Annotated in this window: 50 protein-coding genes, 1 tRNA gene and 1 pseudogene (2 of these 52 cut by a window edge); 27 read left to right on the top strand and 25 right to left on the bottom strand. The window is 63.8% G+C overall.

The annotated features are described in order from the left end of the window. The 3 genes and pseudogenes from gyrB to EOA19_RS04300 form a co-directional block, all read right to left on the bottom strand. Positions 1 to 2,146, bottom strand: partial view of a DNA topoisomerase (ATP-hydrolyzing) subunit B gene (gyrB, locus tag EOA19_RS04290; RefSeq protein WP_128302797.1) — the 5' portion only. Its footprint begins 326 nt before the window's first position; the window shows 2,146 of its 2,472 coding nt (coding positions 1–2,146); it begins with the start codon at positions 2,144 to 2,146; its stop codon lies off the left edge, out of view. A 161-nt stretch (positions 2,147 to 2,307) separates the two neighbouring features. Further along, on the bottom strand, positions 2,308 to 4,926 hold the full coding sequence (locus EOA19_RS04295; protein ID WP_128302798.1) for a caspase family protein: 2,619 nt from the start codon (positions 4,924 to 4,926) through the stop codon (positions 2,308 to 2,310). 91 nt (positions 4,927 to 5,017) lie between these two features. Continuing rightward, a pseudogene (locus EOA19_RS04300) lies at positions 5,018 to 5,586 on the bottom strand (NADPH-dependent FMN reductase). Between the two features lie 177 nt (positions 5,587 to 5,763). On the opposite strand from EOA19_RS04300, the gene EOA19_RS04305 reads away from it, so the two are divergent. Further along, the gene (locus EOA19_RS04305) at positions 5,764 to 7,131 is read left to right on the top strand and encodes a cytochrome P450 (protein WP_128302799.1); all 1,368 of its coding nucleotides are present in this window, start codon (positions 5,764 to 5,766) and stop codon (positions 7,129 to 7,131) included. 28 nt (positions 7,132 to 7,159) lie between these two features. Here EOA19_RS04305 and EOA19_RS04310 read toward each other — a convergent pair whose 3' ends face one another. The 8 genes from EOA19_RS04310 to EOA19_RS04345 form a co-directional block, all read right to left on the bottom strand. Next, on the bottom strand, positions 7,160 to 8,137 hold the full coding sequence (locus tag EOA19_RS04310; protein WP_128302800.1) for a complex I NDUFA9 subunit family protein: 978 nt from the start codon (positions 8,135 to 8,137) through the stop codon (positions 7,160 to 7,162). Between the two features lie 93 nt (positions 8,138 to 8,230). After that, positions 8,231 to 8,683 (bottom strand): DoxX family protein, encoded by a 453-nt coding sequence (locus tag EOA19_RS04315; protein ID WP_128302801.1) that lies wholly within the window; start codon positions 8,681 to 8,683, stop codon positions 8,231 to 8,233. A 195-nt stretch (positions 8,684 to 8,878) separates the two neighbouring features. Next, complete coding sequence (locus tag EOA19_RS04320; RefSeq protein ID WP_023811506.1) at positions 8,879 to 9,160, bottom strand: hypothetical protein; 282 nt, start codon at positions 9,158 to 9,160, stop codon at positions 8,879 to 8,881. 240 nt (positions 9,161 to 9,400) lie between these two features. Then, a complete protein-coding gene (locus EOA19_RS04325) occupies positions 9,401 to 10,402 on the bottom strand; it encodes an Ldh family oxidoreductase (RefSeq protein WP_164892839.1) in 1,002 nt (333 codons plus the stop codon). 155 nt (positions 10,403 to 10,557) lie between these two features. Further along, positions 10,558 to 11,367: an ABC transporter permease gene (locus tag EOA19_RS04330; protein WP_027039831.1), complete on the bottom strand. Its 810-nt coding sequence runs from the start codon at positions 11,365 to 11,367 to the stop codon at positions 10,558 to 10,560. Then, positions 11,367 to 12,080: an ABC transporter permease subunit gene (locus EOA19_RS04335; protein ID WP_206638004.1), complete on the bottom strand. Its 714-nt coding sequence runs from the start codon at positions 12,078 to 12,080 to the stop codon at positions 11,367 to 11,369. Before EOA19_RS04335 ends, EOA19_RS04330 begins: the two co-directional genes overlap by 1 nt. Before the next feature lie 155 nt (positions 12,081 to 12,235). After that, the gene (locus EOA19_RS04340; RefSeq protein WP_023811511.1) at positions 12,236 to 13,036 is read right to left on the bottom strand and encodes a transporter substrate-binding domain-containing protein; all 801 of its coding nucleotides are present in this window, start codon (positions 13,034 to 13,036) and stop codon (positions 12,236 to 12,238) included. A 54-nt stretch (positions 13,037 to 13,090) separates the two neighbouring features. Continuing rightward, positions 13,091 to 13,906 (bottom strand): ABC transporter ATP-binding protein, encoded by an 816-nt coding sequence (locus EOA19_RS04345; protein ID WP_023811512.1) that lies wholly within the window; start codon positions 13,904 to 13,906, stop codon positions 13,091 to 13,093. 244 nt (positions 13,907 to 14,150) lie between these two features. Here EOA19_RS04345 and EOA19_RS04350 point away from each other — a divergent pair, with 244 nt between their 5' ends. The 3 genes from EOA19_RS04350 (at position 14,151) to EOA19_RS04360 (ending at position 17,474) form a co-directional block, all read left to right on the top strand. Next, positions 14,151 to 14,999, top strand: a complete 849-nt coding sequence (locus EOA19_RS04350) for an arginine deiminase family protein (protein WP_128302804.1) — start codon at positions 14,151 to 14,153, stop codon at positions 14,997 to 14,999. Continuing rightward, a complete protein-coding gene (locus tag EOA19_RS04355; RefSeq protein WP_128302805.1) occupies positions 14,996 to 16,597 on the top strand; it encodes a 5-guanidino-2-oxopentanoate decarboxylase in 1,602 nt (533 codons plus the stop codon). The genes EOA19_RS04350 and EOA19_RS04355 overlap by 4 nt, the downstream gene beginning before the upstream one ends. 169 nt (positions 16,598 to 16,766) lie before the next feature. Then, on the top strand, positions 16,767 to 17,474 hold the full coding sequence (locus EOA19_RS04360) for an SDR family NAD(P)-dependent oxidoreductase (RefSeq protein ID WP_127289800.1): 708 nt from the start codon (positions 16,767 to 16,769) through the stop codon (positions 17,472 to 17,474). A 112-nt stretch (positions 17,475 to 17,586) separates the two neighbouring features. On the opposite strand, the gene rpsA is transcribed toward EOA19_RS04360, so the two are convergent. The 3 genes from rpsA to aroA all read right to left on the bottom strand — a co-directional run bounded on the left by rpsA (position 17,587) and on the right by aroA (position 21,756). Next, complete coding sequence (gene rpsA / locus EOA19_RS04365; RefSeq protein WP_023811516.1) at positions 17,587 to 19,284, bottom strand: 30S ribosomal protein S1; 1,698 nt, start codon at positions 19,282 to 19,284, stop codon at positions 17,587 to 17,589. Positions 19,285 to 19,492: 208 nt separating this feature from the next. Then, entirely contained in the window at positions 19,493 to 20,143 is a 651-nt protein-coding gene (gene cmk / locus EOA19_RS04370) for a (d)CMP kinase (RefSeq protein WP_128302806.1), read from the bottom strand. A 254-nt stretch (positions 20,144 to 20,397) separates the two neighbouring features. Further along, a complete protein-coding gene (aroA, locus tag EOA19_RS04380; RefSeq protein ID WP_128302807.1) occupies positions 20,398 to 21,756 on the bottom strand; it encodes a 3-phosphoshikimate 1-carboxyvinyltransferase in 1,359 nt (452 codons plus the stop codon). A gap of 206 nt (positions 21,757 to 21,962) precedes the next feature. On the opposite strand from aroA, the gene EOA19_RS04385 reads away from it, so the two are divergent. After that, on the top strand, positions 21,963 to 22,352 hold the full coding sequence (locus tag EOA19_RS04385; protein WP_023811519.1) for a TIGR02300 family protein: 390 nt from the start codon (positions 21,963 to 21,965) through the stop codon (positions 22,350 to 22,352). A gap of 172 nt (positions 22,353 to 22,524) precedes the next feature. Further along, positions 22,525 to 22,600: transfer RNA gene (locus EOA19_RS04390), tRNA-Ala, on the top strand. 192 nt (positions 22,601 to 22,792) lie between these two features. On the opposite strand, the gene dgoD is transcribed toward EOA19_RS04390, so the two are convergent. Both dgoD and EOA19_RS04400 read right to left on the bottom strand, forming a co-directional pair. Next, on the bottom strand, positions 22,793 to 23,941 hold the full coding sequence (gene dgoD / locus EOA19_RS04395; RefSeq protein ID WP_128302808.1) for a galactonate dehydratase: 1,149 nt from the start codon (positions 23,939 to 23,941) through the stop codon (positions 22,793 to 22,795). A gap of 8 nt (positions 23,942 to 23,949) precedes the next feature. After that, on the bottom strand, positions 23,950 to 24,696 hold the full coding sequence (locus EOA19_RS04400) for a FadR/GntR family transcriptional regulator (protein ID WP_128302809.1): 747 nt from the start codon (positions 24,694 to 24,696) through the stop codon (positions 23,950 to 23,952). Positions 24,697 to 24,896: 200 nt separating this feature from the next. On the opposite strand from EOA19_RS04400, the gene EOA19_RS04405 reads away from it, so the two are divergent. The 6 genes from EOA19_RS04405 to EOA19_RS04430 all read left to right on the top strand — a co-directional run bounded on the left by EOA19_RS04405 (position 24,897) and on the right by EOA19_RS04430 (position 31,864). Continuing rightward, positions 24,897 to 25,886, top strand: a complete 990-nt coding sequence (locus tag EOA19_RS04405) for an arabinose ABC transporter substrate-binding protein (protein ID WP_023811522.1) — start codon at positions 24,897 to 24,899, stop codon at positions 25,884 to 25,886. 70 nt (positions 25,887 to 25,956) lie between these two features. Continuing rightward, the gene (gene araG / locus EOA19_RS04410) at positions 25,957 to 27,468 is read left to right on the top strand and encodes an L-arabinose ABC transporter ATP-binding protein AraG (protein WP_128302810.1); all 1,512 of its coding nucleotides are present in this window, start codon (positions 25,957 to 25,959) and stop codon (positions 27,466 to 27,468) included. A gap of 10 nt (positions 27,469 to 27,478) precedes the next feature. Next, the gene (gene araH, locus EOA19_RS04415; RefSeq protein WP_023811524.1) at positions 27,479 to 28,429 is read left to right on the top strand and encodes an L-arabinose ABC transporter permease AraH; all 951 of its coding nucleotides are present in this window, start codon (positions 27,479 to 27,481) and stop codon (positions 28,427 to 28,429) included. A 15-nt stretch (positions 28,430 to 28,444) separates the two neighbouring features. Next, on the top strand, positions 28,445 to 29,224 hold the full coding sequence (locus tag EOA19_RS04420; protein ID WP_128302811.1) for an SDR family oxidoreductase: 780 nt from the start codon (positions 28,445 to 28,447) through the stop codon (positions 29,222 to 29,224). Between the two features lie 14 nt (positions 29,225 to 29,238). After that, positions 29,239 to 30,951 (top strand): L-arabinonate dehydratase, encoded by a 1,713-nt coding sequence (araD, locus tag EOA19_RS04425; RefSeq protein WP_128302812.1) that lies wholly within the window; start codon positions 29,239 to 29,241, stop codon positions 30,949 to 30,951. Positions 30,952 to 30,958: 7 nt separating this feature from the next. Then, complete coding sequence (locus tag EOA19_RS04430; RefSeq protein WP_128302813.1) at positions 30,959 to 31,864, top strand: dihydrodipicolinate synthase family protein; 906 nt, start codon at positions 30,959 to 30,961, stop codon at positions 31,862 to 31,864. Between the two features lie 14 nt (positions 31,865 to 31,878). On the opposite strand, the gene EOA19_RS04435 is transcribed toward EOA19_RS04430, so the two are convergent. The 4 genes from EOA19_RS04435 to EOA19_RS04450 all read right to left on the bottom strand — a co-directional run bounded on the left by EOA19_RS04435 (position 31,879) and on the right by EOA19_RS04450 (position 35,460). Next, positions 31,879 to 32,625, bottom strand: a complete 747-nt coding sequence (locus EOA19_RS04435; RefSeq protein WP_128302814.1) for an SDR family NAD(P)-dependent oxidoreductase — start codon at positions 32,623 to 32,625, stop codon at positions 31,879 to 31,881. Positions 32,626 to 32,693: 68 nt separating this feature from the next. After that, complete coding sequence (locus EOA19_RS04440) at positions 32,694 to 34,205, bottom strand: altronate dehydratase family protein (protein WP_128302815.1); 1,512 nt, start codon at positions 34,203 to 34,205, stop codon at positions 32,694 to 32,696. A 231-nt stretch (positions 34,206 to 34,436) separates the two neighbouring features. Beyond that, positions 34,437 to 34,766, bottom strand: coding sequence for an L-rhamnose mutarotase (locus tag EOA19_RS04445; protein WP_128302816.1), 330 nt, complete (start codon positions 34,764 to 34,766; stop codon positions 34,437 to 34,439). 19 nt (positions 34,767 to 34,785) lie between these two features. Further along, positions 34,786 to 35,460, bottom strand: a complete 675-nt coding sequence (locus tag EOA19_RS04450; protein ID WP_128302817.1) for a GntR family transcriptional regulator — start codon at positions 35,458 to 35,460, stop codon at positions 34,786 to 34,788. Positions 35,461 to 35,798: 338 nt separating this feature from the next. On the opposite strand from EOA19_RS04450, the gene EOA19_RS04455 reads away from it, so the two are divergent. The 15 genes from EOA19_RS04455 to EOA19_RS04525 all read left to right on the top strand — a co-directional run bounded on the left by EOA19_RS04455 (position 35,799) and on the right by EOA19_RS04525 (position 52,183). Next, positions 35,799 to 37,301: a sugar ABC transporter ATP-binding protein gene (locus EOA19_RS04455; protein WP_128302818.1), complete on the top strand. Its 1,503-nt coding sequence runs from the start codon at positions 35,799 to 35,801 to the stop codon at positions 37,299 to 37,301. Then, positions 37,298 to 38,296 carry an ABC transporter permease gene (locus EOA19_RS04460; protein WP_245486056.1) on the top strand — a complete coding sequence of 333 codons (999 nt, stop codon included), beginning with the start codon at positions 37,298 to 37,300 and terminating at the stop codon, positions 38,294 to 38,296. The genes EOA19_RS04455 and EOA19_RS04460 overlap by 4 nt, the downstream gene beginning before the upstream one ends. Beyond that, on the top strand, positions 38,296 to 39,291 hold the full coding sequence (locus tag EOA19_RS04465; protein WP_127322263.1) for an ABC transporter permease: 996 nt from the start codon (positions 38,296 to 38,298) through the stop codon (positions 39,289 to 39,291). The genes EOA19_RS04460 and EOA19_RS04465 overlap by 1 nt, the downstream gene beginning before the upstream one ends. A 13-nt stretch (positions 39,292 to 39,304) precedes the next feature. Beyond that, positions 39,305 to 40,243, top strand: coding sequence for a sugar ABC transporter substrate-binding protein (locus EOA19_RS04470; protein ID WP_128302819.1), 939 nt, complete (start codon positions 39,305 to 39,307; stop codon positions 40,241 to 40,243). Positions 40,244 to 40,481: 238 nt separating this feature from the next. Beyond that, positions 40,482 to 41,654 (top strand): FMNH2-dependent alkanesulfonate monooxygenase, encoded by a 1,173-nt coding sequence (ssuD, locus tag EOA19_RS04475; RefSeq protein WP_128302820.1) that lies wholly within the window; start codon positions 40,482 to 40,484, stop codon positions 41,652 to 41,654. Next, positions 41,651 to 43,111, top strand: a complete 1,461-nt coding sequence (locus tag EOA19_RS04480) for an FAD/NAD(P)-binding protein (protein ID WP_128302821.1) — start codon at positions 41,651 to 41,653, stop codon at positions 43,109 to 43,111. The genes ssuD and EOA19_RS04480 overlap by 4 nt, the downstream gene beginning before the upstream one ends. 165 nt (positions 43,112 to 43,276) lie before the next feature. After that, on the top strand, positions 43,277 to 44,380 hold the full coding sequence (sfnG, locus tag EOA19_RS04485) for a dimethylsulfone monooxygenase SfnG (RefSeq protein WP_128302822.1): 1,104 nt from the start codon (positions 43,277 to 43,279) through the stop codon (positions 44,378 to 44,380). Between the two features lie 114 nt (positions 44,381 to 44,494). Continuing rightward, positions 44,495 to 45,427 carry an ABC transporter ATP-binding protein gene (locus EOA19_RS04490; RefSeq protein WP_128302823.1) on the top strand — a complete coding sequence of 311 codons (933 nt, stop codon included), beginning with the start codon at positions 44,495 to 44,497 and terminating at the stop codon, positions 45,425 to 45,427. Next, entirely contained in the window at positions 45,424 to 46,323 is a 900-nt protein-coding gene (locus EOA19_RS04495; protein WP_128302824.1) for a branched-chain amino acid ABC transporter permease, read from the top strand. Before EOA19_RS04490 ends, EOA19_RS04495 begins: the two co-directional genes overlap by 4 nt. 3 nt (positions 46,324 to 46,326) lie before the next feature. Continuing rightward, the gene (locus tag EOA19_RS04500) at positions 46,327 to 47,367 is read left to right on the top strand and encodes a branched-chain amino acid ABC transporter permease (protein WP_128302825.1); all 1,041 of its coding nucleotides are present in this window, start codon (positions 46,327 to 46,329) and stop codon (positions 47,365 to 47,367) included. A gap of 83 nt (positions 47,368 to 47,450) precedes the next feature. Then, a complete protein-coding gene (locus EOA19_RS04505; protein WP_128302826.1) occupies positions 47,451 to 48,788 on the top strand; it encodes an ABC transporter substrate-binding protein in 1,338 nt (445 codons plus the stop codon). 81 nt (positions 48,789 to 48,869) lie between these two features. Further along, a complete protein-coding gene (locus EOA19_RS04510) occupies positions 48,870 to 49,676 on the top strand; it encodes an ABC transporter ATP-binding protein (RefSeq protein WP_128302827.1) in 807 nt (268 codons plus the stop codon). Between the two features lie 24 nt (positions 49,677 to 49,700). After that, on the top strand, positions 49,701 to 50,948 hold the full coding sequence (locus tag EOA19_RS04515) for an SfnB family sulfur acquisition oxidoreductase (RefSeq protein ID WP_128302828.1): 1,248 nt from the start codon (positions 49,701 to 49,703) through the stop codon (positions 50,946 to 50,948). 72 nt (positions 50,949 to 51,020) lie between these two features. Further along, positions 51,021 to 51,581, top strand: a complete 561-nt coding sequence (gene msuE, locus EOA19_RS04520) for an FMN reductase (RefSeq protein WP_023811544.1) — start codon at positions 51,021 to 51,023, stop codon at positions 51,579 to 51,581. A gap of 116 nt (positions 51,582 to 51,697) precedes the next feature. Next, positions 51,698 to 52,183 (top strand): hypothetical protein, encoded by a 486-nt coding sequence (locus tag EOA19_RS04525; protein WP_023811545.1) that lies wholly within the window; start codon positions 51,698 to 51,700, stop codon positions 52,181 to 52,183. Positions 52,184 to 52,194: 11 nt separating this feature from the next. Here EOA19_RS04525 and EOA19_RS04530 read toward each other — a convergent pair whose 3' ends face one another. From EOA19_RS04530 to EOA19_RS04550, 5 genes are all read right to left on the bottom strand, one after another. Next, a complete protein-coding gene (locus tag EOA19_RS04530; protein ID WP_128302829.1) occupies positions 52,195 to 52,734 on the bottom strand; it encodes a hypothetical protein in 540 nt (179 codons plus the stop codon). Further along, positions 52,727 to 55,612, bottom strand: a complete 2,886-nt coding sequence (locus EOA19_RS04535; protein WP_128302830.1) for a sarcosine oxidase subunit alpha family protein — start codon at positions 55,610 to 55,612, stop codon at positions 52,727 to 52,729. Before EOA19_RS04535 ends, EOA19_RS04530 begins: the two co-directional genes overlap by 8 nt. Next, the gene (locus tag EOA19_RS04540; protein ID WP_128302831.1) at positions 55,609 to 55,875 is read right to left on the bottom strand and encodes a sarcosine oxidase subunit delta; all 267 of its coding nucleotides are present in this window, start codon (positions 55,873 to 55,875) and stop codon (positions 55,609 to 55,611) included. The genes EOA19_RS04535 and EOA19_RS04540 overlap by 4 nt, the downstream gene beginning before the upstream one ends. Positions 55,876 to 55,883: 8 nt before the next feature. Continuing rightward, entirely contained in the window at positions 55,884 to 57,137 is a 1,254-nt protein-coding gene (locus tag EOA19_RS04545; RefSeq protein ID WP_128302832.1) for a sarcosine oxidase subunit beta, read from the bottom strand. An 82-nt stretch (positions 57,138 to 57,219) separates the two neighbouring features. Continuing rightward, positions 57,220 to 57,671, bottom strand: the 3' portion of a protein-coding gene (locus tag EOA19_RS04550) for an FAD-dependent oxidoreductase (RefSeq protein ID WP_128302833.1). The gene runs 1,960 nt beyond the window's last position; only the last 452 of its 2,412 coding nucleotides appear in the window; its start codon lies beyond the right edge, outside the window; its stop codon occupies positions 57,220 to 57,222.

The following is a 57,671-nucleotide window of genomic DNA, read 5'->3' on the forward strand; positions in this document are numbered from 1 at the left end:
GGCGCTGTGCGTAGCGGTCGAGCTGGCGTGCGTCGGCCGAATTGATCAGCGCCAGGTCGAGATGCGCGTATTCCTTGACGCTGCGCACCGTGCGCTCGAACACATAGCCGCCGACGCCTTCATTCGAGGTCGACATGCGGCCGGTCCAGCCGCGCTCGGTGTCCTCGGCGATGATGTCGAGGCGTTTTGCAATCCGCTCCGCCATGTCGTTGGCGCGGCCGAGATCGGTGAACACGTCCGGGTTGAGCCCGCCGGCGATCGCCGCCTGCTCGACGACGCCTCTGTTGTAGCGCGTGTGCAGGCCGTTGATCAGCTGGCGCACCGCCAGCGCGTCGTCGATGGCTCCGCGCAGGTCCTGTCCGATGCGAACCTCGCCCGAGCCGAGGGTAAGCGATGCTTCCTCCAGTCCCGAGCCGATCAGGAACTCCTCGAACGCGCTCTCGTCCTTGATGTATTGCGAGCTCTTGCCGCGCGTCACTTTGTAGAGCGGCGGCTGGGCGATGTAGAGATGGCCGCGCTCGATCAGCTCCGGCATCTGCCGGAAAAAGAAGGTCAGCAGCAAGGTTCTGATATGGGCGCCGTCGACATCGGCGTCGGTCATCAGGATGATCTTGTGGTAGCGCAGCTTGTCGGCGTTGAACTCGTCCTTGCCGATCGAGGTCCCGAGCGCCGTGATCAACGTGCCGATCATGTCGGAGCCGAGCATGCGGTCGAAGCGGGCCCGCTCGACATTGAGGATCTTGCCGCGCAGCGGAAGAATGGCCTGATTCTGGCGCGAACGGCCGCCCTTGGCCGAGCCGCCGGCGGAGTCACCCTCGACGATGAAGATTTCGGACTTCGCCGGGTCGCGTTCCTGGCAGTCGGCCAGTTTGCCGGGCAGGGAAGTGACGCCGAGCGAGCTCTTGCGGGTGATATCGCGCGCCTTGCGCGCCGCTTCACGCGCCGCCGCGGCCTGGATCACTTTGTCGACGACCACCTTGCCTTCGCTCGGATGTTCTTCAAGCCAGGTGCCGAGCGCTTCGTTGACCAGGCCTTCGACGACAGGACGGACCTCCGACGAGACCAGCTTGTCCTTGGTCTGCGAGGAGAATTTCGGATCTGGAACCTTGACTGAAAGCACCGCCGTCAGGCCTTCGCGGCAATCGTCGCCGATCAGCGAGACCTTTTCCTTCTTGGTCAGGCCCGACGATTCGCCATAGCCGGTGATCTGGCGCGTCAGCGCGCCGCGAAAGCCGGCCAGATGCGTGCCGCCATCGCGCTGCGGGATGTTGTTGGTGAAGGCCAGCACGTTCTCGTGGTAGCTGTCGTTCCACCACATCGCCACTTCGACGGTGATCCCGTCGCGCTCGGCCTTGATGGCGATCGGCTTGTCGATCAGCGGTTTCTTGACCCGGTCGAGATATTTGACGAATTCTTCGAGGCCTCCATCATAGTGCAGTTCATGGCGCACGACATCGGCGTGACGGGCATCGGTCAAAATGATGCGCACGCCGGAATTGAGGAAGGCAAGCTCGCGCAGCCGGTGTTCCAGCGTGCCGAAGTCGAACTCGACCATGGTGAAGGTCTCAGACGACGGGAAGAAGGTGATCTGGCTGCCGCTGCGGCCCTCATAGGTGCCCGGCTGCTTGTCCTGCTCATAGCTGCCGGTCGCCTTCAGCGGTGCGTCGGCATTGCCATGCGTGAAACTCATCTCGAAGATCTGGCCGTTGCGGCGGATTTTCAGCTTCAGCCACGCCGACAGCGCGTTGACCACCGACACGCCGACGCCATGCAGGCCGCCCGAGACCTTGTAGGAATTCTGGTCGAACTTGCCGCCGGCATGCAGCTGCGTCATGATCACTTCGGCCGCCGAAATGCCTTCTCCGGTGTGGATATCGGTCGGAATTCCGCGGCCATTGTCGATCACGGTGACCGAACCGTCGGGGTTTAGCGTCACGGTGACGAGGTCGGCGTGACCGGCCAGCGCCTCGTCGATGGCGTTGTCGACCACTTCATAGACCATGTGATGCAGGCCCGAACCGTCGTCGGTATCGCCGATATACATTCCGGGGCGTTTGCGGACAGCATCCAACCCCTTCAAAACCTTGATGGAATCGGCGCCGTATTCGGCTTCAGCGCCGTTGTTGTTGTCGATCTGATCGCTCATGAAAACCTGTTGTCTGGATGCCGCTTGCACGGCGCGAAAAACCCGCTCCGAATCGCGCCTCTGATATGCACTAGATATAGGCGCAAAAGGCGGTTTTTCCAAGGTTTGCAGGCATTTCACGGGGAATGAGCCGGCTGTCCATGACAGCCTCCCGTCAGGCCCTATTTCACTTTGGCCAGCCGGTCCTTGAGAAACTTGATCATGAACTTATATCGCGGCGCCAGCCGCCCGCTGCGGTCGAGCTCCAGCGTCATGTCGAGCGCCTGGGAAAGCACCGTCTTGGGGTTCTTGGCGACCTGAGCGTAGTCGATCATGGCCACCACCAGGTCGCGCTGCCAGGTGGCGTTGTTTGGGTCGGACCGGGCGAGCTGCTGGCGGATGTCGAGACTGTCCTGGAAAGCCTGCCGCGCGCCTTTGACGTCGCGCTGCTTGGCCTTGAGCATGCCGATCTCGGACAGCGTGATCGACAGGTCGCGTTGCCAGTCGGCATTGGCAGGGTCGAGCTTGGCCAGTCGGTCGGCGATAGCGAAACTGTCTGTATAGGCCTTGAGTGCTCCGGCGCGGTCGCCCTGAATCGCCAGAATGCCCGCTACTTTTTCCAAGCTGACCGAGAGGTCGCGTTGCCAGTCGGCGTTGGCAGGGTCACTGGCCGCCAGCATGCGGGCTATCGAGAGGGCTTGCCTGTAGGCGGCGAGGGCTGCCGGCCAGTCCTCTTGATCGCTCAGCGCATTGCCGATCTTTGCGTTGCCGACCGACAGGTCGCGCTTCAGCTCACTGTTGTCGGGGTCGCGGCCCACCAATTGTTCGACGATCGCATGGCCCGCTTTATAGGACGCGAGTGCGCCCGCCGCATCGCCGCGCTCGCGCTTGAGGTCGCCGATCGTATCATGGCTGACGGAGACATCGCGTTGCCGCTCGGCGTCCCGCGGCTTCTTCTCGGCCAGCGCCAATCGGACCTTCAGGCTCTCCTCGTAGGCCATCTGGGCGTTGTCAAGTCGCCCCATGACCCGGGCAAGGCCGCCGATCTCGTCATAGGTGATGGTCAGGTCGCGCTGCAGCTCGGCGCGCTCCGGTTCGTTATCGGCAAGCTGCTTCTTGATCGACAGGCTTTCCTGGTAGACTTGCGCGGCGCCGGCCAGATCGCCTTGCGTCACCAGCACGTTGCCGATCTTGTCGTCGGCCATGGCGAAGTCCCCGAACCATGGCAGGCGATCAGGCTCGGCCTTGGTCAAATCCCGCAGCATGGTTCTGGCGGTCTGATAGTTTTCCAGCGCTTCCGGCAGGTCCCCTTGCGCCAGCTTGACGTTGCCGAGCTTGATGTGGCTGACGGCAAAATCGCGCTTGACGCTCGTGTCGGTTTCCAGGGCCGAACGCAGCTCGAGATTGGATACCAGCGCTGCAAAGGCGCGGCCTGCCGCGTCGGTGTTGCCGACAAGGGTGTAGAGCTTGCCGAGTTCGTCCAGCGTGCGGATCTGGCGGTCGGCCTGGTCCAGGGTCAGATCGGTCTGCCCGGCCTCGCGGTAAAGAGCCAGGACCGATTCATAATCGTTGATGGCCGTGGCGTAGTCGAGGTCGGCGCGCGCCGCACCGCCGGACAGGAAACGCGTCGCCGCCTCGGACAGCGTGCGGCCGACGAAATTGGCCTTCAAGGCGTTGCGCGAAACATTGTCGATGTCGGCGGCCTTTGCGAGGATGGCGCGAGCCCCATCGAAGGCGCCGAGCGAAAGCTGCTCCTCGGCCTGCCGGCGCAGCTCCGTCACCTGCGGATCATCGGAGGCCAGCGTCCTCATTTCGCCGCGCACCTTGACGAAGGCGTCCGCCGCCTCGCGCAACCGGGCATTCAGGCTGTCCGCCGAAAGGTGGCTGGCGTCGGAACTGATCAGCACGCCGTAGAGAGGCGCCAGCGGCATGTCGGCATCGCTGGCAACCTGCTCGACCTCACCGCGCATTTCCGGCGTTACGTCGGCCATGGCAAGCAGCAGGCGCTCGCGCTCCGGCAATTGTTCCTTGGCGGCCGCGGCAAAGAACAGCTTCGGCAGGCCGCTCTCGACGTAAGGCAGCTGTTTGCCCCGCGACAAATCGTAGACCTCCTGCTGCACCAGCGTCAGCACCGAGCGGATTTCGAGCCCGCTGGTGCCGAGATATTTGGTCAGCGCCGTGGTGAATGGCGAGTTCTGGCCGGTTCCGTCGGCCGCCGTCTCGCCGGGTGCTGCCGAGAAAGCGAACAGGATGTTTTCGGCGCGGCCAGTCCGACCAAGCCCCGGCCGGACATTTTCCACGACATCCTTGACCAGCGACGTCGCGCCGCGCCCGTCACCCACCGTGCCCGAAAACGGATCGCTCCGGCAGGCGTCGAGCATGATCAGGCCGACCTTGGCAGTGGCGGCCACGCTGTCGCGCACCTCCTCTAGCGGCAGGCTGGTCTTCTCCAGCGCATCAAGCGAGGAGGCGTCGGCATCGACCGGCAGCAGCCGGTTGTCGCCCGAGATTTCGACACCGTGGCCGGAGAAATAGACCAGCGCCACGTCGGCGCCTTTGGCATCCTGGCGAAAATCGTCGAGCGCGCGGCGCATGCGCCTGAGGTCGCGATTGGTTTCGAGGACGACCTCGAAGCCGAGCTTCTTCAGCGCCGCTGCCATCGCCTCGCCGTCATGGACCGGATTGGCAAGCGGCCGGATCAGGCGGTAGTCGTCGTCGGCGATGATCAAGGCCACGCGCCGCTCGGCCACCGCATTGGCGGTGGTCATGAGCATCAGCAGCAAGGCAAAAAGCAAACGCAAGTCGAACCGCCCCCCGGCTTGTCCATTTGCGCAAACATTCCACCTCTTTATGCCATGAGCAAGCCGGGCTTTTTGCGGAAGACCAGCGTTTTCAGGCAGCCCGCATAGGCTTCAAAGCCTCGCTCCAGCGCAACAGCTCGTCGAGCATGGTTTTGGCTCCGCCCTGCACCTGTTCGCCGGCGTTGAAAGCGCCGTTCTCGTCGAGCAGTTTCTGATACATCGGCAGGGCGACGCCTTCCGAGATCGGCATGACACCCACCGAGGTCAGCAGCGGCTTCAGCGCTTGCGCCGCGCGTAGGCCGCCGGAGACGCCGCCATAGCTGAAAATGGCGGCAGGCTTGTACTTCCATTCACGCGAGAGATAATCGATCGCGTTGACGATCGCCGGCGCCACGAAATAATTGTATTCCGGCGCCACGAAGACGAAGGCATCGGCGGCATCGATCGCTTTCGACCAGGCCTTGGTATGGTCGTTCTGGTAATTGCCGAGTCTTGGATGGTGCGGTTCGTCCAGCACCGGAAGCTTGAAGTGTCGATGTCGGTCAGTACCGGCTCGAATTTTCCATGCTCGCGCGCGAACGTCTCCAGCCACTTGGCAAAAACCGGCCCTGCGCGGCCTGGCCGCGTGCTGCCGATGATGATGTTCAACTGGTGCTTCAAGCTGGGCTCCTGCGATAGCGGTATCCATTGGTGACTGCCACCTAGGGCATGCCGCTCGGGGCAACAAGAAGGCACCTCACGGTAACCGGTCACGTTCCGGAGAGCAGGGCCTTGCCGTACGGTCACATGGACGCCTGCTTTGCGGCCCACTACATTGGGTCATCAGCGGAGCACAGCATGGACCTCCAGCCCGCCCCCTTCATTCCCCCGGCGCCGAAGCCGCGCACGACGCCGCCCTCGACGCTGGAGATGATCCGCATCGTCTACCGCAACCCGCTCGAATTGTGGGGTGAACACACCTACAACGAGCCTTGGATTTCGGCCAATGGCGTTGGCGGACATCTGATCGTCGCCAACGATCCCGGCCTGATCCGCCATGTGCTGGTCGACAACGCCAGGAACTACAAGATGGCGACGGTGCGCCAGAAGATCCTGCGGCCGATCCTGCGCGACGGCCTGCTGACCGCCGAGGGCGAGGTCTGGAAGCGGTCGCGCAAGGCGATGGCGCCGGTGTTCACGCCGCGCCACATCTTCGGCTTCGCCCAGCCGATGCTGAGACGCACGCTGGACTTCGTCACCCGCTATGAAGACGGCGGCACGTCCGACATCGCTCATGACATGACGCTGCTCACTTACGACATCCTGGCCGAGACGCTGTTTTCCGGCGAGATCGCTGGCGAGCCCGGCAGTTTCGCCAACGAGATCGACCGCCTGTTCGAGACCATGGGACGCATCGACCCGCTCGATCTGTTGCGCGCGCCCGACTGGCTGCCGAGGCTGACCCGCATCCGTGGCCGCAAGACCATGGCCTATTTCCGCAAGATCGTCACCGACACGGTCAAGATGCGCGAAGGGAAATTCAAGCGCGATCCAGGTGCCGTGCCGCAGGATTTCCTGACGCTGTTGCTCAAGGCCGAGGGCCCCGACGGACTGACGCGGGCCGAGGTCGAGGACAACATCATCACCTTCATCGGCGCCGGCCATGAGACGACCGCGCGGGCTTTGGGCTGGACGCTGTATTGCCTGGCGGAATCACCGTGGGAGCGCAACCGGGTCGAGCAGGAGATTGACCAGGTGCTGGCGCGCGAGCCCGATCCGACGAAATGGCTCGATGCCATGCCGTTCACCCGCGCCGCCTTCGACGAGGCGCTCCGGCTCTATCCGCCGGCGCCGTCGATCAACCGCGAGCCGATCGAACCGGAAATGTGGAAGGATCTTCATATCCCCAAGCATGCCGCCGTGCTGGTGATGCCATGGGTCGTGCATCGCCACAGGAAGCTTTGGGACCGGCCGGATGCCTTCCTGCCGGAGCGCTTCCACCCGGGAAATCGCGAAAAGATCGACCGCTTCCAGTATCTGCCGTTTGGCGCCGGTCCTCGCGTCTGCATCGGCGCCAGCTTCGCCATGCAGGAGGCGATCATCGCGCTGGCGATCATGCTGTCGCGCTTCCGCTTCGACACCACCGCCGAAACCAAGCCTTGGCCGGTGCAGAAACTCACCACGCAGCCACAAGGCGGTCTGCCGATGCGGGTGACGCCAAGATAGGCGTGACCCCTTCAGGTAGCTGTAACGACTATGCTGCAGGCTTGCGCTGCTGGAACTGGCCGGCGGCGCGGTAGCGCCAGAGATAGCTGGGCAGGATCGTCGCGATCGATTGCGGCTGGATGCCGAGCCCCGCAAGCGTCCGGTTGCCCTTGGCGGCCGCGTCCGAAACGATGTTGTGTTCGCGCAGCTGCATCACCTGGTCCTTGGTCAGCAGCGGATTGGGCAAGAGGCCGAGGATCGAGGCCTGGATGTTGGCCACCCACCACGGCACCGGCACCAGCAGGCGCTTGCGCTCGATCACCTCGAGCAGCTCTTCCATGCATTCCTTGAAGGTGAGCACCTTCGGCCCGCCGAGTTCATAGATATGGCCGCCATCCACCTTGCCGTCGACCGAGCGCGCCACCGCTTCGGCAACGTCGCCGACATAGACCGGCTGGAACTTGGTCTGGCCGCCGCCGATCAGCGGCAGCACCGGCGAATAGCGCGCCATGTTGGCGAAGCGATTGAAGAAGCCGTCTTCGGGTCCGAAATTGATCGACGGCCGGAAGATCACGGCGTCCTTGATCGTCTCCAGCACAGCCTTTTCGCCAAGCGCCTTGGTGCGCGCGTAGTCCGATTCGGAGTCCAGATCGGCGCCAAGCGCAGAAATGTGGGTCAGGCCGGCGCCGACCGAGCGCGCGGCCTCGGCCACTGCGCGGGCGCCGAATTCGTGCACGGCGGAGAATTTCTGCCGGCCGCTCTCATGCAGGATGGCGACCAGATTGACGACATGGTCGGCGCCTTGCACGGCGCGGTCTACCGACCAACGCACGCGCACATTGGCCTGGACCGGCTGGATCTGGCCGACATTGCCAAGCGGCTGCAAATGGCCGGCAAGATCGGGCCGCCGGCAGGCGACCCGGATGCGATAGCCGCGCTTGGCCAGCGCACGCACGACATGGCGGCCGACAAAGCCTGACCCGCCAAAGACGACGACGAGCTTTGGGGTCTGCAGGATTTCGGTCATGGCTGGCTCCGGCGCTCGCAAGCTTGGCTGAAGCCGTTTCATAATCCGTTTCGTGCCAAAGGCAAAGGGCGACGCGTCGTCGCTATCAGCCTGTCAGAACGCTTTGCCGATACGGGCGTCGACCGAATGGCGGTTGCCGCCGCGAATGACGAAGAAGAGCAGGATCGCCGCCCACAGCAGCGACTTCTCCGCGCCCGAATAACCCTGGTCCATCGTAACCCAGTGGAACCAGACCGTGACCAGCAGCACGAACAGGCCGGCAAAGGCGGCCGGCCGCGTCAAAAACCCGATGGCGATGAAGATGCCGCCGAAGAATTCAGTGCAGGCCAAAAGCAAGGACCACAACGCACCCGGATAAAAGCCGAGACCCTCGACCATCTCGGCGGCGCCGAAAGGATTGGTGATCTTCTGCGAACCGTGGATGGCTAGAAACCCACCGGCGACGACGCGAAGAACCGTTTCGGCACCATCGTGCAGAGCGGCGTAAACCCTGCCAAGGGCCGGAATGATAAGGGCGTTGCGGGGATTGTCCGTGCTTGTCGACATTGTAGCTCCTCTGTTTTGCTTGATCAGCGCAAACGGCCGATCAGGTCGGACGAAGTCAAATAAACAATAGTTGACCAAACTACGAATGTTTTAACATTGCGCGGCCAAACGCAGAAAACCCCGCAGAAGCGGGGTTTTCCGGGCGACGTCCATGTGAAGTCAGGGGCCGACGGAGCGGCCTGACCTGAGACGGTATCAGGAGGGCGTGAAGCAAGTACGCCCACCCCAGCCCTGAACATCCGACATGGTGCCACCAACCTTCTTGCAGGCGGCGACGAAATCGGCGCTGCAATTGGCGAATTTTGCATGGCCGTTCTTGCAGTAGTGATCTTCGGTGGCCCCGCCGCTCGGGGCAGTGATGACACCCGGGCTGGACGGCTTGGCCGGCGCGGCCTTCAAGGTGGCTGCCTGTGTGGCACCCATGAACGAGCCGAGCAGAAGGACGGCGGTCAGCATGGTGATCTTGGTGTTGGTCATGACAATTTCCTTTGATTTGGGTTGAGTTTCCGAGGCGCGAAGGACCGGCCATCGCGTGATGCAGGCTTTCGATTTCGGTTTGCTGCTTCCCCCGGTGTGGATCGGGCAAGCTCGCCTTGCCCTGGACAAAGCTGTGTCGCAGCAAGGCGCGGAAAGGTTCAGCGGCGCGCAAAGAAAATCGCACCGCACCGCGCCTGGGGCGGGCTGATTTCAGATAACCAATTGATATTTAATTATTATTCAGGAAGAGTAGCGTGCGGCGAATTCGGAAATGCGCTGCACCACCGCCTTGGATGCGGTGATGCCCCGCGCTTGCGCCTTCTCTGCCGCCTCTGCACGGGCGCGGCCCGGCACGTGCACGCCGAAGCGCCGCCGCAGCCGGTCGAGTTGGTCCTTCATTCGCTGCTCGAAATCCGGATCGAGCAGCTTGGGCTCGACGGCAAGCACGAACAGGCCGGTGCCGGGACTGTCCGGCCCGCCGCTGAACCATGGCGCGTCGAGCGACCAGTTGGCGCCTGACAGGCCGGCTGCCAGCACTTCGACCATCAACGCGATGTTGGCACCGCGCTGGCCGCCGAAGGCAAGCATGGCGCCCTTCATGGCGGCGGCCGGATCGGTGGTCGGGTTGCCGCTGGCGTCCAGCGCCCAGCCTTCCGGGATTGTCTTGCCCTCTTCGGCCGCTTTGCGGATGTTGACGAAGGCGGTGGCGCTTGACGACTGGTCGATGACCAGCGGCGCGCCGTCGGCGGCGGGTGCGGCAAACGACATCGGGTTGGTGCAATAGACCGGCTTGACCGAGCCCGAGCCGGCAAGCACGGCCGGGCCGTTGGTGGCGGCGAACGACACCAGTCCAAGTGCTGCCAGCCTTCCGGTGAAATAGCCGAGCGCGCCGCATGTATAGGCGTTCTTCTGCGAGAAGATGGCGACACCGAACAGCTTTGCCGCCTTGGCGAGGTCGTCGATGGTGCGGTCGAAGCCGGTATGCGCCAGCCCGCCGCGTGCATCGGAGAGATAGACCGCAAGCGCCGGCCGGGTGATCACCGGATCGGCATTGCCGTCGATGCGTCCGGCTTCCAGCGCCTCAAGGTAGTCGATGAAATGCGACAGACCGACCGAGGAAAGCCCTTCGGCCTCGGCTGATATGATCGAAGCAGCGAGCGATTGTGCCGCTTCCTCATTGGCGCCGGCGCCAAGTGCCGCCATCCGGCACAGTCCTTTTGCCTGGTCGAGACTGAGTTGCATCATGGCCGTCCTAGGGGAGTAAGGGAATAGGGGAGTACGGGAGTACGGGAGTAGGGGACAGTGGGCAGTGAATAGCGAATGGGGATGGAAATGTGAATGTGGATAGTAACCTGATACTCCCCTACTCCCCTACTCCCCTACTCCCCTACTCCCCTCTAACCGATCTTGTTGGGAATCCTGGCCTCTATCCTGCTGAAGGCGAAGACCAGAATACCGGTGATCGTCATGTAGATCAGCGCCAGCAGCAGCAGGGGTTCATAGGTGAGATAGGTGTCCTGCCGCACCTTGGACGAAACGGCGAAGATGTCGATGACGCTGATCGTCGCCACCAGCGGCGTCGATTTCAACTGCAGCACGGTCTCCCCGGTCAGCGTCGGCAACGCCCGATAGATGGCTTGCGGCAGCCAGATGCGCCGGAACGCCTTCCAGCGGCTCATGCCGAACGCGCGGGCGGCTTCGAGTTGCCCCTTCGGCACGCCCGCAAAGGCGCCGCGCATCACCTCGCCCTCATAGCCGGCGAACGACAGGGTCAACGCCAGCACGCCATAGGGCCAGGCTTGCCGCAGATATGGCCACATCCAGGATTCGCGGATCCAAGGATATTGCGGGAACAGCGAGCCCAGGCCGTAATAAAGCAGCCATAGCTGGATCAGCAGCGGCGTGCCCCGGATCACCGTGCAGAACACCTTGGCGGGCGCGGCGAACCAGAATGAGCCGGCGGCTTGCGCCAGCCCTAGCGGCACGGCCAGCAGGAAGCCCAGGACGCAGGTGACGGCCAGGATCCACAGCGACCGCCAGATGCCGATCAAGCCCATTTCATAATATTGCGGCAGCCAGTCCCAGCGCATGAAAAAGGCGGCCGACAGAACCAGGCCGAGTGCGATCAGGATCAGCACGATGCGGTGCGGCTGCAGCCACAGCGACGTTCGCGCGACGACATTGATGATGGCGGCCTCGTTGGCCATCAGCGCGCCTCCTTGAGCGAAGGCATGCCGCGCCGCGACCATGCCTCGACCCGGCCGATGATGAGATTGGAGACCAGCGACAGCAGCAGATAGAGCACGCCCGCCGCGAAAAAGAAGGTGAAATAGGCTTTGGTGACGCCCGCCGCCTGCCGCGTCGCCAGCGCCAGTTCGTAGAAACCGACGACCGCCAGCAGCGCGGTGTCCTTGGTGGCGATCAGCCAGAGATTGGCGAGGCCCGGTATGGCGAAGGGCAGCATTGACGGCAAGGTGATGCGCCGCAACATCAGGCCCGGAGACATTCCATAGGCGCGGGCGGCCTCGATCTGGCCCTGCGGAATGGCCAGGATCGCGCCGCGTATCACCTCTGTCGAATAGGCGCCCTGGACAAAGCCGAGCACGGCGATGCCGGCGGCAAGGCCACTCACGTCGACGCGCTGATAGCCCATGGCCGTCAGCGCCTGATTGATCAGGTCGGTTCCGGCGTAATAGAGCAGCAGGATCAGCACCAGTTCGGGCACCGCGCGCACGATGGTGGTGTAGACCGCCAGGAGATCGCGCACCACCGGCCCGCCATAAAGTTTGCCATAGGCGCCGCCGGTGCCGATCAGAAGGCCGAGGCACGTGGCGCCCAGCGCGATCTCGATCGAATGGAGCAGCCCAACCAAAAGAGCCCCGCCCCAGCCTGGCGGGTAGGGCGAGAGAAGCTCGGTGATGCCGGCCGCGGAGGCCGAAAGAAGTGCGTCGATCAGCGTCGCCCCCGAAGTGCTGGCCAACCGCCGACGGCTGCGTCGGCGGCAAACATGCCTGGGAAAGATCGAGCGGTGGGGCATGGCGCTGGCGCCATGCCCCACCGCTCATACGAGGATCGTCAGTTCGACTGTGCGCCGCCACCGCCGTAAATGTCGAAATCGAAGTATTTCTTCGAGATCTCGTCATATTTGCCGTTGGCGCGGATCGCCTTGATGCCGGCGTTGATTTTGCCCTTCAGTTCGGTGTCTTCCTTGCGCACGCCGGCGCCGACGCCCGGTCCGAGCACTTCGTCGTCAGGAGCGACCATCCCCTTCAAGTCGCAGCAGGCCTTGCCCTGGTCGGATTTCAGGAACTCGCCAAGCGCGATGGAATCGGCCTGAACCGCATCGAGGCGGCCGGCGGCCAGATCGTTGTTGGCCTCGTCCTGGGTCTGGTATTCCTTGATCTCCGAGGCTGTGCTGCCAAAGTGCTTCTTGGCGTAGACAGCGTGCACCGTCGAAACCTGCACGCCGACGATCTTGCCCTTGAGGTCGTCCGGGGCGGAGCCGAATTTCTGGTCCTTGGGGCCGATGATCGCGGTCGGCGTGTTATAGTACTTGTCCGAGAAATCGATCGTCTTCGCGCGTTCGGCGGTGATCGACATCGAGGAGACGATGAGGTCGATCTTCTTGGTCGTCAGTGCCGGGATGATGCCGTCCCAGGCGACCGGGGTAATGACGCAATCGAGCTTCTCCTCGGCGCAGACGGCATCGATGAAGTCGATCTCCCAACCGACCCACTTGCCCGAAGCATCGGGCGAGGTGAAGGGCGGATAAGGCTCGGCGGCGACGCCGATCTTGACCGGATCGGCCTTGGCCACGCCCATGGCGGCGACGCCGAGCAGCAGCGCTGCGGCGAATGTTTTCAGAACAGTCTTCATGTCACGACTCCCAGTTTGTTGTTGGTTCCCGGTTTTCTTCCGTCCCGGCCTGTCCTAGCCGATGTTGCGGATGAACTGCTTCAGCCTTTCGGATTTGGGCGCGCCGAAGATCTGCTCCGGCGGGCCTTCTTCCTCGACCAATCCATTGTAGAGATAGACGACATGCGTCGCGACCTCGCGGGCGAACTTCATCTCGTGGGTGACCAGCACCATGGTGCGGCCTTCGCGCGCCAGGTCGCCGATCACCTTCAGCACCTCACCGACCAGCTCGGGATCGAGTGCGGAGGTGGGCTCGTCGAACAGCATGACGCGCGGATTGATGGCCAGCGCCCGGGCGATCGCCGCGCGCTGCTGCTGGCCGCCCGACAGATAGGCCGGATAGACGTCGCGCTTTTCGGCCAGACCGACGCGGGCGAGCAGTTTCTCGGCCTCGCCGATCGCCACATCGCGCTTGATGCCAAGCACATGTACGGGAACCTCGATGACGTTTTCGATCAGCGTCATGTGGCTCCACAGGTTGAAGTTCTGGAACACCATGCCGAGCTTGGAGCGGATGCGCTCGATCTGCTTGCGGTCGGCCGGGACCGTGTGGCCATGGCTGTCGGCCTTGAGCTTGATCTCCTCGCCATTGACGCGGATGATGCCGCTGGTGGGGTTTTCCAGGCAGTTGATGCAGCGCAGCAGGGTCGATTTGCCTGAGCCCGAGCCGCCGATGATGGCGATGACCTCGCCGTCGCGCGCCGACAGCGAGACGCCCTTCAGCACATGCAGCTCACCGAATCTCTTGTGCAGGTTCTCGACATGGATGGCTTCGGCGGCGCCGTCCTGCGCCGTATGTTTCAATGCGGGTGCGGCGCTTTGCGCTGTCATCCCGGATGCGGCGCTTATTGCCGTCATTCCTTCCACGCTCCGCGGAGCGTTCGAGCTCGTCGCTGCTGGTATCTTTTACCCATTACCCGTCACTGGACAGAGTTCCCATGCTCAGGATGGACCGTTCCGCTTGCCTCCGTCAACCATGGTTTTTGGACTATTGATCACAGCTTGCTGTAGTGGTTAGTGGCGCCAACCGACGTTCAGGGAGAATTTAGTGGGCAAATCATACGGGTCGCAGTCCATGGCCGGACCCCTGAAACGCGTGTTGATGCGGTCCGCCACGAGCGCCATGCGTCATGCCAGGGCACAGGAATGGCACTATGGTCCGGGGTTCGATCCGCAGAAGGCGGCGGCCCAGCATGAGCAGTTGACCAGCATGGTCGCGGCTTCCGGCGCCGAGATCGAATGGCTGACGGACGCCGATGACGGGCTGGCCGATTCCGTCTTCACCCATGATCCGTCGCTGATGACCGATCATGGCGCGATTATCCTTTCGATGGGCAAGGCGCTGCGCCGTGCCGAGCCCGGTCTGCACGAGGCAGCTTACAAGCGCATGGGGATCCCCATTCTCGGCCGGATCGACGATCCGGGCCAGGTGGAAGGCGGCGACTGTGTCTGGGTCGACGCAACCACGCTGGCCGTCGGTCGTGGCGTACGCACCAACCAGGACGGCATCCAGCAGCTTTCGAACCTGCTCTCGCCTAAGGGCATTTCGGTCTTCGGTTTCGATCTGCCGCTCTGGCACGGCGAGGAAGCCTGCCTGCATCTGATGTCGGTGATCAGCCCGCTCGCCGACGATCTGGCGCTGGTCTATGCGCCCTTGCTGCCGGCCGCCTTCTACCAGATGCTGCGGGCGCGCGGCATCAAGCTGGTCGAGGGCGATGCCGACGAGTTCTTCGCCTCCAGCGGGCTCAGTCTCAATGTGCTGCCGACCGCGCCGCGCCAGATCATTGCCGTTGCCGGCTTTCCCAGGACGGCGGCCGCCATGGAAGCGGCCGGCTGCACGGTCGCCACCTTCGATGCGGATGCGCTCTGCATCGCCTGCGAGGGCGGTCCGACCTGCCTGACGCGCCCGGTGCTGCGCCAATGATCGCCACTGGGGCCACCACTGGGACGACGGTCGGGGAGGCGTTGATTTCGCTGCTCGAAGCGCATGGCGTCGACACGGTGTTCGGGATTCCGGGCGTCCACACGGTCGAGCTCTACCGCGGGCTGGCGCGCTCGAAGATCCGCCACGTCACGCCGCGTCACGAACAGGGCGCCGGCTTCATGGCCGATGGCTATGCGCGCGCCAGCGGCAGGCCGGGCGTCGCCTTCGTCATCACCGGACCGGGGCTGACCAACACCATCACCGCCATGGGGCAGGCACGCGCTGATTCGGTGCCGATGCTGGTCATATCCGGCGTCAACGCCATGCCGACGCTGGGCAAGGGCCTCGGCCATCTGCATGAACTGCCGGATCAGCGCGGCATGATGGAGAAGGTGGCGCTGTTTTCGAAGCGCGTCACCGAGGCCAGCGAATTGCCCGCTGCTCTGGCGCAGGCCTTCGCCCTGTTTTCATTGGCCCGGCCCGGCCCGGTGCATATCGAGATCCCGACCGACGTCATGGTCAAGCCGGCGGATGGCATCGCTGCCATGCTGAGCAATGTGACGCCACCCGCGCCGGAAGGTGCCGCAATTGCCAGCGCGGCCAAACTCATCGCTGCCGCGCGCCGCCCGCTGATCCTGGTCGGCGGCGGCGCCAAACGCGCCGGGGCGCCATTGCGGCGTCTGGCCGAGCGGCTGGGAGCGCCGGTCGTCCAGACCACCAATGCGCGCGGCCTGCTGCATGGTCATCCGCTTTGCGTGCCGGCCAGTCCCAGCCTGAAGGCGGTACGGGCGCTGATGGCCGATGCCGACCTGGTCATTGCCGCCGGCACCGAATTCGGCCCGACCGACTATGACGGCTACAGCGATGGCGGCTTCGTCCTGCCCGCCAATCTGATCCGCATCGATATCGGCGCCGACCAGCTTGCCCGCCGCCCGGCAACCGTTTCGATCCAGGCCGATTGCGCCGAGGCGCTCGAAGCGCTGCTTCTGGAAACGGGCCATGTCCGGGCAAGCGAGGGCGGTTCGTCGCGCGCCGCTGCTACACGAAAAGCAGCCTTTGCCGAGCTCAATCCGACACTGCAGGGGCAGGTGCGCGCCGTCGAGATGATCCGCGACGCTTTGCCGGGTGCGCTCATCGTCGGCGATTCGACGCAGCCGATCTATGCGGCCAACCTCTATTACGACCATGACCGGCCAGGCGGCTGGTTCAATGCCGCCACCGGTTTCGGCGCGCTTGGCTATGGCCCACCGGCGGCGATTGGCGCGGCCCTTGCGATACCCGATGCGCCGGTCGTTTGCCTCACGGGTGACGGCGGCTTCCAGTTCACGCTGCCGGAAATGGGCGCCGCGCTCGATGCGCGGGTACCGGTCATCTTCGTCGTCTGGAACAACAGAGGCTACCGCGAGATCGAAACCTCGATGCTCGATGTCGGTGTCGAGCCGGTCGGCGTATCACCGGCGCCGCCGGATTTCTGCAAGCTGGCCGAGGCCTATGGCATCGGCGCCGAACGTCTTGCCAACATCGACGCTCTCGCGGACGCGTTGAAGCGCGCCCGGGCCACCGGACTGCCGCGCGTCATCGAAATCACAGTTGACTGAAGCGCGTGTTTCCCGTCTTGGCGGGCCACGGCTGAAGTGTCGGACGCATGCAAAGACGCGACAACTGCCATGTCGAGATGTCAATTGAGTGATGGCGCAAAAGGCGCGACGCTTCGCGTCGGCGGCACAGAAACGACCTAACGATAAAAAAATGACAGGAGCGTCCAAGATGACGGAAACACTTGAAGGCAAGCATATCGTCGTGACCGGTGGGACCGGTGCGCTCGGCGGTGCGGTTGTCGGCAAACTGCTGAGTGACGGCGCGATCTGCCATGTGCCCAACGCCCATGCTGCCGCCCCCACGCATTTCCCCTTTACCACGCATGACCGTGTCCAGCTGGTGCACAACGTCGATCTCTCGGACCCTGCCAAGGTCGAAGCGTTTTACAGTCAGGTTCCAGGCCTTTGGGGCTCGATCCATCTGGCCGGCGGCTTCACCTCGGCACCTGTTGAAAAGATCGAGTCGGCGTCCTTTGCCGAGATGATGGACACCAATGCACGCACAGCCTTCCTGTGCTGCCGCGCCGCGGTTCGCTCTATGCTCGCATCGGATACCGCAGGCCGTATCGTCAACGTCACCGCGCGCGCCGGGCTCGATCCGCGGCGCGGCGCCGGCATGGTCGCTTACGCCGCCAGCAAGGCGGCGGTGGCCGCGATGACGGTGGCAATGGCGGAGGAGCTGAAGCACAAGGGCATCCTGGTCAACGCCGTGGCGCCGTCGACACTCGATACGCCGGCAAACCGCGCCGATATGCCGGATGCCGACGTCACCAGATGGGTCAGCCTCGAAGCCGCCGCCGAGGCCATCGCCTACCTTGCCTCGCCGGCCAACCAGGCGATGAGTGGTACGCTGGTGCCGCTTTACGGCAGGGCGTAACCTTCCAACCTTTACCTCGGTCAAAGAAAAACCCCGCCGGATCGCTCCGGCGGGGTTTTGTTTTCGCCTGTGAAGAACTTCGCTTCGCGAAGGACTTCGCGATGCGAAGGGCTTAGCTGCCCTGCTTCTTCAGCGCGGCACCCAGGATGTCGCCCAGCGAAGCGCCGGAGTCGGTCGAGCCGTACTGAGCGACCGCTTCCTTCTCTTCAGCGATTTCCAGCGCCTTGATCGAGACCTGCAGCTTGCGGGTCTTCTTGTCGAAGGCGATGACGCGGGCGTCGACCTTCTGGCCGACGGTGAAGCGCTCGGGGCGCTGCTCGTCGCGGTCACGGCTCAGATCGGAGCGCTTGATGAAGGTCTCGATGCCGCTGTCGACCAGCCGCACTTCCAGACCGCCATCCTTGACGCCGATGACCTCACAGGTGACGACCGCGTTCTTGCGCAGTTCGCCTGAAGTCGCCGCTTCGCCGACCGTATCCTTGGCCAGCTGCTTGATGCCGAGCGAGATGCGCTCCTTGTCGATGTCGACGTCGAGCACCTGCGCCTTGACCATGTCGCCGCGATTGTACTCTTCGATGACCTGCTCGCCCGGACGCGTCCAGTCGAGGTCGGAAAGGTGCACCATGCCGTCCACGTCGCCTTCGAGGCCGATGAACAGGCCGAACTCGGTCTTGTTCTTGACCTCGCCCTCGACCTGGCTGCCGACCGGATGGCTCGAGGCGAAAGCCTGCCACGGATTCTCGAGCGTCTGCTTGAGGCCGAGCGAGATGCGGCGCTTGGCCGGATCGACCTCGAGCACCACCACGTCGACTTCCTGGGTCGTCGACAGGATCTTGCCGGGATGCACGTTCTTCTTCGTCCACGACATTTCCGAAACGTGGATGAGACCCTCGATGCCCGGCTCCAGCTCGACGAACGCGCCGTAGTCGGTGATGTTGGTGACGGTACCCTTGATCTTCTTGCCGATCGGGAACTTGGTGCCGATCTCGGACCACGGATCGCTCTCGAGCTGCTTCATGCCGAGCGAGATGCGGTGGGTTTCCTGGTTGATGCGGATGATCTGCACCTTGACCGTCTGACCGATGTTGAGGATTTCGGTCGGATGGTTGACGCGGCGCCATGCCATGTCGGTGACATGCAGCAGGCCGTCGATGCCGCCGAGGTCGACGAACGCACCATAATCGGTGATGTTCTTGACGACGCCTTCGACAACCTGGCCTTCTTCGAGGTTCTGCACGATTTCCGAACGCTGTTCGGCGCGGCTCTCCTCAAGCACGGTACGGCGCGACACCACGATGTTGCCGCGGCGGCGATCCATCTTGAGGATTTCGAAGGGCTGCGGGTTGTGCATCAGCGGGGAGACGTCGCGGATCGGGCGGATATCGACCTGGCTGCGCGGCAGGAAGGCCACGGCGCCGTCGAGGTCGACGGTGAAGCCGCCCTTGACCTGGTTGAAGATGACGCCTTCGACGCGCTCACCCTTGGTGAACTTCTCTTCGAGACGGACCCAGCTCTCTTCGCGGCGGGCCTTCTCACGTGAAAGCATCGCTTCGCCAAGCGCGTTCTCGATGCGCTCGACATAGACTTCGACGGTGTCACCGACCTTGAGGGTGGTGTCCTTGCCCTTGACGCCGAATTCCTTCAGCGGCACGCGGCCTTCGACCTTGAGGCCGACGTCGATGATAGCCATGTCTTTTTCAATGGCGGTGATGATGCCCTTGACGACCTGACCTTCGCCGGAATGGCCGGCGGTAAAAGATTCTTCGAGCAGGCTCGCGAAATCGTCGCGAGTGGGATTTGCAGCTGACATTGTTTCTCCTGGAGTGCCCCGCATCTAGAAGCGGGACGGGCGCCGTGGGTTAGCGTTGCGTTGGCCTGCCGGCGTTCCGGGCTACAAAAACCCTGGGCCGCTCTTTAAGCGGCAATTCCGGCGCATGAAGAATGCTGGCAGGCTGGTTCGTGCCCGATATGGGTATTTTCTTCGCCTCCGACAACGGAAATACGAGGGAAAACCCGGATCAGGCCTTGTCTCTTTTGGCCAGCACGTCGTCGATGATCGCCATGGCTGCGAGAAACGCGGCTTCTATAGCCATTTCGCTGGTATCAAGCAAGTGCGCGTCGGTCGCCGGCTTCAAAGGTGAGTCCGCTCGACCCATGTCGCGCTCGTCGCGGCGCACGATATCGGCGAGGATCTCGGTGAAATCAGCGGTGCCGCCGATGCTTTCGATCTCCGACAGCCGGCGCTGTGCCCGCACCTCCGCGCTCGCTGTCACATAGAGTTTGATGTCGGCGTCGGGGCACACGACGGTGCCGATGTCGCGCCCATCGAGCACCGCACCCGGTGGCGTCTTGGCGAAGTCGCGCTGCTTTTCGACGAGGATGCGCCGCACCGTCGGGTACACCGCGACCTTGGAGGCAGCCTCGCCGACGGCATGCGCCGACAGCACCGCGCGGTCGAGCTTCGCCAGATCGACCTGGCGGGCAGCGGTTTCGGCCGCCGAGACATTGTCGAGCGGCAGCGCGTGCTGGATCAGCGCATAGGCGACGGCGCGATAGGTGAGGCCGGTGTCGAGCAGGTTCAGCCGGTAATGGTCGGCGAGTCGGCGGGCGAGGGTGCCTTTGCCGGCGCCGGCCGGGCCGTCGATAGCGATGGTGAAGGTGTGAGTCATTGGCGGGCCGCCGCGATTGACAGGTGCGATGAAGAAGACGGGCGCCGAGATTCTTCACACCCCCCTCTGTCCTGCCGGACATCTCCCCCGCAAGGGGGGAGATCAGCCATCACCGCTGACTTAGCCAATCGCCAATATTGCAGGATTGAATGGAGCGCCAAAGCCGCCAATCTCTCCCCTTGCGGGGGAGATGTCCGGCAGGACAGAGGGGGGTGCTGTCCCGCCAGCGTTGCAGTCTGGTCCCAAGCCATCGACTAGCCGATCTCCGCGCCCAGCGCCTTCATCAGGCCCATGAACTCCGGAAAGCTGGTCGCGATCATGGCGGCGTCGTCAATGGTCACCGGCTTTTCCGTCGCCAGGCCCATCACGAGAAAACTCATGGCGATGCGGTGGTCGAGATGGGTTTGCACGGTGGTGTCCTGACCGTTCGGATGGCCGCCAAGGCCCTTACCGCCGGGTTTGCCGCGCACCGCAAGCGAAGCCTCGCCCTCGGTGCAGTCGACGCCGTTGAGCTTCAGTCCGTTGGCGACGGCCGACAGCCGGTCGGATTCCTTCACCCGCAGTTCCTCCAGCCCCTGCATCAGCGTTTCACCCTCGGCGAAGCTGGCAGCGACCGCAAGCACGGGGTACTCATCGATCATCGACGGCGCCCGCTCGGGCGGCACGGTGACGCCCTTCAGTTCGGAGTAGCGCACGCGCAGATCGGCGACATCCTCGCCGCCGGCATTGCGCGGGTTCAGGATGTCGATCTTGCCGCCCATCTCCTGCAACGTCAAAAGCAGGCCGGTGCGGGTCGGGTTCATCAACACGTTTTCGATTGTGATGTCCGAACCCGGCACGATCAGTGCGGCCACCAGCGGGAAGCCGGCCGAGGACGGGTCGCCCGGCACGGCGATGGTCTGGCCGGTCAGTCTGCCCTGTCCTTCGATGAAGATGTGGCGCACGCCGCGCTCGTCGGTTTCGACCGACAGGTTCGCGCCGAATCCTCTGAGCATCTTTTCGGTGTGGTCGCGCGTCATGACGGGCTCGATGACGGTGGTGATGCCCGGCGTGTTCAGCCCGGCAAGCAGCACCGCCGACTTGACCTGCGCCGAGGCCATCGGCACACGATAGGTGATCGGCGCGGCATGCTTTGGCCCATGCAGCGTGATCGGCATGCGGTCACCCGGTGTCGCCTTCAACACCTGCACGCCCATCTGGCGCAAGGGTTCCAGCACGCGGCCCATCGGCCGGCCCGACAGCGAGGCGTCGCCGATGAAGGTCGTCTCCATGTCATAAGTGCCGACAAGGCCCATGGTGAGCCGCGAGCCGGTGCCGGCATTGCCGAAATCGAGCGGGCCTTCCGGCTGCAGCAGTGCGCCATTGCCTGTGCCGCGGATCACCCACTCGTCGCCGTTCTTCTCGATATGTGCGCCCATAGCCTTCATGGCAGCACCTGTGCGCATCACGTCCTCGCCTTCGAGCAGGCCGGTGATGCGGGTCTCGCCCGAGGCGAGGCCGCCGAACATGAAGGAGCGGTGCGAGATCGACTTGTCGCCCGGCACGCGCGCGATACCAGAAAGGGCTGGGGATTGGCGGGCGGTGGCCGGCTTGGGCGCGGCGGCGTGAGACATGGAATTTCCCTGGACGGAATGCCGGCGGGCCGGCGCTTTTCATTTGTTGCGGCGGTCTCGTATCACGGCGGGCCGAAATGGTCATCCCCCATGGTCGTCACTGACGCGACGCCTTTCAACGTATGGTTTTGTGACGCCGGCTTTTCGCTTTGACAGCGCTGCAAACTGTGGTTAAGGGGACCACTCTTTTATTGACGAGGCTTGCCGTGGCAAAAACCGAACTTGGCACAAAACGTATCGACCCGGAGACGGGCCGAAAATTCTACGACCTGAACAAGGACCCGATCGTCTCGCCCTACACCGGCAAGACCTATCCGCGTTCCTATTTCGAGGAAGGCAAGATTGCCGCTCTCGAGGAGGAAGAGGAAGTGGCCGAGAAGGAAGTGGACGCCGAGGAAGAAGAGGGCGTTGAGGTCGTCTCGCTTGAAGAGGCCGACGAGGACGCCAAGGGCGACGACCTGCCGGATCTCGGCGACGACGAGGATGACGTCGACCTCGGCGACGACGAGGATGACACCTTCCTCGCCGACGAAGAGGAAGAAGATGACGACGTTGCCGACATGATCGGCGTCGGCGACGACGACGACGAGGTCTGATCGGCCTTGAAAGCGGGCGTTTGCAGGCTTTCGTAGCCTGCGAAGAAAAAGCGGCTCTTGAAGGCTTGATATTGACGAAAGGCGGGGTTAGAAGCCGCCTGCACTAACGGCGCGGTCTCCAACCCGCGCCGGATCTCTTCGCCGGAAACGGCGCCGGTTGACTGCCGGAAGTGGGGCCATAGCTCAGTTGGGAGAGCGCTTGAATGGCATTCAAGAGGTCGTCGGTTCGATCCCGATTGGCTCCACCAAACAGTCCCTCTGCAATTCGCAGCCGATGAATGTGTGGTACTGCGGTCATCTGCGTTTGATGGTCAGTTCAGGCAACGCCGCTGAAAGCGCCCCCATCAAACGGAACGAACCAGCCATTTCTCGAGAGCAACTGTTCGCCGGACAAAGTCTTCACTGTTCATGGAGCGCTTAGAGACTGGAAGCCGGCCCGATCACCACTCGGCGAAGGAGCCGTCTTTGTGGCGCCAGACAGGGTTGCGCCAGCGGTGGCCTTCCTTGGCGCGTTCCTTGACATACTCCTCGTCGATCTCGACACCCAGGCCCGGGCCGTCGGGAATGGCGACATAACCATCCTCGTAGCGGAAGACATCCTTGTTGGCGGCATAGTCGAGCAGGTCGTTGGCGGCGTTGTAGTGGATGCCGAGGCTCTGCTCCTGGATGAAGCAGTTGTAGCTGACCGCGTCGAGCTGCAGGCACGCGGCAAGCGCGATCGGCCCGAGCGGGCAGTGCGGCGCCACCGCGACGTCATAGGCTTCCGCCATCGCCGCGATCTTGCGGCATTCGGTGATGCCACCGGCGTGCGACAGATCAGGCTGGATGATGTCGACGACGCCTTCCTTGAACACGGATTTGAAGTCCCAGCGGCTGTAGAGCCGCTCGCCGAGCGCGATCGGCGTCGAGCCGAGCGCGGCGATCTCCTTCAGCGCCTCGCGGTTTTCGCTGAGCACCGGCTCCTCGATGAACATCAGCCTATAGGGTTCGAGTTCCTTGACCAGGGCACGCGCCATCGGCCGGTGCACGCGGCCATGAAAATCGACGGCGATGCCGATGTTGGGTCCGACGGCCTCGCGCACCATGGCGACGCGTTCGACAGCGGCGTCGATCTTGTCGTGGCTGTCGACGATCTGCAGTTCTTCAGTGCCGTTCATCTTGAGCGCCAGGAAGCCGCGCGCAACCATTTCCCGGGCACCAGCGGCCACTTCGGCCGGCCGGTCGCCGCCGATCCAAGAATAGACCTTGATCGTGTCGCGCAGCTTGCCACCGAGCAACTCATGCACGGGAACGCCGAGCGCCTTGCCCTTGATATCCCACAGTGCCTGGTCGATCCCCGCAATGGCGCTCATCAGGATCGGCCCGCCACGGTAGAAGCCGCCGCGGTGCATCACCGTCCAGTGGTCCTCGATCAGGCGGGGATCCTTGCCGATGAGGTAATCGCCAAGCTCCTTGACCGCTGCCTCGACGGTCAGAGCCCGGCCCTCGACGACCGGCTCGCCCCAGCCGGTGACGCCGGCATCGGTCTCGATCTTCAGGAACAGCCAGCGCGGCGGAACGATGTAGGTGGTGAGCGAGATGATTTTCATGCGCAATCTCAGTTGCTCTTGAGTTTCTTGGCGCTGACGAGGTCGCGCGCCGCAAGGTCGAGGATCTTGTTTGCGGCCCCACGCGCCGCCTCGGCGTCGCGCATGCGCAGCGCCTCGACCACCTCGCGGTGCGCCGCCACGGCCTCCATGCGCCGGTCGAGCGAAATCACCGCCGTCGCCTCGAGCGAGAATTTCAGCCCGGTGTCGATGAGATTGCCGATCTGGCGAAAGATCGGGTTATGGCTCGCGGCATAGACGATCTGGTGGAAAGCGATGTCGCTGCGCGAGAAGGCGGCGAGATCCTCGCCGGCGCCGGCCATGCCGCGCCATGCCGCTTCGAGATCGGCTATTTCCTGCAGCGTTGCGCGCGTGGCCGCCAGTTCGGCGACCAGCGGTTCGATGGCGCGGCGCGTTTCGAGGATGGCGTCGAACAGCTTGTCGTCCAGTGCATGCGGCGCGTGCCAGGCCAGCACCTGTGGGTCGATGATGTTCCAGTCGTCCTCGTTGCAGACGATCGTGCCGACGCGCGGCCGCGACAGCACCAGCCCCTTTGCCGCCAACACTTTCAGGGCCTCGCGGATGACAGTGCGGCTGACACCATATTCGACGCCGAGTTCGTTTTCGGTCGGCAAGGAGGATCCGGCCGGGTAGCGCCCGGAAAAGATGTCTGAGGCCATTGCCTTGGTCACATCGGGCATGACGCGCGGGCGGCGAGTGGCTGTGTCGCCTTGCGGTTTCTTCAAAGTCCCGGTCACCTCAGCCCTCCTCCAAGGCGGCGAACCGCTGGTTTCGCACAACCGATCCGCCATTAACGGATGCGGACTGATTGCGCCAGCGATTGCTGGTCAGAGCATGTACATTAATTATCATACCAGATCAATTGACGAGTATGATAAAAACGATTAGACACTCCGGCATCCGGGCTGAGCGCCCGGTCTATCGCTGGGAGGTAATCATGCGACTTTTGAAGACCGCGCTCGTCGCGGGCGCGCTTGCCGTGCTGTCCGTCACGACCATCGCTGCATATGCTCAGGACACCAAGATCGGTTTCATCGTCAAGCAGCCCGAGGAGCCGTGGTTCCAGGACGAATGGAAGTTCGCCGACCAGGCCGCCAAGGAGAAGGGCTTTACCCTGGTCAAGATCGGCGCCGAGGACGGTGAGAAGCTGATGTCGGCGATCGACAATCTCGGCGCCCAGGGCGCCCAGGGCTTCATCGTCTGCACACCGGACGTGAAGCTTGGCCCCGGCATCGTCGCCAAGGCCGCCGCCAACAATCTCAAGCTGATGACTGTCGACGACCGTCTGGTCGGCGCCGACGGCAAGGCGCTGGAAGACGTCCCGCATATGGGCATTTCGGCCACCAAGATCGGCGAAGCCGTCGGCCAGGCGATCGTCGACGAAATGAAGGCGCGCGGCTGGAAAGCCGACGAGGTTGGCGCCATCCGCGTCTCCTACGACCAGCTGCCGACGGCGGTCGATCGCGTCGAAGGTGCCATCTCGGTGCTGAAGGCAAACGGCTTCAAGGCCGAGAACATTTTTGACGCCCCGCAGGCCAAGACCGACACGGAAGCTGCCCTCAATGCGGCGACGGTCGTGCTCAACGCCCATGCCGACATCAAGAAGTGGGTTTCCTTCGGCCTCAACGACGAAGCGGTGCTCGGCGCCGTGCGTGCAGCCGAAAGCGTTGGCATTCCGGCGGACGGCATGATCGGTGTTGGCATTGGCGGCGCGGATTCGGCGATCAACGAGTTTAAGAAGCCGACGGCCACCGGCTTCGTCGGCACCGTGATCATCTCGCCGAAGCGTCATGGCTACGAGACGGCGCTCAACATGTATGACTGGGTTGCCAACAACAAGGAGCCGGAGAAGCTGATCCTGACCTCGGGTGCACTCGCCAAGCGCGACGACTACCAGAAGGTCCGCCAGGGTCTCGGCATCGAATAATCCTCCCTGTACAAACAGGCGGCGGCTCATCCCGCCGCCTGTTTGCCATTCCATAAGAGGATCGCTGCCCGTGTCCTTTCTCGACTTCTCGCACATCACCAAGACCTATCCGGGCGTCAAGGCGCTGTCGGACGTCTCGTTCGGTGTCGACAAAGGCGCCGTGCATGGTTTGATGGGCGAGAACGGCGCCGGCAAATCCACCCTGATCAAGATACTGTCCGGTGACCAGCATGCCGATCAGGGCGAGATCCGCATTGACGGTAGGGTTCAGGCCTATACCTCGACCCGGGATGCCTTCGACAATGGCGTCATTGTCATTCATCAGGAACTGCAACTCGTTCCTGAACTCACCGTTGCCGAAAACCTCAGCCTCGGTCGTTTCCCCGCCAACGCCGGCATCATCGCCGGCCGCCGGATGCTGGACGACGTCGGCGCCAAGCTGAAATCGGCCGGTATCGACATCGACATGCGCCGCAAGGTCAAGACGCTGTCGATCGGCGAACGCCAGATGGTCGAGATCGCCAAGGCGGTCATGCTCGACGCACGCGTTATCGCGCTGGACGAACCGACCTCGTCGCTTTCCTCGCGCGAAAGCGAAATCCTGTTTGCCCTGATCGACCGCCTGCGCGGCGAAGGCAAGGTCATCATCTATGTCTCGCACAGGCTCGACGAAGTGTTCCGGCTCTGCGACAGCCTGACCGTGCTGCGCGACGGCAAGCTCGCGGCGCACCATGCGTCGCTGAAAGGCGTCACCCGCGACCAGGTCGTCGCCGAGATGGTCGGCCGCGAGATTTCGGATATCTGGGGTTTTCGCGCACGAAAAACGGGCGATGTCCGCCTGAAGGTCGACGCTCTCAGCGGCCCCAAACTGAAGACGCCGGCCAGTTTCGAGGCGAGGGCAGGCGAGATCGTCGGCTTCTTCGGCCTGATCGGCGCCGGGCGCTCGGAACTGATGCGGCTGGTCTATGGCGCCGATCCGCGCTCGGGCGGTAGCATCACCGTCGACGGCAAGCTGGTCCGTGCCGCCGATCCGCGTGGCACGATCCGGGCCGGCATCGTGCTGTGCTCGGAGGATCGCAAGCATGACGGCATCATCCAGGGCCGCTCGGTCGAGGAGAACATCAACATCTCGTCGCGGCGCCATCACACGCGCTTCGGCGTGCTCAACCGCGCCAGCGAGATCGCCATCGCCGAAACCTTCATCAAGAAGCTCAAGGTGCGCACGCCGTCGCGCAAGCAGGACATCATCAATCTCTCCGGCGGCAACCAGCAGAAGGTCATCCTTGGCCGCTGGCTGTCCGAACAAGGGGTGCGGGTTCTCATTGTCGACGAACCGACGCGCGGCATCGACGTAGGGGCCAAATCGGAAATCTACGAATTGCTCTACCAGCTTGCGCAGGACGGCATGGCGATCGTCGTGGTCTCGTCCGAACTGCCGGAAGTGATGGGCATCTGCGACCGTATTCTGGTGATGTGCGGTGGCCGCGTCAGCGCTGAACTCACCCGCGACCAGTTCGCCGAAAGGGCGATCCTGGCCGCCGCTCTCCCCGATCAGAAAACTCCCGACGCGATCGCATCCTGAGGACTTTGGCATGACCGACCAGTTGAAAAAAATCCTGCTCGGCGAACAGGGCCTCGTCGTCATCTTCGTCGTCGCCTTCGCGCTGGTGTCGGCTCTGGTGCCGAACTTCCTTACGGACCGCAACATGCTCGGCCTGCTGCAGTCGGTGGTCACCGTCGGCATCGTCGCCTGCACCATGATGTTCTGCCTCGCCGCGCGCGACTTCGACCTGTCGGTCGGTTCGATCGTCGCCTTTGCCGGCATGGTCGCTGTGATGGCGTCGAATTACACCGGCTCGATCCTGCTTGGCCTGCTGGCGGCAATCGCCTGCGGCGCTTTCGTCGGCTTCATCAACGGCGTCGTCATCGCCAAATTCCGCATCAACGCGCTGATCACGACGCTGGCCACCATGCAGATCGTGCGCGGCTTTGCGCTGATCGCGTCCGACGGCCGTGCCGTCGGCATCAACAGCTCGGATTTCTATCAGCTGGCGCTCTCGAAACTGCTCGGCATACCGACGCCGGTCTGGGTGCTCGCTATCCTGTTTTGCATCTTCGGCTTCGTCCTCAACCGCACCGTCTTCGGCAAGAACACGCTGGCCATCGGCGGCAATCCGGAGGCCTCGCGTCTTGCCGGCGTCAATGTCGACCGGACGCGCATCTGGATTTTTGCGCTGCAGGGCGTCGTCTGCGGCATCGCCGGCATCCTGCTGGCGTCGCGCATCACCTCCGGCCAGCCCAACGCGGCGGTCGGGCTCGAACTCTCGGTCATCTCGGCCTGCGTGCTCGGCGGTGTTTCGCTTGCCGGCGGCCGCGCCACCATGTCGGGCGTCATCGTCGGCGTGCTGATCATGGGCATCGCCGAAAACGCCATGAACCTGCTCAACATCCCGGCCTTCTACCAGTACATCGTACGTGGCGTGATCCTGCTGCTGGCCGTGCTGCTCGACAATCTGCGCTCGTCGGCACTGGGCCGGCGCTAAGCTGGAGGGACAAAAATGGCTGAGCGCCTTTCCGGCAAACGCATCTTCCTGACCGGCGCCGCGCAAGGCATCGGGCTGGCCATCGCCGAGGCCTGCCTTGCCGAAGGTGCAAGACTGTTCCTCGTCGACCGCGACGGCGCACTGCTGGACAAGGCCGTCGCCGGCCTTGCCGCGCCGCACGGCCATGTCGGGCATGCGGCAGCCGACATCAGCGACGGAGCCGCGATTGCCACTGCCGTCGGCCAAGCGACCGACGAAATCGGCCACATCAACGCGCTGATCAACAATGCCGGGGTCAATGTGTTCTCGACGCCGCTCAAGGCGACCGAGGAAGAGTGGAACCGCAATTTCGACGTCAACGTCAAGGGCGCCTGGAATTGCAGCAAGGCTGTGCTGCCGGGCATGATTACAAGCGGCGGCGGCGCCATCCTCAACATCGCCTCGACGCACAGCTTCACCATCATTCCGCACACCTTCCCCTATCCCGTCGCCAAGCACGCGCTGCTCGGCCTGACCAAATCGCTGGCGCTCGAATATGCGGCGCAAGGCGTGCGCGTGAACGCGCTGGCGCCGGGCTATGTCGAGACGCAGAAGGCGATCGACTACTGGAACAGCTTTGCCGATCCGGCCGCAGCACGCGCCAACACCATGGCGCTGCATCCCGGCGGCCGCATCGCCACGGCGCGCGAGATCGCGCGGGCTGCGGTGTTCATGATCTCCGACGAATGCCCGTTCATGAACGCGGCGACGCTCGTCGTCGATGGCGGGCTGAGCCAGCTGCAGCATCCCGCCTGAACGCCGGAAAGACCATGACCAAGAGACGATCGCAGCATTGGTTCGGCGGGCTGGGCAAGGATGCCTTCATCCACCGCAGCTGGATGAAGAACAACGGCCTGCCCGACGATGCCTTCGACGGCCGTCCGGTGATCGGCATCTGCAACACATTCTCCGAATTCACGCCTTGCCACGTGCATTTCCGTGCTCTGATCGAGCACATCAAGGCCGGCGTGCTGGAAGCCGGCGGCCTGCCGCTCGAATTCCCGGTCTTCTCTTGCGGCGAGTCCAATCTGCGGCCGACGGCGATGCTGTTTCGCAACCTCGCCTCGATGGATGTCGAGGAGGCGATCCGCGGCAACCCGATGGACGGCGTCGTGCTGATGGCCGGCTGTGACAAGACCACACCGTCGCTGGTCATGGGCGCGGCCTCCTGCGACCTGCCGTCGATCGCCATCTCCGGCGGGCCGATGCTTAATGGCCGCTTCCAGGGCCACGAAATCGGTTCCGGCACCGATGTGTGGAAATTTTCGGAAGACGTTCGCGCCGGTGTGATGAGCGAGCAGGATTTCGCCAATGCCGAGAGCGCCATGTCGCGCTCGCCCGGTCACTGCATGACCATGGGCACGGCCTCGACCATGGCTTCCATGGTCGAGTCGCTCGGCCTGGCGCTGCCCGGTAACGCTGCCTATCCGGCGGTCGACGCGCGCCGCAGCCGCATCGCCCGCATGACGGGGCGGCGCATCGTCGTGATGGTCAATGAGGATCTGCGCCCGTCGGCTATCCTCACGAGAAAAGCTTTCGCCAACGCCATCCGCGTCAATGGCGCGATCGGCGGCTCCACCAATGCGGTCGTGCATCTCCTGGCCATCGCCGGCCGCGTCGGCACCGAGCTGACCCTGGATGATTGGGATCGATATGGCCGCGACGTGCCGACCATCCTCGACCTGATGCCGTCAGGCCGTTTCCTGATGGAGGATTTCTGCTACGCCGGCGGTATTCCGGCCGTCATGAAAGAGATCGCCGACATGCTCGATCTCGATGCGCTGACCGTCACCGGCAAGAGCGTGCGCGAGAACATCACTGACGCCCAAAACTACAATCCGGAGGTGATCCGCCCGCGCGACAAGGCGCTGACATCGCACGGCGGCATCGCGGTGCTGCGCGGCAATCTGGCGCCCGACGGCGCCATCATCAAACCGTCAGCCGCGTCGCCAGCTCTCATGAAGCATCGCGGCCGCGCCGTCGTCTTCGAGGACATTGACGACTACAAGGCGCGCATCGACGATCCCTTGCTGGACATCGACGAGGGCTCGATCATGGTGCTGAAGAATTGCGGCCCCAAGGGCTATCCGGGAATGGCCGAGGTCGGCAACATGGCGCTGCCTCAGAAGCTGTTGAAGCAAGGCGTCCGCGACATGATCCGTATCTCCGATGCCCGCATGTCGGGCACCGCCTTCGGCACCGTCGTGCTGCATGCCGCACCCGAAGCCGCTGTCGGCGGCCCGCTGGCGCTGGTGAGGAGCGGCGACATGATCGAGCTCGATGTCGAAGCAAGGAAGCTGCATCTCGACGTGTCAGAACAGGAACTCGCAAAGCGGCGGACATCCTGGGCTCCGCCGCAGCCGGCTATGCGCGGCGGCTATCAGGGTCTTTACGTCGACCATGTGCTGCAGGCGGATCGCGGCGCCGACCTCGATTTTCTCGTCGGATGCCGTGGCCACGCCATTCAACGCGAAAGCCATTGAGGTCCGCGTGACAAAATTCAAACCTTATGATTTCCACGGCATTCACGCCATTCTCTACGCGCTCTTTGATGAGAACGAAAAACTCGACCGCGCGGCGATGCGCAGGCAGGTCGAGATCTGCCTGGCGAGCGGCGTGCACGGCATGGCGGCGCTCGGCTTGGCGACGGAAGTCGCCAAGCTGTCCGAGGCCGAGCGCCGGACGATCATGGACTGGACGGCGGAAGACACCGACGGAAAAGTGCCACTCGCTTTCACCATCTTCGGCGCTTCGGTGGCCGAGCAGGTCGCACAGGTTCGCCATGCTGAAAGCGTGGGAGCGGATTGGGTGATCCTGCAGCCGCCGCCGGTTGGGTCCTATGGTGCGCCGGAATACATCAAGTTCTTCGGCCGCGTTGCCGAGGCGACCGATCTGCCGGTGGCGATCCAGAACGCGCCGGCGTTTTTCGGGCGCGGCCTTTCATCAGACGAAATCCGCGACCTCGTCACGCTGTATCCCAACGTTAGGCTGATCAAGGGCGAGGGTCCGGTTACCGACATCGCCGGGCTGATCGAGCGCACCGATGGCCGGATACCGGTTTTCAACGGGCGTGGCGGCCTGGAACTGATCGACAATTTCCGCATCGGTTGCCGCGGCATGATCCTGGCGCCGGATTGCGCCGACTATGCCGTGCGCGCCTATCATGCGTTCCGCGCCGGAGGCGAAGCCACGGCCGAGGCTGAATATGCAAGAATGTTGCCGGCAGCGGTCTTCGTCATGCAAGGCATCGAAAACTTGATCTGCTATGGCAAGCGGCTGTTCGGCGCCCGCGCAGGCATCCCGATACACGCCCGGGCTCCGGCGATGCGGCCCAGCGAGCCTGGCCTCGCGATGGTGGAGCGCTTTGCGATTGGTCTCGGTCGGTTGCCTGGCTGAACGTCAACTGCCTTTCAATAGGTCGTCCGCCCACCCGACAGGTCGAACGTGGAGGCGGTTGTAAAACTGTTCTCCTTGGAGACGAGCCAGGCGACCATGGCAGCGGCCTCATCGACCTCCAACAGGCGGCCGCGCGGAATGCGCGAGCGCATATATTCGATATGCTCCGGCGTCAGTTGTTCAAGGATGCGCGTCTGTGCCGTGGCCGGCGAGATGCAGTTCACGGCGATGTCGTACTGCGCCAGTTCTTTGCCGAGCGACTTGGTCAAGCCGATGACCGCCGCCTTCGAGGCTGAATAGGCGGAGGCGTTGGGGTTGCCCTCCTTGCCGGCGACCGAAGCGATGTTGACGATCCGCCCGTAATTGCGCTCCTTCATCCCGGGAACCACGGCGCGATTGACGTAGAACGTACCGTTGACGTTGACGTCGATGACCTTTTTCCACGTCTCGATGTCGTAGACGTCGAGCGGGACGGCCGGGCCGGCGATTCCGGCGGAATTGACCAGAATGGAAATGTTGCCGGCCAGCTCTTCGGTCCTGGCGCGCGCCGCGTCCACCGACACCCAATCGGCGACGTCCACGATCTCTGTCGTGGCGGCGTTGCCGAGTTCCTTCTTGGCGGTTTCGAGGCGAGCCTCATCGAGATCCCACAAGGTTACCGTCGCGCCGGAGGCGACGAAGCGTCTGGCCATCGCAAAGCCGAGGCCTTGGGCGCCGCCGGTGACCACAGCGTGCTGGCCGTCAAGATCAATCCTGTTCATGTCGAGCGGTTCTTTCCGTTTGAGCTACTTCCGGGATAAAGGCCGGCCTGTGCAGGCGGGCGATATCGCTACATCGTCGCGCCGAGGCTCCATGGCACGAACTCGTTGTCGCCATAGCCGAGCGCTTCCGACCTGGTGCGCCCGCCGGAAGCGACGCGCAGGATCTCGGCGAAGATCTCCTCGCCCTTCTCGGCCAGCGAGACGCCGTCCAGTATGTCTCCGCAATTGATGTCCATGTCCTCGCGCATCTGCTCGAAGATGAAGCTGTTGGAGGCGAGCTTGATCGAGGGCGTCGGCTTGCAGCCGAAGGCCGAACCGCGGCCGGTGGTGAAGCACAATATGTTGGCTCCGCCGGCGACCTGCCCGGTGGCCGAGACCGGATCGTAGCCAGGCGTATCCATGAAGACGAGGCCGCGCTCGTTGATCGGCTCGGCATATTCCAGCACCGCGCGCAGATTGGTGGTGCCGCCCTTGGCGGAGGCGCCGAGCGATTTCTCCAGGATGGTCGTCAGCCCACCCAGCTTGTTGCCGGGCGAAGGGTTGTTGTTCATCTCCATGTCGTGCCTGGCGGTATAATCCTCCCACCAGCGGATGCGCTCGATCAGCTTTTCACCCACCGCGCGGCTCTCGGCGCGCAAGGCGAGAAGATGTTCGGCGCCATAGATCTCGGGCGTCTCCGAGAGCACGGCCGTGCCGCCTTGCCCGACAAGCAGGTCCACCGCAGCACCCAGTGCCGGATTGGCGCTGATGCCGGAATAGCCGTCCGATCCGCCGCATTGCAGCGCAAGCACCAGTTCGGAGGCCGGCTGCGGAGTCCTTTCGGCGGCGTTCACCGTAGGCAGCATGTCGACGATCGCCTTGACGCCGGCCTCGACTGTCTTTCGCGTGCCGCCGGTTTCCTGGATGGTCATCGTGCGGAAAATCGTGCTCTCCTCGATGTTGTACGACTGCATCCAGCGTGGGATCTGGAACGCTTCGCAGCCGAGTCCGACCATCAGCACGCCGCCGACATTGGGGTTGGTGGCAAAGCCCCATTGCGTCCGTTTCAACAGGTCGTAAGCGGGGCCCTTGGTGTCGATGCCGCAGCCAGTGCCGTGGACGAGTGCGATGATGCCGTCGACATTGGGATAGTCGCGCAGGATGCCAGACCGGTTGACCTCGTCGACGATGAACCGGGCGACGCTGGCAGAGCAGTTCACCGAGGTCAGGACGGCAATGAAGTTGCGCGTGCCCACCTTGCCGCTCGGCCGGCGGTAACCCATGAAAGTAGCGCGCTCGGCCTCGGCAACGACCTCGGTTTGCCTGGTATTGGTGCCGAAGACGTAGTCGCGTTCGAAATTGCGCAGATACACATTGTGCTCGTGAACCCAGTCGCCGGCGACGATGGGTTCCCGCGCAAACCCGATGGTCTGGCCGTATTTCACGATCGGCTCGTCCGAGCCGATGTCGCGCAAGGCCATTTTGTGCCCGCGCGGTATGCGTGCCCTGGCCGCCACGTCCCCGGCTTTGTCGCCGATTTTCAACGGATCGACCGCCAGAAGAATGTTGTCGATATCCGACAGCTTGATGAACCGTGCCATGACCCAAACTCTGAAAAAGCTCCCCCCGACAAGGAGCGCCGAGAGGCAAAAGTGATTTGGAATACTAATATAATAGAATGTCAGTGGTCAAGGTGCGGTTGCGAAAGGCTTGGATTGCAGGGGCGTAGTGGCGGATCGGTTAGGTGAGCGTGCAATGAGTGCGCCTTGCGGCGCAGTTTGAGGGCGGCAAACGGCTGGATGAAACAACGGACCGCCGCACGCGGGACACGGTCAATCGAGATGGAAGACCGCTTCCATGGCCGCCCACCATTCGCCGTCGGCGCGCGTCGGCAGTGGCGTCTGCATGGGGTCGCACAGTTCCCACCATTTGCGCATGGCCGGCGACTCGCTCATCCGCGCCGCATCCCTGGCGAAGTCGCTGCCGTGATACTCCCAGCAGGCGAACAGAAGGTTCTCCGGTTCGCGCAGGAAGATCGAATAGTTGCGGATGTCGGCGCGACTGATGACGTCGAGCACTTCCGGCCAGACGGCGGCGTGGACGCGCTTGTAGTCCGCGATCGCCTCGGCTTTCACGCCGATACAAAGTCCCATTCTTTGCATGCCGGTGGCTCGCGGTGTTTCAGTCGAGAAGGTCGGCGGCGACTTCGAGCGTGTTGCGGAACGACGTCTCGAGATGATGTTCCATGGCCCTTGCCGCCCCCTCGGCGTCGTGGCGCTTCAGCGCGTCGAAAATGGCCTCGTGCTGCTCGATCGTCTGTTCGCCATAGCCCGGCTTGGGGATGGCGAGATAGCGGCCGCGATCCATCTGTGCCTTTGAGATGTCGACGGCTCTCCAGATCATCGGCAGGCCGCAGATCTCGGCGATGGTGCGGTGAAAGACATCGTCGAGCTGTATCGCGGTGGCATATCTGCCTCGCGATATGGCGAGGCGGTGCGCCGCCATGTTGTCTTCCAGCAATTCGCTGGCGGCCGGTGTGAACTTGGCGGCCGCGCGTCGGGCGCTCTCCATCTCCAGTGCCCGCCGGATGACATAGGCTTCTTCCAGGTCGGCCCGGCTGATCGGAGCGACATAGGTGCCCGTTTGCGCCAGGATCTTGACCAGACCCTCGTCGCTGATGCGCTTGACCGCTTCACGAACGGGGGTGCGCGACACACCCAGGGCCTCCGCGATGGCGACCTCGTTGATGACCTCGCCCGGCTTCAACTGCCCGACGACGATCAGGTTGCGGATCTTGTGATAGATCTGATCGCGGAGCGGAAGAGCCCGATTGAGCGTCGAAGGATCCAGGTCCATTGCAAATCCGTGTCTTCGTTCACCAGAAATGGTCAGATTATATTAGAATGTCAATTAGAATGCACCCAATGCAAGGGTGAGGTCGGTTGACACCTGATGTCCATAACGACCGCCGGAATCCAGCTTGCCAGAACTGTTATATTAGTGCAATAGTCATCGTCCGCGGCGAGAAATTCAATCCGCAACCGAGAGCCTGGACTGAGCCGCGTGTTCAAAAGCGCGGACGTTCAAGCCAGTTCGAAGAGGGTCGAATTGCGTTTGAAGCGACTATTATACTAACATATCGACGGCCGATACCAAGGATGATCGGCCACCCGCCAGGAGGAACCTAGCCAGATATGACTGTCGCCGCCGATTGCGCCCTGGACATGCGAGGCATCAGCAAGACGTTCCCGGGCGTGAAGGCTCTGTCCAACGTCAATTTCGCCGTGAAATTCGGCACGGTTCATGCGGTCGTGGGTGAGAACGGCGCCGGCAAATCGACGCTCATGAAAGTGCTCAACGGGTCCTACGCACCCAGCAGCGGCACAATCAGGGTCGGCGGCGCCGAGGTGCGCATGCGCCGGCCCGCCGACGCCCAGGCGCTCGGCATCCGCATGGTGCATCAGGAAATCAATCTGGTCGCCGACCTGAGCGTCGCCGAAAACGTCTATCTCGGCCGCATGCCGGGCAAGTGGATCTTTCTGCGCAAGGGCGAGATGATCCGGGCTGCGACCGCCGTCCTCGATGAGCTCGGAGCGGCCATCAACCCGCGTGAACGGCTCGGCAACCTGTCGATCAGCCAGCAGCAGCTCGTCGAGATCGCCAAGGCCTACGCGGCGCAGCCCAGGATCATCGTCCTGGACGAACCGACATCCAGCCTCAGCGAGCATGAGACGGCGGCGTTGTTCCGGATCCTGCGCAAGATGCGCGATGACGGCATCGCCATCATCTACATCAGCCACCGACTGAAGGAGGTGCTCGAAATCGCCGACGAGGTGACTGTGCTGCGCGACGGCTCAATGATCGAGACGCGTCCGATCGAAGGCATAAATGCCGCTCACATGATCAGGCTGATGGTCGGTCGCGAAGTCAGCAATGTCTTCCCGAAAAGCCCGGCCGAGATCGGCAAGTCGGTGCTGCGCGTCGAACGCATCAGCGACGGCACGCGCTTCCGCAATGTCAGCTTCGATGTACGCGCCGGCGAGATACTGGGCTTGACGGGGCTGGTGGGCGCTGGCCGCACCGAGGTCGCCCGCGCAATCTTCGGCCTGTCGCGGCTTGTCGAGGGCTCGGTCAGCGTCAACGGACGCGAGGTCTCGATCAACTCGCCATCCCAGGCGGTCAGGGCAGGCATTGCCTATGTTCCGGAAGATCGCAAGGGCGACGGCGTCGTGCCTGGAATGTCGATCCGGGAAAACATCAGCCTGCCCATACTGCGCCGCCTGAGCCGTTTCGGGCGCATCAGCCGCAGCGCCGATCACTCGCTTGCCGCGGACTCGGTCAAGCAGTTTTCGATTTCACCGCCCGACGGCGAACGGCGCATCAGCCTTCTGTCGGGCGGTAACCAGCAGAAGGCGGTCATCGCCAAATGGCTTGCCGCCAAACCTTCGGCCTTGATCCTCGACGAGCCGACGCGGGGCGTCGACGTCGGCGCCAAGGCCGAGATCCACCACATCATCGGCCAACTCGTCGCCGGCGGCATGGCGGTCGTGATGATCTCGTCGGAGCTGCCCGAAATCCTCGGCGTCTGCGACCGCGTGGTGGTGATGCGCGATGGCTATGCCTCCGAGCCTCTCCTGCGCAGCGAATTGAGCGAGGAGCGCATCATGGCGCTAGCCACGGGGGAGGAGACGGCGTGACCGAAGCTGCCATGGAGATCGGCGGCGTGAACCGCAACGACCGCTTTACGCGTGGCAGCAGGCTTGTCGATGTCCTGTCGAAGGCGGGGCTGGCCTTCGCTATCCTCGCCGTGATGCTCTACGGCTCCTTCGTCAGCCCCGCCTTCTTCACATCAGGCAATTTGCTCAACGTCCTGACCTCGATGTCCATCGTCGGCATCGTCGTCGTCGGCATGACCTTCGTGCTCGTGGTCGGCAGCCTGGCCGACCTGTCGGTGCCGGCCACCATCGCCTGCGGCGCCATCCTGTCGCTCGGGCTGCAGCCGATGATCGGACCGCTGCCGGCCTTCGTGCTGGCGGTTGGTCTCGCGGGCCTCATAGGCCTGCTCAACGGGGTCCTGGTCGGATATGTCGGCATCAATCCAATCATTGCCACGCTCGGCATTGGCACGATCGGACTGGGCATCGTCCAGGCGGCTGTCGGCGGGGTCATCGTCTATGGCAGCAATCCCGCCTCCGCCGAACTCGCCAAGGGCCGGCTGTTCGGCATTCCGGTCGTGGTGCTGATCTTCCTGGTCATTGCTCTTGTCGGCCATTTCGTCCTGTCCCGCTCCTTCTGGGGCAGATGGACGCTTGCCACCGGCGGCAATTACAGCGCCGCCGAGGCAAGTGCGGTTCCGGTGCAGGCCGTGAAGGCTGGCGCCTTCGTGATCACAGCACTCGCTTCCGGCATCAGCGGCGGCCTGCTCGGGCTGACGCTGCAGAGCGCGCGGCCGCTCATCGGCGGCGGCTACGAATTCAGTGCCATCACGGCGGTGGTGGTCGGCGGCGTGTCGATCGTCGGCGGCTTCGGATCGGTGCCACGGGCCATTGCCGGCCTCATCTTCGTGCAACTGCTGACCAACGTCATGGTGCTCGACGGTGTGCGCACGCCGATCCAGGGTTTCGTGCTCGGCATCCTGATCGTCGGCGCCGTCGGCATGGATGCGGCGCTGCGCAAGCGGGGCGTGTCGTGATGCGTTTTCTTTCGCTTGTCTCGCAGTATCGCGTCATCGTCATTCTCGGTCTGACGCTCGTCATTTCCGCGCTGGTGGTCCCCGGCTACCTCTCGGCATCGACCCTCGGCCTCGGCCTCGACCGGGCGGCGACGATCGGCCTGATCGCGATCGGCCTGACGGTGCTTTTGATATCGGGCCAGATCGACCTCTCCGGTGGCGCGGTGTTTGCCCTGGCCGGCATCGTATCGGTCATCCTGCAGCGAGAGATCGGCATCCTCCCTGCCGCGATCGTCGGCATCCTGGTCGGTACCCTGGCAGGCGCCGTCAACGGCATGCTGGTCGTCGGCCTGAAGGTGAATTCGCTCGTGCTGACGCTCGCGACGATGCTCATCTTCCGCTCGCTCGCGCACTGGATCACCAACAGCCAGCCGGTGACCGGAACCGACATCATGCTTTCCCTGGCGCTGGCCAAGATCTATCTCGATGTCTTCACCCTCCGCAGCGCGCTGTTCATCGCCCTGATCGTGCTGCTGCATTTCTGGCTGACGCGCACCATACCTGGGCGTAACGTCTTTGCGGTGGGATCCAACCCGGCGGCTGCCAAGGAAAGCGGTATCGCCTCGGACCGTATCGTCTTTCTCGGCTTTGTCTTTGCCGGCACGCTTGCCGGCCTGGCGGGGGTTCTCCAGAGCCTCGTCACCAACACCGGCTCACCCGTCTTCGGCTCGGAATTGACGGTCGCCGTCATTGCCGCGGTCGTTGTCGGCGGAACTCGTCTCGAAGGCGGCAGGGGATCCGCGCTCGGCACGCTCGGCGGCGTGCTGACAATCGGCTCGCTGACCATCGCGATGGAGTTCCAGTCCGTTCCCGCATACGTCCAGCAGGTCGTGTCCGGGCTTATCCTGATCCTGCTCGTCGTGCTCGATCGGGCCGTTACCACCAAGGGGAGGGCTCCGGGCACGCGCCCGGCGCTCGTTCGCGACAATCCAATCACTCAAGGAGGAACCACATGATTGGGAGGAACACATGATTGGCAAGAAAAGCATGCTTCACGTCGCCGCCATGGCGGCTGTGCTGGCATCGACGGGCTGGGCCAGCGCCAAGACGGTCTGCTACGTGACGGCAGCGGATTCGCATGCCTATGCGACGCCGGCCAACAAGGCGCTTCAGGCGCGCGCCGCGGAACTCGGCATCGAGATCCTGAGCCTCAGCCAGGATTTTGATGTCCAGAAAGGCACCGAGCAGCTCAACACCTGCGTTGCGCGCAAGGTCGACGGCATCATCCTGTGGCCGCTCGACCCGCAGGCCTACATACCGGGACTGGCGCGCGCGCAGCAGGCGAACATTCCGGCGATCCTCATCAATTCGCCGATGAGCGACGATGCCAAGCCGTTCATCAAGTCGTTCACCGGGCCTGATGTCTATGAGGAAGGCAAGCTGGCGGCGGACTCGCTGAGCAAGGCGCTCGGCGGCAAGGGCTCCGTCGTCATCATCGCCGGCCAGGCCGGCAACGGCACCACGATCGGACGTGTCAGCGGCTTCACCGACCGTCTCAAGGAAACCAATGCCGACATCAAGGTGCTCGACACGGTCAATGCCGACTTCGACCAGCAAAAGGCACTGGTGGTCAGCCGCGATCTGATCACACGCTTCGGCGACCAGATCAGCGGTGTCTACGCCAATGACGACACGATGGCCCGCGGCTTCATCGACGCATGGAAGGAGGCCAACCCCTCCAAGGCCGCACCGCCGATTGTCGGCATCAATGGCCAGAAGGATGCGTTCGAATCCATCCGCACCAATGAGATGTACTCGACCATCGTCCAGTCGCCCGTCGAGGATGGCCGCCTGGCGATCAACACGATGGCCGAGATCATCGACGGGAAGCAGGTCAAGGACCGGCTGCCCATCCCGCTGACCGTCGTCACCAAGGACAACGTCAACGCGGTCGAACCCGCGTTCTGATACGAAGGGGGCCGGCCCGTGTATTCGGGCCGGCCCCCTTTCCCTGCCAGAGAGAGAAATTCTAATAGCGGCGACAGAATTGGAATAAACTAACTCTACAGAGTTTGTGGAATAAGCAATCTGCACTGGCGATCTGGTTTCCACCCGGACAGGACCACGCCATGCCCACTCTTTCGCATCAGCTACTCACCAAAGCAGGCATATCCGGCCGCCTTCGCCAGGCAGCGGGAGAAAGGCCATGAGCCGGGTCGTGCCAGACCGCATCAAGGTGCTCTGGTTTCTGCCTACGCATGGCGACAGCCGCTACCTCGGCACGGCCGAGGGTGGCAGATCGGTCGATCTGCCGTATCTGACGCAAGTGGCGAAGGCGGCCGACACGCTCGGCTACTATGGCGTGCTGTTGCCGACCGGCCGCTCGTGCGAGGATTCCTGGGTGATCGCATCGGCTCTTGTGCCGATTACCGAGCGCTTGCGTTTCCTTGTCGCCGTGCGGCCCGGTTTGCAGTCGCCGACGCTGGCCGCGCGCATGACTGCGACGCTGGATCGCATCTCCAATGGCCGCCTGCTGATCAACGTCGTCACCGGCGGCGATCCGCTGGAGAACAAGGGCGACGGCATCTTCCTGTCGCATGCCGAACGCTATGAGGTGACGCAGGAGTTCTTGCAGATCTACAAGCGGGTGCTGAGCGGCGAGACGGTGGGGCACGAGGGCAAGCATTTCCACATCGAGGACGGCCGGCTGCTGTTTCCGCCGGTGCAGACGCCATATCCGCCATTGTATTTCGGGGGCTCGTCCGACGCTGGGTCCGTGGTGGCGGCGCAGGAGATCGACAAATATTTGACCTGGGGAGAGCCGCCAGCCGATGTCGAGCGCAAGCTGGACGGCATGCGTGAACTGGCGCAGAAGGCTGGCCGCAAGCTCTCCTTCGGCATTAGGCTGCATGTCATCGCCCGCGAAACCACCGAGGAGGCCTGGGCCGCTGCCGACAGGCTGATAAGCCGGCTCGACGACGCGACGATCGCCTCGGCGCAGAAGGTCTTTGCCCGCATGGATTCGGTCGGCCAGGCGCGGATGAGCGCATTGCATGGCGGCAATCGCGCCAAGCTCGAGATCGCCCCCAACCTCTGGGCCGGCGTCGGCCTGGTGCGCGGCGGCGCAGGTACCGCACTTGTCGGCGATCCCGACACGATCGCCGAGCGCATCGACGAGTACCGGCGCCTCGGCATCGATACCTTCATCCTTTCCGGCTATCCACATCTCGAAGAAGCCTATCGCTTCGGCGAGCTGGTGCTGCCGAAACTGCCGACCGACCATCCGGTCAAGGCAGCCGGCTCGTCCGTAAACACCGGTCCGTTCGGCGAAACCATCGCCGGCGACCACCGGCCGAAGTCGCTCGCCAGCGCCTCGTGAACTTGCTTCCTGCGTCCTCGCGGTTGCGCGTCGCCATTATTGGCGGCGGCTTTTCCGGTGCGGCGGTGGCGTGGCACCTGGCGCAAATGCCTCGACCGGAGCGCATTTCCATTTCCGTGATCGAGCCGCGACCCTTGATTGGCGGTGGCCTTGCCTATTCCAGCGAGGAACCCTCTCATCGGGTCAATGTTCCCGCGGTCAGGATGAGCATGGCTCCCGACGACCCGCAGCATTTTGCACGCTGGTTGACTGGCAGCGGAGAACTCGAACACGACCCGGATGCGATCTGGATGAACGGCGACGCTTTTCCGCGCCGGCGCGTGTTCGGTCGCTATGTTGCCGAGCATCTGGCGCCGCATCTCAATTCCGGCCTTGTCCATCATGTTGAAGGTTCCGCCACACGCGTGACACGCGATGCCAGTGGCGCGGGCTGGACCGTGCACACCTCTGCCGGACCGGTCGCCTCCGACATCGTCGTTCTAGCAGCAACGCATCCGCAGCCTGCAATTCCAGCCGCGTTGATCCACCTGACGGAAGCGCCGGGTTTCATCGCCGACCCATACGCAGCCGCGGCGCTTGCCGGGATCGGGCCGGACGCCTCGGTGCTGATCGTCGGCTCCGGGCTGACCTCGGCCGACATGGTCGCCGAACTTGACCGTCGTGGCCATCGTGGCCGCATCCTCACGCTGTCGCGCCGCGGCTTACGCTCGCGCGGACACCCCGATGTCAGGGGCGAGCCTTTTGGCGATTTTGCATCCGCGCCGGCGACGACGGCGCTCGGCCTGCTCAGGACCATTCGCGCGACGCTGGCAGCGGCAAGAGCGGCCAATGTCAACTGGCAGTCGGTCTTCGACCAGTTGCGCCTGCAGGGGCCGGTGCTGTGGGCCGCACTTGCCCCGCCGGAGCGGGCAAGGCTGGTCCGCCAGCTGCGCGTGTTCTGGGACGTGCATCGTTTCAGGATCGCCCCGCAGGTCGCCGCCGTGCTCGACCGGCGCCATGCCGCCGGTACAGTCGACACCATTGCCGCCAGGCTTGTCGCGTCGAACGATGAGGACGGCAGCCTAGCTGTCAGCTTTCAACGGCGCGGGCAGACCCGGATCGAGGCGGCGCGCTTCGCTGCCGTCATCAACACCACCGGTCCGGCTCATGGGCAGGCGCTGCAGCTGAACCCGGCGCTGAGCTCGCTGGCGGAAACCGGCTTGATCAGGACGGACCAATATGGGCTTGGCATCGAGACAGGTCTCGACAGCCGCGCGATCGGCCGGGACGGTGAGGCGGTCGCGACACTCCTGGTCGCCGGCCCGCTGGCACGAGGGACTTTCGGCGAGCTCATGGGTCTGCCGGAAGTCGCTCGCCATGCCCAGGCGGTCGCGGTTGAAATTGCCAAGCTGCTGGTAACGCTGCCGTCAGCGCAGGCCATCGGCGCCAATGCCGCGCAGGGTCCGGTCATGAGCTGACACCGGCAAACCGGGTTGGCCGAGCAAAATTGGTATTTCCGTCCCAAGAGGGGCTCAAAAACGGAAAATCCTTCTTTGTATATAAATTCTATAAACATAATAAATACCGACGAAACCGGCTGCGGTCGGATCGATCAACGAGATGGCCTGAATGGGAGACAGTTCATGGGACACGCAGAGACCGACTCGATCAAGTTTGCCTACTGGGTGCCGAATGTTTCGGGCGGCCTGGTGATCTCCAACATCGAGCAGCGCACCAACCATTCGGCCGAGTACAATCGCAAGCTGGCGCAGATCGCCGAGAAGTCCGGCTTCGATTACGCCCTCAGCCAGATCCGCTTCACCGCCGGCTACGGCGCCGACGAGCAGCATGAATCGGTGGCGTTCAGCCATGATCTGCTGGCGGCGACCACAACGCTCAAGGTCATCGCGGCGATCCTGCCCGGACCGTGGAACCCGGCGCTGGCGGCCAAGCAGATCGCCACCATCAGCTATCTCACCAATGGCCGCGTCGCGATCAACCTCGTCTCCGGCTGGTTCCGTGGCGAGTTCCATGCCATCGGCGAGCATTGGCTCGACCATGACGAGCGCTATCGCCGCTCGGAGGAATTCATTCGTGCGCTGCGCGGAATATGGACCGAGGACAGCTTCACCTTCCGTGGCGATTTCTACCGCTTCAACGAATATTCGCTGAAGCCGAAACCGCCGCAGCCGCTGCCCGAAATCTTCCAGGGCGGCTCGTCGCGCGCCGCGCGCGACATGGCATCGCGGGTCTCGGACTGGTACTTCACCAATGGCAACACGCCGGCCGAGATCGCCAAGCAGGTCGACGACCTCAGGACCAAGGCGAAGGCCAATAACCATTCCGTCAAGGTTGGCGTCAACGCCTTCGCGGTCGTCCGCGAGACAGAGGATGAGGCCAGGGCGGTGCTCGCCGAAATCATTGCCAAGGCCAACCCCGAGGCGGTCAACGCCTTTGGCCATGAGGTGAAAAATGCCGGCAAGGCTTCGCCGGAAGGCGAGGGCAATTGGGCGAAATCCTCCTTCGACGATCTGGTCCAGTACAATGACGGCTTCCGCTCGAACCTGATCGGCACGCCAAGGCAAGTCGCCGAGCGCATCGTCGACCTGAAGCGCGCCGGCGCCGATATCATCCTGCTCGGCTTCCTGCACTTCCAGGAAGAGGTCGAGTATTTCGGCAAGCATGTCATCCCGCTGGTCCGCGAACTGGAAAACGCCGAGGCGGCGGCGTCGCTGGCGGCGGAGTAGCCATCCCGCAGCCTGGCCCGCCACGGTCCGGCCAGCACACGCATGAAGGTTGCCGGCGCGCTCGATCCGTCGAGCGGCAATGAGGTTTTGCGCGCCTAATCAAGGACGATTGGAATGCCGTTGCCCAGTTATACGCTCGGAGTGATGGACGCTTCGGTCTATGCGCCGGAAGTCTTTGCGCGCGGCCTGCCGTCAAGCCCGCGGGAGCAGCAGTCCGAAGACGACGGCGAGCCGATCGGCTCCGTTGCTGGTGTCGCCGCTCCGCTGCTTTCGCTCCAGGGCATCGGCCTGTCGTTCGGCGGCGTCGTGGCACTGGCCGATATCGACCTGTCGGTTCACCCAGGCGAAATTCGCGCCATCATCGGCCCGAACGGCGCCGGCAAAAGCTCGCTGATCAACGTCATCAGCGGCGTCTATCGGCCGGATCGCGGCCACGTCCGGCTCGACGGCACCTTCTATGCCCAGGTGCCGACGCAGCAGTTGGCTCACCTCGGTGTCGCCAGAACCTTCCAGAACCTTGCACTGTTCAAGGGTCTCAGCGTCCTCGACAATGTCGCTTCCGGCCTCGCCTACAAGGTTCGCTCCAACTTTGCCGGCCAGGTGCTCGGCATCGGCCGCTCGCGCGGCGAGCAGCGCGAAACACGCAGCCGCGCGGAACAGATCCTCGAATTTCTCGACCTCACCGCCATTCGCGACCGTCTTGTCGGCACCTTGCCTTACGGACTGCAGAAGCGTGTCGAACTGGCCCGCGCACTGGTGGCCCAGCCGCGCCTGCTTTTGCTCGACGAGCCGATGGCCGGCATGACCGCGAGCGAAAAGAGCGAGATGGCGGCTTTCGTCCGTGCCGCGCGCGATCGTTTCGCCACCACCGTGGTGTTGATCGAGCACGATGTCGGCGTCGTCATGGGCCTGTCCGACCGCATTGCCGTTCTCGACTACGGCCGCAAGATCGCCGACGCCACGCCAGACGAGGTCAGGAACGACCAGCGCGTCATCGATGCCTACCTCGGCGTCGCCTCGGACAATGAGGACGGGGCAGGCATATGATCGCCGATTTCGACTACCAGTTCTTCATCGAAGTGCTCGTCGGCGGCCTGCTCTCCGGCGTCATGTACTCGCTGGTCGCGATCGGCTTCGTGCTGATCTACAAGACCTCGGGCGTGCTCAATTTCGCGCAAGGCGCGATGCTGTTGTTCGCGGCACTCACCTTCGTCAGCCTTATCGAGCGCGGCATCCCGTTCGCGCTGGCGCTGGTGATCACTTTCGCCATCATGGTCGCCATGGGTGTCGCCATCGAGCGCACGGTGCTGCGGCCGCTGACCAACAAGCCGCCGATCACACTGTTCATGGCGACGCTCGGCCTGTCCTACATCATCGAGGGCGCCGCCCAGCTGATCTGGGGCACGCAGGTCCACGGCCTCGATCTCGGCATCGAGGACGTGCCGCTGGAAATCGGCGGCGTGCTGATCAGCCAGTTCGACATTTTTGCCGCAGTGGTTGCCGCCGGCATGGTCCTCTTGCTGTCGCTGTTTTTCCGCTACACCCGCATCGGCCTCTCCTTTCGCGCCGTCGCCGACCATCAGTTCGCGGCCCTCGCGGTCGGTCTCAGGCTGCCGCTGATCTGGGCCACCGTCTGGGCTGCTGCCGGTCTTGTCGCACTGGTGGCGGGACTGCTCTGGGGTGCGCGCCTCGGTGTGCAGTTCTCGCTGTCGCTGGTGGTGCTCAAGGCGCTGCCAGTGCTGGTGCTCGGCGGCTTCGATTCCATCCTCGGCGCCATCGTCGGCGGGCTTCTGATCGGCGCCAGCGAGAAACTCGCCGAGGTCTATATCGGCGACTATTTCGGCGGCGGCATCGAGAGCTGGTTCGCCTATGTCGTCGCGCTGGTCTTCTTGCTGATCCGTCCTTCCGGCCTGTTCGGCCAGAAGCTCGTCGAGAGGATCTGAGCGATGACCGCGATATCAAGCGATTTCGTCGCCGCGCCGGTGCTGCCGAAGTGGGCCTCGCCCGTGCTGCTGCTCGCCTTCGCCTATGGTGTCGTGCCGCTGATCGGCTCGAGCTATCTGTTCGAGGCCATCCTGCTGCCGTTCCTGGCGCTCAGCCTCGCCGGCGTGGGCTTGAACATCCTCACCGGCTATGCCGGCCAGGTTTCGCTTGGGAGTGCTGCCTTCATGGCGGCCGGCGCCTTCGCCGCCTACAATTTCAACCTGCGGATCGAAGGCCTGCCGCTGATCGGCAGCATCTTCCTGGCCGGCATCGTCGCCGCCGCGATCGGCATCGTCTTTGGCCTGCCGAGCCTGCGTCTGAAGGGTTTTTATCTCGCGGTCTCGACGCTTGCCGCGCAGTTCTTCGTGCAATGGGCACTGACCAAATTCAGCTGGTTCTCCAACAACTCGGCGTCAGGCGTCATCGACGCGCCAAGACTATCGGTTTCAGGTTTCGCGCTCGACGGCGCCATCGGCCGCTATCTCTTCGCCTTGACCATCGTCACCGTTCTGACCTTCCTCGCCCATCGGCTGGTCTCGTCGCAGACCGGGCGCAACTTCATCGCCATCCGCGACAATGAAACCGCCGCCCGCATCATCGGCATCCCGGTGCTGAAGACCAAGCTGCTTGCCTTCGCCATCTCGTCCTTCATCATCGGCGTCGCCGGCGTCATCTGGGCCTTCGCGTATCTGCGGACCGTCGAGCCGGATGGCTTCGACCTCGACCGGTCGTTCCAGATACTGTTCATCATCATCATCGGTGGCCTGGCTTCGATCCGCGGCGCATTTTTCGGCGCCGCCCTCATCGTGGTCTTCCCGCTCGCTCTGTCGCGCCTCGGCGGCTTCCTGCTTGGCGATCTCTTCGATTCGGGCGTGCTCGACATGAGCCAGCGCATCGTGCTGGGCGCGCTCATCATCCTGTTTCTGATCCTTGAACCCGACGGGCTGGTGGCGCTGTGGGACAGGGTCCGAAGACGGCTCGTGTTCGCCTGGCAGTCGACCTGAGCCCATGCATCCACTCCGAACCGACGTTTGAAAATGAACCAGAGGCCGAACCCAAGACGGCCCATACCGGGAGTACCTCAACCATGAATTTCCTGAGCACAATCAAGGCGGCGGCGCTGTCTGCGGCGATGATCGTGTCGGTGGCCTTGCCCGCCGCGCACGCCGACGAACAGTATTTCCCGCTGCAAAGCTATCGCGTCGGGCCGTATGCTGCCGGCGGCACCGGCTTCTTCGGCGGCTTCATCGATTATCTCAACCTCATCAACATCCGCGACGGCGGCGTCAACGGCGTCAAGCTGACCTGGGACGAATGCGAGACCCAGTACGAGGTCGAGCGCGGCGTCGAATGCTACGAGCGGCAGAAGAGCCATGCCGGTGCCGCCGCCTGGAACCCGCTCTCGGTCGGCATCGCCTACGCCATGATCGACCGCATCACCGCCGACAAGGTGCCGCTGATCACCGTCAACCACGGCCGCACCGATTCCACAGATGGACGCGTTTTCCCCTACGTCTTCCCGCTGCTGCTCAATCCTTACAGCGAGACATCAGGCATCGTGAACTACATCGCCTCCAAGGAAGGCGGCATCGACAGACTGAAGGGCAAGAAGATCGTCGTGCTCTATCACGGCTCGCCTTACGGCAAGGAAACCATCCCGATCTATGAATTGCTGGCGCAGAAATACGGCTTCACCGTGCAGCAGATCGAGGTGCCGCATCCCGGTAACGAGCAGCAGTCGCAGTGGCTGACGATCCGCCGCGCCAAGCCGGACTTCGTCGTCCTGCGCGGGTGGGGCGTGATGAACCCGGTGGCGTTGAAAACGGCGGTCAAGGTCGGCTTTCCCGTCGATCACATCGTCGGCAATGTCTGGTCGAACTCGGAAGAGGATGTCATCCCGGCCGGCGACGCCGCCAAGGGTTACACCGCCATCACCACCCAGGCTTCCGGCAACTCCTACCCGGTGGTTCAGGAGATCGTGAAGACGGTCTACGGCGCCGGCAAGGGTAACCTCGAAGACAAGGCGCGTATCGGCTCGGTCTACCACAATCTCGGCATCGTCAACGGCATCCTCAATGTCGAGGCGATCCGCGTCGCGCAGGAGAAGTTCGGCCACCGCACGCTGACCGGCGACGAGGTCCGCTGGGGCTTCGAGCACCTCAAGCTTGATCCGGCCAAAGTCGAGGCGCTTGGCGCCAAGGACCTGTTCCACTCGATCAATGTCAGCTGGGACAATCACGAAGGCGAGGGCTACGTGACCTTCCAGCAGTGGGACGGCAAGAAGTGGAACGTCGTCTCCGACTGGATCGCGCCGGACTGGGCGCTGCTGCGGCCAATCATCGAGAAGTCCGCCGAGGCCTACGCCGCCGAGAAGGGCATCAAGCTGCGCACCGAGGATGATGCCAACGCAGTGACCACCAACTGATCAGGGCAGAGCCGGGCGCAGCGGATAGGGTTCCGCAGCGCCCGGCCTGTTCGGTTCATCGAACCACAAAATGAGAGCCCCATGCCGGACGATGACGTCATTCTTGCCGTGGATACGGTTCATGCCACCTACAACCACGCCATCACGGCGCTGCACGGCGTCAGCTTCGAACTTCGGCGCGGCCAGATCCTGGCATTGCTTGGCGCCAATGGCGCCGGCAAGACCACGACGCTGAAGGCCGTCTCCAATTTGCTGCCGGCCGAACGCGGCCAGGTCAATGCAGGCACCATCCGCTATGAAGGCTCGGATGTCTCGCGCCGCAAGCCGGGCGATCTCGTGCGCGCCGGCCTGGTCCAGGTGCTGGAAGGCCGCCACTGCTTCAAGAGCCTCACCGTCGAGGAAAATCTGGTTGCCGGCGGCATTGGCCGCAGCGGCCGCCGCGCCGAGATCAACGAAGATCTCGAGCGGATCTACGGCTATTTCCCGAGGCTCAGGGAAAAGCGCCGGACATTGTCCGGCCTAACTTCTGGCGGCGAACAGCAGATGACCGCCATCGGCCGGGCGCTGATGTCGCGGCCGCGCCTGCTGGTCCTCGACGAACCGTCGATGGGTCTCGCCCCGCTCATCGTCCAGGACATCTTCCAGACGCTCAGAAAGCTGAACCGCGAGACCGGCCTGTCGATCCTGGTCGCCGAGCAGAATTCGGCGGTGGCGCTCCGTTATGCCGACCACGCCACTGTGCTCGAAAACGGCGTCTCCGTTCTCACTGGTGCGGCCGCCGAGCTTCGCCAGCGCGAGGACATCAGGGCCTTCTACCTCGGTCAATCGACCGCCGGGCAACAGCCTTCGCCCGCCGCCAAACCAGCCCATCTCCATGCCGTTGCCTGAAATGAAATCCCAAGGAGCAGTGAAATGACCGTTTCGACCGTCAAGACCGACCAGGCTTCCGCCGCCGTGCCGGCAGTCGCAAGACCGACCGCGCCAGCGCACATCATCAAGGACGCCGCCGAGGCGATTGCTATCGCCCACGCGCTCGCCGCCGAATTCGTCAAGGACTCCTCAAGGCGCGACCGCGAGCGGATCTGGCCGGTTGCCGAACTCGATGCCTTTTCGCAAAGCGGCCTGTGGTCGATCAACGTGCCCAAGGCATTCGGCGGGCCGGAATTGTCCTATGCGACGCTGGCGAAGGTGATCGAGATCATCTCGGCGGCGGATTCCTCGATCGGCCAGATTGCCCAGAACCATCTCGGCGTCGTCGCCGCCATCCGCACCGTGTCCGACGCGGACCAGCAGGAGCTGCTGTTTGCCGAAGCGTTGAAAGGCACGCGGTTCGGCAACGCCTTTTCCGAGTTCGGCTCCAAACGCGCCGCCGATTTCGAAACCCGCTTCACCGATGCCGGCGACCATGTCGTCGTCAATGGCCGCAAATTCTATTCGTCCGGCGCGCTGCTCGCTCATCTCGTGCCGATCGTCGCGCTCGATGACCAAGGCCGTGCCTGGTATGCGATCGCCGACCGCGGCGCGCCCGGCCTGACCGTCATCGACGATTGGTCGAGCTTCGGCCAGCGCACGACGCTGTCCGGCACCGTCATCATCGACAACGTCAAGGTGCCGAAGACGCATCTGGTGCCAGGCTACAAGGGTTTTGACAGGCCAACCGCCGACGGCGCCATCTTCCAGATCATCCAGGTGGCGGTCGACACCGGCATCGCCCAGGCAGCGATCGACGAGACGGTCAATTTCGTCAGGACCAAGAGCCGAGCCTGGATCGACAGTGGCGTCGACAATGCCTGGGACGATCCCTACACCATCCAGGCCATCGGCGACCTGACGCTGCGCCTGCACGCGGCGCAGGCGCTGCTGGAAAAGGCCGGCCTGGCAATCGACCGGGCGGTGATCGAGCCGACCGCCGACACGGTGGCGCACGCCCAGATCGTCACCGCCGAGGCAAAAATCCTGTCGACCGAGATCGCCATTGCCGCCACCAACAAGCTGTTCGAACTTGCGGGGACCCGCTCAACGCTGGCCGAACACAATCTCGACCGGCATTGGCGCAACGCGCGCACGCACACGCTGCACGATCCGGTGCGCTGGAAATATTCGATCCTCGGCAAATATTTCCTCAACGGCGAAAACCCGCCGCTGCACGCCTGGAGCTGATTTCTCACCGGCGGGCGAGAGGCTCGCCACAGCAAAATTTTTCGGCCACTATACCCCAAGAGGTTCACTGCCATGTCAAATCCAACAGTCGTCGGCTTTTCCGGCAACATCACCCGGCCGTCAAAGACGCGCGCCTTCGTCGATCTGGTCACCAGGGACATCGCCGCCAGCCACAGTCTGTCGGCGACCACTTATGATATCGAGGATCTCGGCCCGTCGCTCGGCACGGCAAGATGGGCCCGCGACCTCGATAGCCAGGCCCGGGCGATCCTGGACGAAGTCCTCGCTGCCGACGTGCTCGTCGTCGGCTCGCCGACCTACAAAGGCAGCTATACCGGCCTGTTCAAGCACTTCTTCGACCTGATCGATCCGGCAGCGCTGCGGGGGAAGCCCATCGTGTTGACGGCGACCGGCGGTGGCGAGCGCCACGCCTTGATTGTCGAACATCAGCTGCGGCCGCTGTTCGGCTTCTTCGAGGCCTTTGCGCTGCCCACCGCCGTCTACGCCACCGACAAGGATTTCACCGACGGCGTGCTACACTCCGAGGCGATCCTTAAGCGTGCCGCGCAGGCGGTCGACGAGGTCGGCTTCGTGCTGGCCAACCGCTCGGCAGGCAGGATCGCCGCCGAATAGACGCCGTCGGCGGATTACGCCGCAACCGAAATTCGCGTAATGATTGATCTCGCTTACGCAATTTACGACTGCCCGCTAAAAACGTTCCTGTCTGATTCGTCGGGGACAGGAACGTCATGAGCAAAGCCCTCACATCCTTCGCATTGGTCGCCGTGCTGACCGCCTTGCTCATGGCGTTGAGCCTGGCTGTCGCCAGGCACGGCTATCCCTATGGTGCCATCGGCGTCAGGCGCCTTGACGGCATCGCCGACGCCGGCGTGTTCATCCCGATTGCCGCTGTCTATTTCTTCAGCGCAATGTTGATGATGATCCTGCCGATCAGGGCGGCCGGCATCGTCCTGACCCATGCCGCCGATGCCCTCTTCTGGACCGTGATTGCACTGTTTGCGACCATCGTCGGCTGTCTTGTCGCCAGATGGGCGTTCGGGCAGGGCAGCGCCGTGTGGGCATTGCTGAACTGGCGGTTCCTGTTTGCGGCGGCGATCGTAGGTTGTCACTTCGTCATGAACGAGCTGCGCCGCAACGTGCTGCTGCGCAGCCTGTTCTTCGTGGTCTTTGCCGCGGCGACGCTGGCCTGCCTGTTCTGGTCGTTCACGCTCTGACGTGCCGCCGGCTAAGCGGCTGATCCGGTGGCGATGTTGCCAGCCGCCGTTTCCATCCATGTCCAGAGATAGGCGGCAAGACCGCGATCGACATGGATGCGCAGCTTGCCGTCATGGCGATAGACGACGGCGCTGATGCCGGCAAAGGAAAGCGCTGCACTGGCACTTGGCTGGCTGGGATCGAGCGTCGTTCCACGCGCGATGAAAGCATCGAGCGCCGTGCCCTCGGCCTCGAATATTTGCAACCCGGCGCTGATCGCCGTCGCCGCGAACCCGTCTGCATGCCAGCCCGTGGCGATGGGGAGCGGGCTCTTCGACACGACGAGCAACCGGTCGCGCGCCAGCCGCGCCGCATAGCGGTCGCCCTGTGCGGTACCAAAAGCACCCACGCCAGTTCCGTCGACACCGGAAGCCCGTGCCCACGCGTCGAGGTTGCCGCTGACCAGCAACTGGTTGAGGCCGAGGGCTGCTCGTATCGCAAGGCCCGGCGTGGCGATGACCGCGCCCTGCCAGTCCGGTGCAACAGACCATTTTTCCGCGAGATCACGCATGCAGCCGCTCTCCTGCCGGGTCGAAGGCGCAAGGGGCGGTAATCGTCGCCTTGCTGATCTTGCCGAGGTGCTGGATGTCGATCGTCTCGCCGTGCCGCGTCGCGCCGCGCTCGATCAGCCCAAGCGCAACCGGGCGGCCGAGCGTCGGGCTCTGGTAGCTCGAGGTGACAAAGCCCTGGCTGCGCAATCTGCCGTCGCTCCGTTTGATGCCGTGCGCGCCGGTCGGCAGCGGCGCTTCGCCTTGCGGCACCGCCAATCCGACAAGCTGCATGCGGTTGTCACGCGAGGCCTCCTCTGTGAACAGCGAGCGGCGGCCGACGAACTCGGTCTGGCGCTTGGCGCGCGGACCGTCGACGCCGAGATCATGCGGCAACGTGGTGCCGTCAGTGTCCTTGCCAATGACGATAAAGCCTTTCTCTGCCCGCAGGATCATCAGCGCCTCGAGTCCGATGACGACGGCATCGAAGGCCTGGCCGGCCTCGCGCAGATCCGCCCATAACGGCTCGGCGCGATCGGCCCGAACGGAGATTTCGTAGCTCCTGTCGCCGGTGAAGCTGACGCGGGCAATACGGACATCGTCGCCGGCATAGGTGCCATGAGCGATCGCCATATGCGGCAGGTCGGCATCGTCGAGCGAGAGGCCGAGGCCAAGCGTTTCGAGCAGTTTTCGGGAGTTTGGCCCCGAGACGGTCAGCGTCGCCATGTCTGATGTGGCGTTGTGGATGTAGACGGCGTCGCGCCCAAAACGGTCCTGACGCCATTCCTCCAGCCAGGCGTGCACGGCAGCGACATGCGATGACGAGCACGAGACGACGAAGCGATGCTCGTCCAGCCGCACCAGAACGCCGTCGTCGAAGACCACGCCGTTTTCCGACAGCATGAAGCCGTAGCGGCAGCGGCCGGGCTTCAGCGTCGACATGGTGTTGTAGTACAGGAAATCCACGAATGCGGCCGCCTGCGGCCCGATCACCTCGATCTTGCCGAGCGTCGAACCGTCGAACAGCGCGACCGACTCCCGGGCAAGGCGCGCCTCATCCTGTATTGAGTGTTCCGCATCCGCGCTACCGCCATAGTGGGCCGGGCGCAGCCAGCCGCCATATTCCTGAAAGACGGCGCCATTGGCGCGGTGCACATTTTCGAGCGGCAGCCGGCGCACCGGTGCCATCAATTCGCCGACGCGCGCGCCGGCAAAGCTTGCCAGCGGCACCGGGGTGAATGGCGGACGATAGGTGGTGGTGCCGACCTCCGGCACGGTGCGGCCGGTGATGCCGGCCATCAGCGCCAGGCCGGGCAGGTTGGAGGTCTTGCCCTGGTCGGTCGCCATGCCGAGCGTGGTGTAGCGCTTCAGATGTTCGACCGAGACGAAGTTTTCGAGCGCTGCCAACTCGACGTCCTTCACCGTCACGTCGTTTTGATAGTCGATCCAGATGCGTCCCTTCGAACTCGGCATTGGCCATGCCGCGACTATACCGTCCGTTGCCTCCGGCCCGGTGCTCCGCGGTAGGGGAGCCTTCGTCTGGCCGAGCGATGCAACGGCGGTGCTGGCGCCAGCAAACACCTCCGACAAGGAAACCGCGCCGGCAGCCGCACCTGCCACCGCGATGTTATCGACCGGATCGCCCGGCAGAAAGGCCGCGCGCGCCTCGCTCCAGGCGAGCTTGCCCTTGGCTTGGCCGAAGAGATGGATGGTCGGCGTCCAGCCGCCCGAGATCAGGACGCAATCGGCATCGAACCTCGTGCCGTCGTCGAGCGTTACGCCGTCGACGCGCAGCCTGCCGCTGGCGGATATGAGAGAACGCCCTTTGGCCAGCCGGACATTGGCCGGCGCGGCAGGCGTGCCGTCGCGCCGGATGTCGACAAGCCTGACTTCGGCGCCGGCCTCGGCAAGCGCCCCCGCCACCTCATAGGCGCTGTCATTGTTGGTGGCGACGACGATGCGGCGGCCGACCAGCACAGCGTGGCGCCGGAGATAGGCGAGCGCCGCATCCGCCGATAGGATGCCCGGCAGGTCGTTGTTGGCGAAGGGCAGCGGCCGCTCGATGGCGCCGGCCGCCAGCACGATCTGGCGCGGCCTGACCCGCCACAGCGTATCCGGCCGGCCGTCGAGATGACGCTGGTTCAGCCCGACCAGATTGTGGTCGTAAATGCCGAAGGCGGTGGTCGAAGGCAGGATGAGGTGACCGCCAGCGGCAAGCTCGGCAATCGTCTCCTTGACCCATACGGCCGCCGGCTTGCCGTCGATCTCCGCGGCACGATGGCCGAGCGATCCGCCGGGGCTATGCTGGTCGTCGACCAGTGTGACGGTCAGGCCAGCACCAGACGCCAGCCTTGCCGCCGCCAGCCCTGCCGGTCCCGCGCCTACAACCAGCACATCGCAATGATGGTTGATCTGGTCCGCCGTGCCCGGCGAGATCCAGTCGGCGTCGACTGTGCCCAATCCCGCCATGGCGCGGATGCGCGGCTCGAACCTGTGCCAGTCCGGCCACATGAAAGTCTTGTAGTAGAACGCCGCCGGTATGAAGCGTGCGAAACGGTCGAGAAAGGCGTTGCGGTCGGCCAGCGCGCTGGGCGTGGCGTTGACGCTTTTCGCCACCAGCCCGTCGCGCGCCGGCTCGGTCGTGGCGCGCGTGTTGGGCTTCGCTGGCACGCTGCCGCCGAGATCGACCAGCGCGTTCGGCTCCTCGACGCCGGCACCCCAGATGCCGCGCGGCCGGTGATATTTGAAGCTGCGGCCGACGACCGCGACGTCGCGGGCCAGCAGCGCCGAGGCGATGGTGTCGCCGGCAAAGCCATGCACGGTGGCGCCGTCGAAGCTGAAGCGGATCGGGCGCGAGCGGTCGATAGCGCTGCCGCCGGTGGCAAGACGCGAGGCGGTCACGCGGCATGCTCCCCGTCGAGAGCGGCCGAAGACAGCACCTTGTGGGTGATGGTGTCCCGCTCCATGGCGAAGAACTCGCCGCAAATCATGTGGGCCCAGATCTCGCGCGCCGTGCCTTTCGGATTGCCGCGCAGATAGAGGTACTCAGCCCAGCGATCGATCGGCACGTCGGCACCGTCAGGCCTGATGTTGCCGGCATCGCCGCCATAGTGGAATTCGGTCTCGTCACGCGGGCCGCAAAATGGGCAAGGGAACAACTGCATGATTGCCTCTAATGCGCGATGCCGGAGCCGGCCGCTTCGTCGATCAGCCGCCCGCTGGCGAAGCGATCGAGGTCGAAGGGGCGGCTGATGTCGTTGTGCTTGCCGGTCGCCAGCAGGTTCGCAAGCAGCGTGCCGCCGGCGGGAATGGCCTTGAAGCCGCCCGTGCCCCAGCCGCAATTGAGGAATAGGCCGGGCAGCGGCGATTCACCGATGATCGGCGAGGAGTCCGGCACGACATCGACAATCCCGGCCCATTGCCGCATCAGCTTGAGCTGGCCGAAGATCGGAAACATTTCCAAAAGGCCTGCAATCACCCCCTCCAGCGTCGGCAGATTGCCGCGCTGCGCATAGGAAGGGATGCGGTCAAGGCCGCCGCCGATGACGATCTCGCCCTTGTCCGACTGGCTGACATAGACGCCGCAGCCGGGCGACAGCACCACCGTGTCGAGGATCGGCTTGACCGGCTCGGACACGCAGGCTTGCAGCGCATAGGAATTGATCGGCAGCCGGAAGCCGGCCTTTGCCGCCAGCACCGAAGAATGCCCGGCTACCGCCATGCCGATGCGCTCGGCACGGATCGCGCCACGCGAAGTCTGGACGCCGCGACAGCGGCCGCCTTCGATGATGAAATCAGTGATCTCGCAGTTCTGGATGATATCGACGCCGAGCCGGCTCGCCGCCCGCGCGTAGCCCCAGGCGACGGCGTCATGGCGCGCCGTGCCGGCCCTGCCTTGCCAGATGCCGCCGAACACCGGGAAGCGCGCGTCCGGCGAAAAATTGTAGATCGGCGCCACCCGGCGCACATCCTCGGGAGAAAACAATTCGGCATCGATGCCGTTGATCTGCATAGCGTTGACGGTGCGCGCGCCGATCTCCATCTCGGCGGTCGAGTGGCAGAGATTGACCATGCCGCGCTGCGACAGCATGACATTGTAGTTCAGGTCCTTGCCCAGCCCTTCGTAAAGGCGGTGCGCCAGCCCGTAGAGCTCAACGCTTTCCGGGTAATAGTAGTTGGAGCGCACCACGGTGGTGTTGCGGCCGGTGTTGCCGCCGCCGATCCAGCCCTTTTCCAGCACAGCGACCCTGGTGATGTTGTGGTTCTTTGCCAGGTAATAGGCCGTCGCCAGCCCATGGCCGCCGCCGCCGATGACGATCGCGTCGTAGGCTGGCTTCGGCTCGGGCGAGCGCCAGGCCGGCTTCCAGCCGGTCTGGCCGGCCAGGCCCTCCTTGAACAGCGACAATGCGGAATAGCGTCTGGTCATGGCGTGCCGGACAGATCTGATTTTCTGAAGGGAACGTGGATCATTGAATGGTCTTTTGCACGGATGCCGCCGGTTCGATCGGTCATGCCCGCATCGCCTTGCCCAGTGGATCGTATGGCGACGAAGCGATGACGCGCGCACCTCTTTCGACGCCGACGATGTGGGTTGTCAACTGCGTATCGATCTCGGCCGCCTCGCGCTCGACCAGCGCCATGGCGAGGCTCTTGCCGACCGTATGGCCATAGCCGCCGGAGGTGACGAAGCCGGCAAGCCTGCCTCTGTTCCAGACCGGCTCGTAGCCACTGGCATCGGCATCCGCCGCGTCGATTTCGAGCGTCACCAGCGTGCGCCTCGATGAAGCCTTCTGCTCTTTCAGGGCCGCCTCCCGCCCGATGAAATCGCCCTTGTCGAAGGCGATCCAGCGGTCCATCCCGGTCTCATCAGGCGTATAGTCCTGCGTGAACTCGCGCGACCAGATGCCAAAGCTCTTTTCGAGGCGCAGCGAATTGACCGCGCCGAAGCCGTATTCGGTGA

The organism is Mesorhizobium sp. M7A.F.Ca.US.010.02.1.1 (assembly GCF_004023085.1).
Lineage (GTDB): Bacteria > Pseudomonadota > Alphaproteobacteria > Rhizobiales > Rhizobiaceae > Mesorhizobium.

Bases quoted from the DNA above. Each gene is read 5' to 3' on its own strand.
- sfnG (WP_128302822.1), top strand. From the start codon at position 43,277: ATGGGACACGCAGAGACCGACTCGATCAAGTTTGCCTACTGGGTGCCG.
- msuE (WP_023811544.1), top strand. From the start codon at position 51,021: ATGTCAAATCCAACAGTCGTCGGCTTTTCCGGCAACATCACCCGGCCG.
- EOA19_RS04440 (WP_128302815.1), bottom strand. From the start codon at position 34,205: ATGGCACGGTTCATCAAGCTGTCGGATATCGACAACATTCTTCTGGCG.
- EOA19_RS04495 (WP_128302824.1), top strand. From the start codon at position 45,424: ATGATCGCCGATTTCGACTACCAGTTCTTCATCGAAGTGCTCGTCGGC.
- EOA19_RS04310 (WP_128302800.1), bottom strand. From the start codon at position 8,137: ATGACCGAAATCCTGCAGACCCCAAAGCTCGTCGTCGTCTTTGGCGGG.
- EOA19_RS04355 (WP_128302805.1), top strand. From the start codon at position 14,996: ATGATCGCCACTGGGGCCACCACTGGGACGACGGTCGGGGAGGCGTTG.
- aroA (WP_128302807.1), bottom strand. From the start codon at position 21,756: ATGTCTCACGCCGCCGCGCCCAAGCCGGCCACCGCCCGCCAATCCCCA.
- EOA19_RS04470 (WP_128302819.1), top strand. From the start codon at position 39,305: ATGATTGGCAAGAAAAGCATGCTTCACGTCGCCGCCATGGCGGCTGTG.
- EOA19_RS04505 (WP_128302826.1), top strand. From the start codon at position 47,451: ATGAATTTCCTGAGCACAATCAAGGCGGCGGCGCTGTCTGCGGCGATG.
- EOA19_RS04345 (WP_023811512.1), bottom strand. From the start codon at position 13,906: ATGACAGCGCAAAGCGCCGCACCCGCATTGAAACATACGGCGCAGGAC.
- EOA19_RS04545 (WP_128302832.1), bottom strand. From the start codon at position 57,137: ATGACCAGACGCTATTCCGCATTGTCGCTGTTCAAGGAGGGCCTGGCC.
- EOA19_RS04450 (WP_128302817.1), bottom strand. From the start codon at position 35,460: ATGGACCTGGATCCTTCGACGCTCAATCGGGCTCTTCCGCTCCGCGAT.
- EOA19_RS04465 (WP_127322263.1), top strand. From the start codon at position 38,296: ATGCGTTTTCTTTCGCTTGTCTCGCAGTATCGCGTCATCGTCATTCTC.
- EOA19_RS04455 (WP_128302818.1), top strand. From the start codon at position 35,799: ATGACTGTCGCCGCCGATTGCGCCCTGGACATGCGAGGCATCAGCAAG.
- EOA19_RS04540 (WP_128302831.1), bottom strand. From the start codon at position 55,875: ATGCAGTTGTTCCCTTGCCCATTTTGCGGCCCGCGTGACGAGACCGAA.
- EOA19_RS04350 (WP_128302804.1), top strand. From the start codon at position 14,151: ATGGCCGGACCCCTGAAACGCGTGTTGATGCGGTCCGCCACGAGCGCC.
- EOA19_RS04435 (WP_128302814.1), bottom strand. From the start codon at position 32,625: ATGAACAGGATTGATCTTGACGGCCAGCACGCTGTGGTCACCGGCGGC.
- EOA19_RS04305 (WP_128302799.1), top strand. From the start codon at position 5,764: ATGGACCTCCAGCCCGCCCCCTTCATTCCCCCGGCGCCGAAGCCGCGC.
- EOA19_RS04360 (WP_127289800.1), top strand. From the start codon at position 16,767: ATGACGGAAACACTTGAAGGCAAGCATATCGTCGTGACCGGTGGGACC.
- EOA19_RS04405 (WP_023811522.1), top strand. From the start codon at position 24,897: ATGCGACTTTTGAAGACCGCGCTCGTCGCGGGCGCGCTTGCCGTGCTG.
- EOA19_RS04525 (WP_023811545.1), top strand. From the start codon at position 51,698: ATGAGCAAAGCCCTCACATCCTTCGCATTGGTCGCCGTGCTGACCGCC.
- dgoD (WP_128302808.1), bottom strand. From the start codon at position 23,941: ATGAAAATCATCTCGCTCACCACCTACATCGTTCCGCCGCGCTGGCTG.
- EOA19_RS04530 (WP_128302829.1), bottom strand. From the start codon at position 52,734: ATGCGTGATCTCGCGGAAAAATGGTCTGTTGCACCGGACTGGCAGGGC.
- EOA19_RS04445 (WP_128302816.1), bottom strand. From the start codon at position 34,766: ATGCAAAGAATGGGACTTTGTATCGGCGTGAAAGCCGAGGCGATCGCG.
- EOA19_RS04325 (WP_164892839.1), bottom strand. From the start codon at position 10,402: ATGCAACTCAGTCTCGACCAGGCAAAAGGACTGTGCCGGATGGCGGCA.
- EOA19_RS04315 (WP_128302801.1), bottom strand. From the start codon at position 8,683: ATGTCGACAAGCACGGACAATCCCCGCAACGCCCTTATCATTCCGGCC.
- EOA19_RS04330 (WP_027039831.1), bottom strand. From the start codon at position 11,367: ATGGCCAACGAGGCCGCCATCATCAATGTCGTCGCGCGAACGTCGCTG.
- EOA19_RS04515 (WP_128302828.1), top strand. From the start codon at position 49,701: ATGACCGTTTCGACCGTCAAGACCGACCAGGCTTCCGCCGCCGTGCCG.
- EOA19_RS04320 (WP_023811506.1), bottom strand. From the start codon at position 9,160: ATGACCAACACCAAGATCACCATGCTGACCGCCGTCCTTCTGCTCGGC.
- cmk (WP_128302806.1), bottom strand. From the start codon at position 20,143: ATGACTCACACCTTCACCATCGCTATCGACGGCCCGGCCGGCGCCGGC.
- rpsA (WP_023811516.1), bottom strand. From the start codon at position 19,284: ATGTCAGCTGCAAATCCCACTCGCGACGATTTCGCGAGCCTGCTCGAA.
- EOA19_RS04420 (WP_128302811.1), top strand. From the start codon at position 28,445: ATGGCTGAGCGCCTTTCCGGCAAACGCATCTTCCTGACCGGCGCCGCG.
- araD (WP_128302812.1), top strand. From the start codon at position 29,239: ATGACCAAGAGACGATCGCAGCATTGGTTCGGCGGGCTGGGCAAGGAT.
- EOA19_RS04490 (WP_128302823.1), top strand. From the start codon at position 44,495: ATGCCGTTGCCCAGTTATACGCTCGGAGTGATGGACGCTTCGGTCTAT.
- EOA19_RS04340 (WP_023811511.1), bottom strand. From the start codon at position 13,036: ATGAAGACTGTTCTGAAAACATTCGCCGCAGCGCTGCTGCTCGGCGTC.
- EOA19_RS04500 (WP_128302825.1), top strand. From the start codon at position 46,327: ATGACCGCGATATCAAGCGATTTCGTCGCCGCGCCGGTGCTGCCGAAG.
- EOA19_RS04510 (WP_128302827.1), top strand. From the start codon at position 48,870: ATGCCGGACGATGACGTCATTCTTGCCGTGGATACGGTTCATGCCACC.
- ssuD (WP_128302820.1), top strand. From the start codon at position 40,482: ATGAGCCGGGTCGTGCCAGACCGCATCAAGGTGCTCTGGTTTCTGCCT.
- araH (WP_023811524.1), top strand. From the start codon at position 27,479: ATGACCGACCAGTTGAAAAAAATCCTGCTCGGCGAACAGGGCCTCGTC.